Source organism: Mesorhizobium sp. NPDC059025 (assembly GCF_042739655.1).
Taxonomy (GTDB): Bacteria; Pseudomonadota; Alphaproteobacteria; order Rhizobiales; family Rhizobiaceae; genus Mesorhizobium.
This window is the reverse complement of the sequence record NZ_JBHYIM010000004.1, coordinates 389,876-444,510: the sequence shown is the minus strand read 5'-3', so window position 1 is coordinate 444,510 and position 54,635 is coordinate 389,876. Positions and strand designations below refer to the sequence as shown.

Annotated in this window: 56 protein-coding genes, 1 other RNA gene and 1 pseudogene (2 of these 58 running past the window's edge); 29 read left to right on the top strand and 29 right to left on the bottom strand. The window is 60.4% G+C overall.

Going from position 1 to position 54,635, the window contains the following annotated elements:
• Positions 1-1,011, top strand: the 3' portion of a protein-coding gene (locus ACFWYE_RS13465; protein WP_379111913.1) for a helix-turn-helix domain-containing protein. It extends 186 nt beyond the left edge of the window; 1,011 of the gene's 1,197 nt are visible here — the last part of the coding sequence; the start codon falls outside the window, past its left edge; it ends in the stop codon at positions 1,009-1,011.
• A 305-nt stretch (positions 1,012-1,316) separates the two neighbouring features.
• Here the strand turns inward: ACFWYE_RS13465 and ACFWYE_RS13460 are convergent, their stop codons facing one another.
• The 4 genes and pseudogenes from ACFWYE_RS13460 to ACFWYE_RS13445 form a co-directional block, all read right to left on the bottom strand.
• Entirely contained in the window at positions 1,317-1,538 is a 222-nt protein-coding gene (locus ACFWYE_RS13460) for a hypothetical protein (RefSeq protein WP_379111911.1), read from the bottom strand.
• A 480-nt stretch (positions 1,539-2,018) separates the two neighbouring features.
• On the bottom strand, positions 2,019-2,201 hold the full coding sequence (locus ACFWYE_RS13455; protein WP_379111909.1) for a tyrosine-type recombinase/integrase: 183 nt from the start codon (positions 2,199-2,201) through the stop codon (positions 2,019-2,021).
• Positions 2,202-2,637: 436 nt separating this feature from the next.
• The gene (locus ACFWYE_RS13450) at positions 2,638-3,573 is read right to left on the bottom strand and encodes a tyrosine-type recombinase/integrase (protein WP_379111997.1); all 936 of its coding nucleotides are present in this window, start codon (positions 3,571-3,573) and stop codon (positions 2,638-2,640) included.
• A gap of 99 nt (positions 3,574-3,672) precedes the next feature.
• Positions 3,673-3,951, bottom strand: a pseudogene (locus tag ACFWYE_RS13445) (integrase arm-type DNA-binding domain-containing protein); the annotation flags it as partial.
• 346 nt (positions 3,952-4,297) lie between these two features.
• Between ACFWYE_RS13445 and ACFWYE_RS13440 the strand changes: the two are divergent.
• The 4 genes from ACFWYE_RS13440 (at position 4,298) to ACFWYE_RS13425 (ending at position 7,815) form a co-directional block, all read left to right on the top strand.
• Positions 4,298-4,693, top strand: a complete 396-nt coding sequence (locus ACFWYE_RS13440; RefSeq protein WP_379111907.1) for an XRE family transcriptional regulator — start codon at positions 4,298-4,300, stop codon at positions 4,691-4,693.
• A 392-nt stretch (positions 4,694-5,085) separates the two neighbouring features.
• Complete coding sequence (locus ACFWYE_RS13435; RefSeq protein ID WP_379111905.1) at positions 5,086-5,499, top strand: hypothetical protein; 414 nt, start codon at positions 5,086-5,088, stop codon at positions 5,497-5,499.
• A gap of 482 nt (positions 5,500-5,981) precedes the next feature.
• Entirely contained in the window at positions 5,982-6,539 is a 558-nt protein-coding gene (locus ACFWYE_RS13430) for a hypothetical protein (RefSeq protein WP_379111903.1), read from the top strand.
• A 256-nt stretch (positions 6,540-6,795) separates the two neighbouring features.
• Positions 6,796-7,815 (top strand): GlxA family transcriptional regulator, encoded by a 1,020-nt coding sequence (locus ACFWYE_RS13425; protein WP_379111901.1) that lies wholly within the window; start codon positions 6,796-6,798, stop codon positions 7,813-7,815.
• 41 nt (positions 7,816-7,856) lie between these two features.
• On the opposite strand, the gene ACFWYE_RS13420 is transcribed toward ACFWYE_RS13425, so the two are convergent.
• The 7 genes from ACFWYE_RS13420 to ACFWYE_RS13390 all read right to left on the bottom strand — a co-directional run bounded on the left by ACFWYE_RS13420 (position 7,857) and on the right by ACFWYE_RS13390 (position 17,735).
• Positions 7,857-8,864 carry a GlxA family transcriptional regulator gene (locus tag ACFWYE_RS13420; RefSeq protein ID WP_379111899.1) on the bottom strand — a complete coding sequence of 336 codons (1,008 nt, stop codon included), beginning with the start codon at positions 8,862-8,864 and terminating at the stop codon, positions 7,857-7,859.
• A 201-nt stretch (positions 8,865-9,065) separates the two neighbouring features.
• Positions 9,066-11,096: a putative bifunctional diguanylate cyclase/phosphodiesterase gene (locus ACFWYE_RS13415; RefSeq protein ID WP_379111897.1), complete on the bottom strand. Its 2,031-nt coding sequence runs from the start codon at positions 11,094-11,096 to the stop codon at positions 9,066-9,068.
• 252 nt (positions 11,097-11,348) lie between these two features.
• Complete coding sequence (locus ACFWYE_RS13410) at positions 11,349-13,133, bottom strand: serine hydrolase (protein WP_379111895.1); 1,785 nt, start codon at positions 13,131-13,133, stop codon at positions 11,349-11,351.
• A gap of 523 nt (positions 13,134-13,656) precedes the next feature.
• Positions 13,657-14,463, bottom strand: a complete 807-nt coding sequence (locus tag ACFWYE_RS13405; RefSeq protein WP_379111893.1) for a helix-turn-helix domain-containing protein — start codon at positions 14,461-14,463, stop codon at positions 13,657-13,659.
• Positions 14,464-14,852: 389 nt separating this feature from the next.
• The gene (gene cydX / locus ACFWYE_RS13400; protein WP_129412790.1) at positions 14,853-14,984 is read right to left on the bottom strand and encodes a cytochrome bd-I oxidase subunit CydX; all 132 of its coding nucleotides are present in this window, start codon (positions 14,982-14,984) and stop codon (positions 14,853-14,855) included.
• A 12-nt stretch (positions 14,985-14,996) separates the two neighbouring features.
• Complete coding sequence (gene cydB / locus ACFWYE_RS13395; RefSeq protein WP_379111891.1) at positions 14,997-16,148, bottom strand: cytochrome d ubiquinol oxidase subunit II; 1,152 nt, start codon at positions 16,146-16,148, stop codon at positions 14,997-14,999.
• Positions 16,149-16,169: 21 nt separating this feature from the next.
• The gene (locus ACFWYE_RS13390; RefSeq protein WP_379111889.1) at positions 16,170-17,735 is read right to left on the bottom strand and encodes a cytochrome ubiquinol oxidase subunit I; all 1,566 of its coding nucleotides are present in this window, start codon (positions 17,733-17,735) and stop codon (positions 16,170-16,172) included.
• A gap of 171 nt (positions 17,736-17,906) precedes the next feature.
• Here ACFWYE_RS13390 and ACFWYE_RS13385 point away from each other — a divergent pair, with 171 nt between their 5' ends.
• Together ACFWYE_RS13385 and ACFWYE_RS13380 are read left to right on the top strand one after the other, a co-directional pair.
• Positions 17,907-19,469, top strand: a complete 1,563-nt coding sequence (locus ACFWYE_RS13385; RefSeq protein WP_379111887.1) for an ATP-binding cassette domain-containing protein — start codon at positions 17,907-17,909, stop codon at positions 19,467-19,469.
• Complete coding sequence (locus tag ACFWYE_RS13380) at positions 19,466-21,172, top strand: ATP-binding cassette domain-containing protein (RefSeq protein WP_379111885.1); 1,707 nt, start codon at positions 19,466-19,468, stop codon at positions 21,170-21,172. Before ACFWYE_RS13385 ends, ACFWYE_RS13380 begins: the two co-directional genes overlap by 4 nt.
• Here the strand turns inward: ACFWYE_RS13380 and ACFWYE_RS13375 are convergent.
• A complete protein-coding gene (locus tag ACFWYE_RS13375) occupies positions 21,119-22,018 on the bottom strand; it encodes a LysR family transcriptional regulator (RefSeq protein WP_379111883.1) in 900 nt (299 codons plus the stop codon). The two genes, ACFWYE_RS13380 and ACFWYE_RS13375, sit on opposite strands and share 54 nt — an antisense overlap.
• Positions 22,019-22,144: 126 nt before the next feature.
• Between ACFWYE_RS13375 and ACFWYE_RS13370 the strand changes: the two genes are divergently transcribed.
• Entirely contained in the window at positions 22,145-22,918 is a 774-nt protein-coding gene (locus tag ACFWYE_RS13370; RefSeq protein WP_379111881.1) for an SDR family oxidoreductase, read from the top strand.
• Between the two features lie 128 nt (positions 22,919-23,046).
• Positions 23,047-24,240 (top strand): low temperature requirement protein A, encoded by a 1,194-nt coding sequence (locus tag ACFWYE_RS13365; RefSeq protein ID WP_379111879.1) that lies wholly within the window; start codon positions 23,047-23,049, stop codon positions 24,238-24,240.
• Between the two features lie 33 nt (positions 24,241-24,273).
• On the opposite strand, the gene ACFWYE_RS13360 is transcribed toward ACFWYE_RS13365, so the two are convergent.
• Positions 24,274-25,149, bottom strand: a complete 876-nt coding sequence (locus ACFWYE_RS13360; protein ID WP_379111877.1) for a LysR family transcriptional regulator — start codon at positions 25,147-25,149, stop codon at positions 24,274-24,276.
• Between the two features lie 106 nt (positions 25,150-25,255).
• Between ACFWYE_RS13360 and ACFWYE_RS13355 the strand changes: the two genes are divergently transcribed.
• Complete coding sequence (locus ACFWYE_RS13355) at positions 25,256-25,474, top strand: hypothetical protein (protein ID WP_379111875.1); 219 nt, start codon at positions 25,256-25,258, stop codon at positions 25,472-25,474.
• 6 nt (positions 25,475-25,480) lie between these two features.
• Here ACFWYE_RS13355 and ACFWYE_RS13350 read toward each other — a convergent pair whose 3' ends face one another.
• Positions 25,481-27,358 (bottom strand): diguanylate cyclase, encoded by a 1,878-nt coding sequence (locus tag ACFWYE_RS13350; RefSeq protein WP_379111873.1) that lies wholly within the window; start codon positions 27,356-27,358, stop codon positions 25,481-25,483.
• 235 nt (positions 27,359-27,593) lie between these two features.
• Between ACFWYE_RS13350 and ACFWYE_RS13345 the strand changes: the two genes are divergently transcribed.
• From ACFWYE_RS13345 to ACFWYE_RS13335, 3 genes are all read left to right on the top strand, one after another.
• Positions 27,594-28,010, top strand: coding sequence for a hypothetical protein (locus ACFWYE_RS13345; RefSeq protein ID WP_379065901.1), 417 nt, complete (start codon positions 27,594-27,596; stop codon positions 28,008-28,010).
• Positions 28,011-28,241: 231 nt separating this feature from the next.
• The gene (locus ACFWYE_RS13340; protein ID WP_379111871.1) at positions 28,242-28,607 is read left to right on the top strand and encodes a DUF2934 domain-containing protein; all 366 of its coding nucleotides are present in this window, start codon (positions 28,242-28,244) and stop codon (positions 28,605-28,607) included.
• 312 nt (positions 28,608-28,919) lie between these two features.
• Positions 28,920-30,122 carry an SRPBCC family protein gene (locus tag ACFWYE_RS13335; RefSeq protein WP_379111869.1) on the top strand — a complete coding sequence of 401 codons (1,203 nt, stop codon included), beginning with the start codon at positions 28,920-28,922 and terminating at the stop codon, positions 30,120-30,122.
• 70 nt (positions 30,123-30,192) lie between these two features.
• On the opposite strand, the gene ACFWYE_RS13330 is transcribed toward ACFWYE_RS13335, so the two are convergent.
• Positions 30,193-31,056: a helix-turn-helix domain-containing protein gene (locus ACFWYE_RS13330; protein ID WP_379111868.1), complete on the bottom strand. Its 864-nt coding sequence runs from the start codon at positions 31,054-31,056 to the stop codon at positions 30,193-30,195.
• A 130-nt stretch (positions 31,057-31,186) separates the two neighbouring features.
• On the opposite strand from ACFWYE_RS13330, the gene ACFWYE_RS13325 reads away from it, so the two are divergent.
• The 3 genes from ACFWYE_RS13325 (at position 31,187) to ACFWYE_RS13315 (ending at position 33,416) form a co-directional block, all read left to right on the top strand.
• The gene (locus ACFWYE_RS13325) at positions 31,187-32,119 is read left to right on the top strand and encodes a phytanoyl-CoA dioxygenase family protein (RefSeq protein WP_379111866.1); all 933 of its coding nucleotides are present in this window, start codon (positions 31,187-31,189) and stop codon (positions 32,117-32,119) included.
• Between the two features lie 123 nt (positions 32,120-32,242).
• Positions 32,243-33,130, top strand: coding sequence for a DMT family transporter (locus ACFWYE_RS13320; protein ID WP_379111865.1), 888 nt, complete (start codon positions 32,243-32,245; stop codon positions 33,128-33,130).
• A gap of 61 nt (positions 33,131-33,191) precedes the next feature.
• The gene (locus ACFWYE_RS13315) at positions 33,192-33,416 is read left to right on the top strand and encodes a hypothetical protein (RefSeq protein ID WP_379111864.1); all 225 of its coding nucleotides are present in this window, start codon (positions 33,192-33,194) and stop codon (positions 33,414-33,416) included.
• A 90-nt stretch (positions 33,417-33,506) separates the two neighbouring features.
• On the opposite strand, the gene ACFWYE_RS13310 is transcribed toward ACFWYE_RS13315, so the two are convergent.
• Positions 33,507-34,925 (bottom strand): aminotransferase, encoded by a 1,419-nt coding sequence (locus ACFWYE_RS13310; protein WP_379111863.1) that lies wholly within the window; start codon positions 34,923-34,925, stop codon positions 33,507-33,509.
• Positions 34,926-34,985: 60 nt separating this feature from the next.
• Positions 34,986-35,174, bottom strand: a complete 189-nt coding sequence (locus ACFWYE_RS13305; RefSeq protein WP_379111862.1) for a hypothetical protein — start codon at positions 35,172-35,174, stop codon at positions 34,986-34,988.
• A gap of 48 nt (positions 35,175-35,222) precedes the next feature.
• On the opposite strand from ACFWYE_RS13305, the gene ACFWYE_RS13300 reads away from it, so the two are divergent.
• From ACFWYE_RS13300 to ACFWYE_RS13280, 5 genes are all read left to right on the top strand, one after another.
• Positions 35,223-36,143, top strand: coding sequence for an ABC transporter permease (locus ACFWYE_RS13300; RefSeq protein ID WP_379111860.1), 921 nt, complete (start codon positions 35,223-35,225; stop codon positions 36,141-36,143).
• Positions 36,140-36,970 (top strand): ABC transporter permease, encoded by an 831-nt coding sequence (locus tag ACFWYE_RS13295; protein WP_379065885.1) that lies wholly within the window; start codon positions 36,140-36,142, stop codon positions 36,968-36,970. The genes ACFWYE_RS13300 and ACFWYE_RS13295 overlap by 4 nt, the downstream gene beginning before the upstream one ends.
• Positions 36,971-37,007: 37 nt before the next feature.
• Complete coding sequence (locus ACFWYE_RS13290; protein WP_379111858.1) at positions 37,008-38,081, top strand: ABC transporter ATP-binding protein; 1,074 nt, start codon at positions 37,008-37,010, stop codon at positions 38,079-38,081.
• A gap of 339 nt (positions 38,082-38,420) precedes the next feature.
• Entirely contained in the window at positions 38,421-38,669 is a 249-nt protein-coding gene (locus tag ACFWYE_RS13285; RefSeq protein WP_379111856.1) for a hypothetical protein, read from the top strand.
• 104 nt (positions 38,670-38,773) lie between these two features.
• The gene (locus tag ACFWYE_RS13280; RefSeq protein WP_379111855.1) at positions 38,774-39,358 is read left to right on the top strand and encodes a tetratricopeptide repeat protein; all 585 of its coding nucleotides are present in this window, start codon (positions 38,774-38,776) and stop codon (positions 39,356-39,358) included.
• A 179-nt stretch (positions 39,359-39,537) separates the two neighbouring features.
• Here the strand turns inward: ACFWYE_RS13280 and ACFWYE_RS13275 are convergent, their stop codons facing one another.
• Positions 39,538-39,861, bottom strand: coding sequence for an ArsR/SmtB family transcription factor (locus ACFWYE_RS13275; RefSeq protein WP_379111853.1), 324 nt, complete (start codon positions 39,859-39,861; stop codon positions 39,538-39,540).
• 51 nt (positions 39,862-39,912) lie between these two features.
• Here ACFWYE_RS13275 and ACFWYE_RS13270 point away from each other — a divergent pair, with 51 nt between their 5' ends.
• The 4 genes from ACFWYE_RS13270 to ACFWYE_RS13255 are packed head-to-tail and all read left to right on the top strand — an operon-like array spanning position 39,913 to position 41,692.
• The gene (locus tag ACFWYE_RS13270) at positions 39,913-40,395 is read left to right on the top strand and encodes an SRPBCC domain-containing protein (RefSeq protein WP_379065877.1); all 483 of its coding nucleotides are present in this window, start codon (positions 39,913-39,915) and stop codon (positions 40,393-40,395) included.
• 21 nt (positions 40,396-40,416) lie between these two features.
• Positions 40,417-40,809 carry a VOC family protein gene (locus ACFWYE_RS13265; protein ID WP_379111852.1) on the top strand — a complete coding sequence of 131 codons (393 nt, stop codon included), beginning with the start codon at positions 40,417-40,419 and terminating at the stop codon, positions 40,807-40,809.
• A 44-nt stretch (positions 40,810-40,853) separates the two neighbouring features.
• Positions 40,854-41,324, top strand: coding sequence for an SRPBCC family protein (locus tag ACFWYE_RS13260; protein WP_379111850.1), 471 nt, complete (start codon positions 40,854-40,856; stop codon positions 41,322-41,324).
• 8 nt (positions 41,325-41,332) lie between these two features.
• Complete coding sequence (locus ACFWYE_RS13255; protein WP_379111848.1) at positions 41,333-41,692, top strand: VOC family protein; 360 nt, start codon at positions 41,333-41,335, stop codon at positions 41,690-41,692.
• A 39-nt stretch (positions 41,693-41,731) separates the two neighbouring features.
• On the opposite strand, the gene ACFWYE_RS13250 is transcribed toward ACFWYE_RS13255, so the two are convergent.
• The 4 genes from ACFWYE_RS13250 to ssrS all read right to left on the bottom strand — a co-directional run bounded on the left by ACFWYE_RS13250 (position 41,732) and on the right by ssrS (position 44,262).
• Complete coding sequence (locus tag ACFWYE_RS13250) at positions 41,732-42,496, bottom strand: TerC family protein (protein ID WP_144222769.1); 765 nt, start codon at positions 42,494-42,496, stop codon at positions 41,732-41,734.
• A gap of 84 nt (positions 42,497-42,580) precedes the next feature.
• On the bottom strand, positions 42,581-43,405 hold the full coding sequence (locus tag ACFWYE_RS13245) for a YmdB family metallophosphoesterase (RefSeq protein WP_129412756.1): 825 nt from the start codon (positions 43,403-43,405) through the stop codon (positions 42,581-42,583).
• Positions 43,406-43,413: 8 nt separating this feature from the next.
• Positions 43,414-43,995: a 5-formyltetrahydrofolate cyclo-ligase gene (locus ACFWYE_RS13240; protein ID WP_144222771.1), complete on the bottom strand. Its 582-nt coding sequence runs from the start codon at positions 43,993-43,995 to the stop codon at positions 43,414-43,416.
• A gap of 110 nt (positions 43,996-44,105) precedes the next feature.
• A non-coding RNA gene (ssrS, locus tag ACFWYE_RS13235) (6S RNA) lies at positions 44,106-44,262 on the bottom strand.
• A gap of 136 nt (positions 44,263-44,398) precedes the next feature.
• On the opposite strand from ssrS, the gene ACFWYE_RS13230 reads away from it, so the two are divergent.
• Positions 44,399-45,238 (top strand): AAA family ATPase, encoded by an 840-nt coding sequence (locus tag ACFWYE_RS13230; protein WP_379111846.1) that lies wholly within the window; start codon positions 44,399-44,401, stop codon positions 45,236-45,238.
• A gap of 13 nt (positions 45,239-45,251) precedes the next feature.
• On the opposite strand, the gene ACFWYE_RS13225 is transcribed toward ACFWYE_RS13230, so the two are convergent.
• Both ACFWYE_RS13225 and ACFWYE_RS13220 read right to left on the bottom strand, forming a co-directional pair.
• A complete protein-coding gene (locus ACFWYE_RS13225; protein ID WP_379111844.1) occupies positions 45,252-45,839 on the bottom strand; it encodes a dihydrofolate reductase family protein in 588 nt (195 codons plus the stop codon).
• A gap of 35 nt (positions 45,840-45,874) precedes the next feature.
• Positions 45,875-46,756: an NmrA family NAD(P)-binding protein gene (locus ACFWYE_RS13220; RefSeq protein ID WP_379111842.1), complete on the bottom strand. Its 882-nt coding sequence runs from the start codon at positions 46,754-46,756 to the stop codon at positions 45,875-45,877.
• A gap of 116 nt (positions 46,757-46,872) precedes the next feature.
• Between ACFWYE_RS13220 and ACFWYE_RS13215 the strand changes: the two genes are divergently transcribed.
• Both ACFWYE_RS13215 and ACFWYE_RS13210 read left to right on the top strand, forming a co-directional pair.
• Complete coding sequence (locus ACFWYE_RS13215) at positions 46,873-47,289, top strand: winged helix-turn-helix transcriptional regulator (RefSeq protein ID WP_379065860.1); 417 nt, start codon at positions 46,873-46,875, stop codon at positions 47,287-47,289.
• Positions 47,290-47,425: 136 nt separating this feature from the next.
• Positions 47,426-47,869, top strand: a complete 444-nt coding sequence (locus ACFWYE_RS13210; protein WP_379111840.1) for a GNAT family N-acetyltransferase — start codon at positions 47,426-47,428, stop codon at positions 47,867-47,869.
• A gap of 36 nt (positions 47,870-47,905) precedes the next feature.
• Here ACFWYE_RS13210 and ACFWYE_RS13205 read toward each other — a convergent pair whose 3' ends face one another.
• A complete protein-coding gene (locus ACFWYE_RS13205; protein WP_379065856.1) occupies positions 47,906-48,955 on the bottom strand; it encodes a GH25 family lysozyme in 1,050 nt (349 codons plus the stop codon).
• Positions 48,956-49,133: 178 nt separating this feature from the next.
• On the opposite strand from ACFWYE_RS13205, the gene ACFWYE_RS13200 reads away from it, so the two are divergent.
• Positions 49,134-50,324 carry a VWA domain-containing protein gene (locus ACFWYE_RS13200; protein WP_379111995.1) on the top strand — a complete coding sequence of 397 codons (1,191 nt, stop codon included), beginning with the start codon at positions 49,134-49,136 and terminating at the stop codon, positions 50,322-50,324.
• A gap of 71 nt (positions 50,325-50,395) precedes the next feature.
• Here the strand turns inward: ACFWYE_RS13200 and ACFWYE_RS13195 are convergent, their stop codons facing one another.
• From ACFWYE_RS13195 to ACFWYE_RS13180, 4 genes are all read right to left on the bottom strand, one after another.
• Positions 50,396-50,980, bottom strand: coding sequence for a CarD family transcriptional regulator (locus ACFWYE_RS13195; RefSeq protein ID WP_054313823.1), 585 nt, complete (start codon positions 50,978-50,980; stop codon positions 50,396-50,398).
• 366 nt (positions 50,981-51,346) lie between these two features.
• Positions 51,347-51,685, bottom strand: a complete 339-nt coding sequence (gene fdxA, locus ACFWYE_RS13190; protein WP_024922886.1) for a ferredoxin FdxA — start codon at positions 51,683-51,685, stop codon at positions 51,347-51,349.
• A 252-nt stretch (positions 51,686-51,937) separates the two neighbouring features.
• On the bottom strand, positions 51,938-52,324 hold the full coding sequence (locus ACFWYE_RS13185) for an RNA-binding S4 domain-containing protein (protein WP_379111838.1): 387 nt from the start codon (positions 52,322-52,324) through the stop codon (positions 51,938-51,940).
• Between the two features lie 46 nt (positions 52,325-52,370).
• Positions 52,371-54,635, bottom strand: the 3' portion of a protein-coding gene (locus tag ACFWYE_RS13180; RefSeq protein WP_379111993.1) for a helicase-related protein. 1,038 nt of this gene lie beyond the right edge of the window; only the last 2,265 of its 3,303 coding nucleotides appear in the window; its start codon lies beyond the right edge, outside the window; its stop codon occupies positions 52,371-52,373.

Sequence of the window (54,635 nt, the reverse complement as noted above, 5' to 3'; positions counted from 1 at the left end):
CCTTCCGTGTTCCGACAGCCGGATTCGTTCATGTATGCCGACAACTGTCGCGAATTGCAGGCAGCAGCCCAGCGCGGCGAAGTAGAATTACACGCGTGGACGCGCGGCAGCTATCCCGGAACGTCTTTGGGCGAAAGGCTGCCCGGGGTGCGTACCGTCGGCTTTTGGGATGCGCGCAACAAACAGGCCTGGGGTCTGGGCACACACTGCAACGAAGGCTTCAAGATCGCCTACCTTGCCCGCGGCAATCTCAATCTCGTCGTGGACGACTGCGCTTATGAACTGGAGCAAGGCCAGTTCATCGTGATCCGGCCGTGGCAACTCCATTCTATCGGCAATCCTGTTGTCGATGCCAGCAAGCTGTTATGGGTAATCCTTGATGCCGGGTTGCGCCGTCCAAGCGAGCCTTGCCATTGGCCCAACTGGCTCGTGTTTTCGCGTGACGAGGCCGACGCGCTTGACCGGCTGCTGACCCAGAACAATCAACCCGTTTGGGATGCTGGATCCGACTTGCGTCGCACCTTTGAAGCGTTGGCTCCCATCCTGCTTGAGCGGATGCCAAAGGATGGCGAGACCCGGCTAAAAGTGGCGCTCAACGCGATCATGATCAGTCTAATTGAGCGTATGTCGGAGCAGGCGCCAAAACTCGACCCAAACCTTTCTACGTCGCAGCACACCGTTGCCATCTTCTTGCGGCGACTGGGCTTGGCGCTGGGCGAAGCCTGGACACTGGAAACGATGGCGGAGGAATGCGGCCTTTCCCGTACGCGTTTCTCCGAACACTGCAAACAGCTGACCAACATGACGCCGTGGCACTATCTGCAACATCTGCGACTTGAGGAAGCATCGCGCCTGCTGGCGAATTCGAACAGACAAAGCGTCACCGAGATCGCATTTTCGTGCGGCTTCAACTCGAGTCAGTATTTTTCCAACGCCTATCGCAGGCGATACGGGTGCGCACCTACAATAAGCAGGCGAGGCAGCACGGTCCAAATTGGCACTCCGTCGTAAAATTCGCATCTCCCGCAGCTATAATTTCTCCTTGCTTGACTGCTGCTGGCGGATTAATGGCAGATACCTACTTATATTTTACCACAAGCCATTGTACTTTAAATTGCTCCTGCCGGATATGATCCGATCACAAGATTGGAAATGTATTTTCCAATAACGTAAGTACTAGCGAATAATCGACGCTCATGCGGAAGGCCAACAATTGGGGCGGCCGCCTGCCCATTATCATGCAGGATGCATAAACGACACAAAAAGCCCGCTCCGGAGGCCGGAGCAGGCTATTGGTAGCCGAGAAGCTCGTCAGATCACTTGCAGTCGTTGAGAAGCTTCAGCGCCTTCTCTGCGTCGGCCTTGGTGGCGTAACTTTTCTTACCCGCATCCACCAGCTTGGTGCCGTCTGGTTTCTTGTCAACGATTTCACACTTCTTGGTAGCAACCGATTTGACGACGTAGAACTCGGCAGCAGCAAAAGCCGGCATGCTGAATACAGCCGCCGCTGCGACCGAGAAAACAATCTTACGAAACATCTTCCATCTCCACAAACTTTCTAGAGTTATCTACCCTACGAAATCTATATACACTACCTTCTGCGGAGGACGGATGTAGCTTCCGTGCAGAATCCGTAGAGAACAACAATGATTCATCGGCTTAGTAGAGCGATCCGCAAATTCGGTGGGCTGAATTCTTACTTGGCCCGAAGACGGGTGGAGACAAACTAGTGACGACAAGATTGCAAGCGATCCGCCATTGGCCGCAATCCTAGCAAGCCTTGGCATAACCATCAAAGGCTGCACGCAGCAACGCTCGATCACCGACATAACCTTCATTTGCTGCAGGCTCAGGTGATCCGCATGGCGGTGCGATAGGCGAGGCCGGCGGTTCGGAAAACGTCGGCGCCTCCGAGTGAAGTCTGCGTGGCTCGGTCGGGCGATGATTTATCTTCCATCAGCGTCATTATGCGTTTAGTGGCCCAGCTATCGCATGGCCATGCTCAAGCGCCATTTGGATCACGCGGATGTCGCCCCTTGCTCAGGCAGACGGATAACGAAGCTGTGACGCAGCGTATGTGGGCTGACGCGCTTGCGAAAGCTGGCAGCCTCGGCTGCTTCCTGGATAGCGGCGTAACTGTCGCGCGATGAGATGGGATAGGTGTAGTTATGCCTAGGGCATAACCAGTCATGAAGCGTCAAGCAGTTTGCGCCGAGATCGGGTGATCAACAGTAACTCGATAACGTTTCGCCGCTTCAACATCACTAGAACAGAAACCACAAAACCGAGATCGTGCTATTGATCGTAGCAGAACGAACACCGTACTCATGTAATTGGAAACGGCCGACATCTTCAGGCGCAGTGGTATGTGGAAAGCGTCCTATAAATACCGCAAGCGCCGGACGTGGCGAGCGTAACCTTGCACGGCAAACGATCACAGCCCCTCACATCAACATGTCCAGCTACATACGCTGGCGAAGCGGCGAGATCGGGGGCCTATAGACACGGTAGCCATGGCGAGTTCCTCCGATTGATAGGAACTCCATCGTCAGGGTACGACTCCTACCCGCTCAAAGCCAATAAACATCACAGAACCTAGTACCCTTCTCGCGAAACGAGTTCGGGGGCGAAGCAGCATTAATTTTTGCTGCTCATCAACTCATCAACGATGCGCCTAGCCGGGAGGTCAGGCCAACCAGTAGCGCGTCTCTCCAATTTGTTCTGTCGCGAACGCCCAGCTTCAAGTATTTTCCGCGAGATCGTTTCCTGTTGCTGACGCAGGTGATCACTCAGCAGCTTGTTACGTGTGATGTAGCCGGCATTGACGCCCGGTATCGAATGGTTCATCAGAAGATGCACGTCAAGTTCCGAAATACTGGAGGCTTGGGCGATAGTGCGAAAAGTCTGCCGCAGGTCATTACCCCATTTCGACAGATCGTCGCGCTTCTCCTTGTGTTCGGCCATATGACCGCTTTCGCTGTCGGCAGGGAAGAGCCAGTCCCGCGACTGTTTTTCATACATGACTCGATTTATGCGCAACACCCGAACCAAGCTACGAATCATTGCATTCGACAGCGGTATATCGAATGCCTTGACCTCTCCGCCCTTCGGCTTGGGTACGTGCAAGATGCGCGCACGAAAATCGAGATGCTCGACTCGCGCCTTCCTGATCGCCTCAGGGCGATGTCCTGAGAGCAACATGAATAAATGGAATTCCCGCCGGATAGGATTCTTCAAAGCTGCTAGTTGCGTGAACCAGCCTTCCAGATCCGACAGTCCAAGCGCGGTATTGCGACGATGTTCGGTATTCCAATCTATAGCAGATACCGGGTTGTCAGCAGGCAGAATGCGAGCAGCCTTGCGGGCGTGATTGTAGACGGCGCGCAACGTACGCATGCAACCGTTGGCGATGTAGGCGCCATTCTCCTTGGTCAGCTTCTCGTGCCGTGCCGCTACCAGCGAGGGATCATCGCCGAATTTGGAAAGCGGTTCGCTCAACCAGTCAGCCAAGAGCCGCTCGATATGATCGCAATAGTTGTTGATCGTTCCTTCGCTTCGGCCCTTCTTCTTCATGTGCCCGTCACGGTAACGCTCCCAGGCGATACGCAACGTGGGATTTGCGATCGATGGCAGGTCAGCTACGACGATCCCGCGGTCCAGCTTTTGTCTAGACTCACGAGGGTCCACACCGCTGGCAATCTTTCCGAGAATGTTCTTGGCCCTCGCTCGCGCCGCTCGCGTCGTAAGTTCTCCGACTTCAGCAATCTTCATCCGGACGGACAAGCGCTGTCCCCCGCTCCTTCGCTCGCCTTGGACAACGAATGTCTTTCGCCGCTTGCCTACAAGTACCATAAAGCCGGGCAGTTCGGTGTCGCGAGCAAAGTACTGCCCAGAAGAGGCCGGCTGGAGGTTCGAAATAGTGCGATCACAGAGAGCGATTCGAAGGTCCATAATGTCAATTAGTACGGCATTAGTACGGCGATTGCATCACGTACGATTTGTCGGCCTGTCTACGCCACGATAGGCGAACAATACGAAAAATACAACCAAATTAATGCACTATGGGGAATCCGTTCGTACGATAGCGCACAGTCTGAAACAAAGGGAAATGCTCTCTGGCAGATTCCTAATCTGTAGGTCACAGGTTCGATTCCTGTCGGGATCACCAAAATCAAACGGTTAGCGGTGATATTTATATTTCATGCTGCAACTGAAATGATTTTCAGTACGGCCACTCTATGCGTCTGTGGTGTGGCGCGACCCGCCGGATAGCCGAGATTCATGGGAGCAGGACTGAATGGCTCCCCTTTTCCTCGCTCAAAACTCTGAAGAGAGCGATGATTGGCGCTTGAGCATTCGTGCTATTCTCCACCATCAACCGGAGGTGAGGATGATCACGGGGCCTTTATGCAAAGCCGCTCGCGCGTTGGTGGAAATCAGCCGATCCAAGCTAGCAACCAACGCACACATTGACGAAGAGGTCATCGCGCTCTTCGAGCGCGGTATCGATGTTCCAGGCGAAGCCGCGAGAAACGCCATTAGGACCGCATTGGAGGAACTTGGTGCGGTCTTCCTGCCAGAGGAAGGATCGCAGGGTGCCGGCGTCAGGCTGAAATTCAACCAGTCGCTCACCAAACGGCTTGGCATTCTGGAGAGCGAAGGCGGGATAACGGCCAAGGACGACGTACCTTAGGGGCACAGAACACCTTGCCACTACAGATCCCGTCGCTGGCGTTGACGCGATGACAGCCGCTGGAGCATGGTCGGCCTCCTGTTTTGCCGAGCTTACTATGCAAACCCTTCCCATCTCCGAAGAGGTCTGGCGACGAGCCCTCCACTTTGCCCGCGAGCATCTGCTCTGGTGGCACGAGCCCGAAAGACAAAACATCGATCCGCGGGTCGTCGAGAGAGCTAGATACAAGGCTCAACACAAGATTGATCGGATCTATGCGCGAGGGCTGCCGGAGTGGCAGGAGCGAGATCGAGACTCCCACGTGCCATAGTTGTTTGAAGAGCTCGGTGTTCCCGAGCACTGGTGACGCTGCGGAACTTGCGGCCACCAAAGCGGCGCTGCCGGGGTAGGCTATGACACAAACGGACGAAGAGATTGAACGTCGTAGAGGCGTTCGCAAGGTGATTTTAGAATATCTGGATTGGGTCTCGTCCTACGACGAGCAGCGACAATACCAAGCAGCTGTGCCGCATGGCGTCCATGTGCCACATGAAGCGATCAATCAGTGGGCCGATTGGGTCCAGGACGAATGGTGGGACACATATGTTCCGCCGGTCTTCTCGATCAACGAGCAGCGTGCCATGCGCGATTACGACCGTGTGTGGAAAGAAGTCATTGACGAAACACCCAATCCCTTACCCTCGCTGGACGAACTCATTGGAACGGAACCGTGGGAACGGCTCCGTAGTGCCGCAGAACGCGCCCGCAGAGCCTTCTCAACTCACGTGCGTGGCCTTGAGCGCGACATGAACTCTGAAGCCTTGTAAAAAAAATTTGGGGGAAGCTTCCCGATCTGCAAGGAACGGGCGCACCGTGATTTCGAAATCACTGTGATCGTGGCGCACAGTTTTGCTCACGTTCGGCCAACTAAGTTGATGTTTCTCCGAAGACCGCCACGAACACAGACCCCCCTCAATCATTCCTGATATTTATTGCTCGAACCACAACAATAAACATTGATATAATGCAGAGGAACAACGCAACAGAATTTGCCGTTGATATCCAGCTGCCGGTTTTTTCGCGGATCTGATCCAAACTTACGAGCAAATAAGAAAATAGAAAAACAAATGGAGCTGTCGATATCCGGTTGAATTGCCCGGAGCTCGACTTAAATATATTTTTTTCCGAAGAAAAATCAAAAATGTTCACCTTTTCACTGCGGGATGAATTGGCCGAAACGATAAATAGGGGACAAGATAATATTGAGAGAACGCCTCCCCATCCATTGTATCCGTAATTCGTGCAGATGATGGCCGAAACTGAAAAAGCCGCACTGACTGCCGGCAGCATCGAATTAACCCTTACGAATTTGTCGCCTATTTTGGTCATTTGTTCCTCACAATTACGATCAGCCTTCACGGAAGTGCCCTATTCGGAGGCTACAATCCGACTCGCTCAGGGATACCGCTCTCGCTTGGCAACTGTGGCCGTGTTCTTGCCGGGGGACACCATTTGGGTGCTACTCGTTGCGTCGTTTGGCAGCGGGAATTTGATTCCCCCGCTTAGAGTTGAATACCGAAAGGTTGTAATGACGAAAATGTTTCTCGCGGCAGTTTCCCTGATTGCCGCCTCTGTCCCTGCATTTGCAGATGAGGAATGCTGGCCTGTCAAGAAGACGGTCTGGACACTGGATGGAACAGCGATGCTCATTGAAGAGGCGCGCTGTTCCGAGGATAGCAACACCTATATCGTCAGAGATGTGCGGCGAGGAGAAACGCGCGAAATCTCGCAAGAGGACCTCTTCCCGGTCGATCCTTTCGAGCAAGACGGGAAAACATCGGACTCACCTTCACTTCCAAGCAATTGACGGCGAAGCACGGCCGGTTGGCCTGGGCCGACTGCGAACATGCTGACGGAAACCTCATCCTCCAGGGAGGAGGTCTCCAGCAGGCTTCGGGCTGGGGTGCAAGGGCCAAAACAAATGCCGGGCAACCCCGCATGCAAGGGACCGGGTCGCGTGGACCGCAGATGTCGCAGTCGGGCCTTGTTGAAAGATGGCTTCGCCTTCAGACTGTTCCAAGACCAACAGAGGATGCGCCCACACAGGGGAAACAAGCCGCGCCATGTTCGCCGATCCATCGAGAACCAAGCCAATTCCAGACACTTTCTCGCATTCCACGGATCCGCTGTGCATCGATATTCTCCTGCTTCCGGAAACCAACCTCATCCTGCTGGCCTCCGTCATTGAACCCCTTCGTGGCGCGAACCGGATTGCCGGCGAAGAGAAATACCGCTGGCGGATTCTGACACCCGATGGCGGGCCTGTCGAAACAACCAGCCATATTCCGATACCGGCAAGTCAGGCGTTTCGGCCAAATGCCGATACCAATCCCCTGTTTGTGCTGGCCAGCTACAACTGGATGCGCGCGGCCTCGCCGCAGCTGATTGCCCAGCTTTCCCGAACTGCCCGCCATCGGCCTTTTGTCGCCGGGATCGAATCCGGAACATGGCTGCTCGCCCGCGCCGGTCTGCTCGACCATTTCAAGGCAACGACGCACTGGGAGGACATCGACGATTTCACCGCCAGGCACCCGGCAGTCGATGTCAGTTTCTCCAGGTTCGTGATTGACGGCAAGCGTGTGACGACAAGCGGTTCGTTGCCCACCATCGATCTGATGCTAGAGCTCATCAAGTGCAGGCAGGGCTACTCGCTGGCGCTGGAGGTGAACCGGCTGTTCATCTACACCGACGCGCTGTCCGACCGGCGCAGCGAAACCGTGACTGGCCATGATCTTCATGTGGGAGAGCCTCGGGTGGCAGCCGCGATCCGCATCATGGAGCAGACGATCGAGCAGCCGATGGCACTCGACGAGCTGGCGTCGACATTGCGGATGAGTGCGCGGCACCTGCAGACACTGTTCCATCGCACGATGGGCGTGGCACCTCATGTGCATTACGTCGCCCTGCGCATGAATGCCGCCAGGCGCCGCGTTATTGAAACGAGAAGCTCATTCGCCGAGATCGCGGTCACGACCGGATTCACGTCGGCTTCCGCGTTCACGCGATGCTACCGCTCCCATTTCGGCGAGAGCCCGTCCGGGACCCGCAGGCGCATGAGATCTTTCGGCCGCCAGACCGTTTGAGTACGCCAACGCCGGCAGGGCAATGCAAGCTGACGGGCCGATCAGGCCGCGGCGACAAGTGCGTCGCTGTTCTGCTCCCGCGTCCGCAACGGCGAGCAGCCAAATGCACGCTTGTAGACTTTCGAAAAATGCGACGCGGACGTGAATCCGCTTGCTATGGCAACTTCCACGATCGGCATCGGGGATTGTTTGAGCAGGAGCCTGGCGCGCTCGATGCGCATCTTCGTGTAGTACTGCGCCGGGGACGACCCCAGCTCCGTCCTGAACAGCCTCTCGAGCTGCCGGCGCGACATCTTCAGGTCCCTCGCGATGGCAGTTATGGCAACCGGCTGATCCAGGGCTTTCTCCATACGCGAAACCGCCCTGAGCAGACTGGTCGTGCATTGTTTGAGGCGTACGGAGAGTGGCGCCCGTTGCGGCTCCGAAGGCAACCGCACCCGGTCTATCAGGGCCTGAGCACACACCGCCGAAGCTGTATCGTCACCATAGTCCTTGCGCACGACGTCCAGCATCATATCGAAGGTGGCGGTGCCGCCGGCGCAAGTGTAGATGCCTCCGTCGATCTCATAGACGCTTGTGTTGGCCAGTGCCTGCGGGAACACCTCGCTGAACTGCGGGTAGTTCTCCCAATGGATGGTGCAGCGTTTGTGGTCGAGAAGTCCGGCTTTTGCGAGCGTGTATGCACCGGTGCAGACGCCGCCAACGACGACACCCCTCTGCCTGCACTCCCGCAGCCATGCACCCGCTGACCTGTCGTAGTACCGTGAGACATTCTGGCCCGAACAGACGATCACCAGGTCGGCGCGGTCGGGATGACCAAGCGCCAGCCGCTCTTCGGCGATCGACGACTGGGCTGCGATGGAGAGGCCGCAGCTTGCCGTGACGCCTTCACCACCTGTCGAGGCAACCCGCCAGCGATATCCCGATCTGCCGAGCGCTCTGTTTGCCAGACGCAGCGTCTCGATCGCCGAGGTGAAGGCCAGCATGGTGAACTCAGGCATCAGGAAGAATACGACCAGGTGATCTTCGTCCGTTGTCTGCTTGGTCATCTTGTTGCCTTGCAGGAAGCGCCTCCTGAATTCTGTTGCCCGGCAAGAAGACCGGGAAACTGAGTTTGGGCCGGCGCGCGATTGCTCGAGAAACAATACCCGCCGAGCTTCGCCTTCTGCTTTGCAGTTTTGGCGGTGAACTATACATTATCGGAAATTTTGCTTATGCGGCTTCAAGAGGTGTGAAGCTGCCGCGATTGGTCAGCTGGTGAACAGTGGCAGCCGCAACACGCGATCAGGCTCAGGGGTGAAGCCCAGGGCCTCGTCCATCGGCACGGCGGCGGAGAAAAGGTAGCCCTGCGCAATCAGGCAACCGAGGGACACGAGGATCAACCGGTCTTCATCGGTCTCCACGCCTTCGGCCATCACGTCGATCTCGAGTGCCTGCCCAAGATCGATGACGGCTTTGACAAGAGCCTGATCCTCGGCGGACTTGGAGAGATTGCGCACGAAGTTCTGGTCGATCTTGATCTTGCGGATACGGCTGTCCTTCAGCGACAGGAGTGTCGAAAATCCGGTCCCGAAATCATCGAGCACAATCGATATGCCCGCGTCGGCCAGGCGTTCGAGTTTCCTGTCCACCCTGCCGCGATCGATCGGGGCTTCCTCCGTGATCTCGATTTCGAGCATTGCTGCCGGGATGTTCTTCGCAGCGAGCGTCCCAAGGATCATGTCATCGACATTGCCCGCTTCCAGTTCTCGCGGCGACAGGTTCATCGCGACGCGCATGTGACCGCGACCACTCCTGATCAGCTCTTCAATCATAGAGCAGCAGTTGAGCAGGACCGTCTCCGTCAGCAGGGACTGCAGACCGGTTTCGCGAGCCGCGTTCACCACCGCGGGAGGGGAAAGGAAGCCGTGCAGCGGATGCTGCCAGCGCAGGAGGGCCTCGAAACCGACCGTCGCATTCGTGTCCAGCCGCACGACAGGCTGGAACCAGGAGCACACGGCACCCGCCTCGATGGCCGAGCGCAGATCGCGTTCAATGCAATGCTTGCGCTCGAGCGCCTCCTCAAGCTCCTGGTCGAAAAAGCAGTATTCGTTCCTGCCGCTGCGTTTGGCGGCATAGAGCGCGAAGTCTGCGCGAAGCAGCATTTCTGTGAGATTTGGTTTGTCCGACGCGTAGATGCCGATCGAAGCGCCGATACGCACCGAATTCAAAGTGGAAACCTGGCCTGCGATTGCGGATATGATCGAGCCTGCGAACACCTCGGTCTGAATTCGCCCTTCGGCTGAAAAAAGCAGGACGAATTCGTCGCCGCCGATACGCGCGATTGTCGCTCGTTCCGGGGCATGGCTTTCGATTGTAGCCGAAACATTCACCAGCAGGTCATCGCCAACACTGTGGCCATAGGTGTCGTTGACCGACTTGAAGCCATCCAGATCGATCAGCATGACCACGAACGGACCGTCCTCCGGTCCAAGCCGGCCGACTGCCTGCTCCAATCCGCTTCGATTGAGCAGATTGGTCAGCGGGTCGAGCCTGGAAGTCCGTTGCATCTCGGCGGCGAACGCCTTGGCTTCATGTTTGAGGCGGCTCGTCTCGCAGAACCGCGACTGACCGATGAAGGCGCTCCTCACCATACCGCCGAGGAACAGGATCACCGTGAATGCCAGGATGTAGCTGTCAGTGTCGCCTTTGGCCACAAGGCAGCCCGCAGCCACCACGAGCGGCGGAACCATGAAATTGAGGGAGGCCGGCGCGTAGGCGGCACCATAGGTCACGGATCCGGCGCAGGCGCCGGCCAGCACGATCAGATAGAGCGGACAGTGCGGGTTGGTGTAGCCATGCGTGAGCACGGCAGGCAGCGTCCAGATGATCCCCGACAGCAAGGCCAGCAGTCCATACCGCACGAGCGCGGCACGGACAGTGTTCTCGTCACCTCCGTTTGCGTCCGATCGTCCAAGGGCGAGCGCAATGCGTCCGCCGCTGACCGCAACGCTCGCCGCGAACCAGAAGGAAGCAAGGAGACCTCCCTCCGAGCGGATCTGTTCGACCAGGATCACGGCTGCCAGCACGATGCCGATCGGCATCGAGATGAAAAGCCCTGCTTTCAGGTCAGCAAGCTGATCGGCGAGGATGCCGGCCCGCACCGGGGCCATCGGCAGCGACCGGGATGAGCCCGCGGTCGTTCCGGCACCGCGTCCGGCCACGACATTGCTTTCAGGAAGGCCGATCCGGAAGCGCACGGGGAGCCTGGAGCGGAGGTATGCGATCGAAAGACGCCACAAGAAAAATCTCCTGGCCTGCACTTTGAACCAGGGGCGATAATCCCTGGCCATCTGCCCCGGTTAGTCAGGGCTTACGTTGCGTACTCCAAAAGAACCGGCTCAGGTAGTCGCAAGAAAATGCGTGGTTAAAATCTGGCCACGTTGGAGAATTGGTGGAGAAAATCGAGAGAGCAGGCGCCGGCCGCGTCGACGGCCGGCGTTCTCCTGCAAGGAGATCGGAAGTCTCAAGCCGTCTGCGATCGGAATCCACGGTTATCCGCAGAACGGCTTCAGGCGATTGGCGACGTTCGCCATGCCCGTGTAGTCGCTGACTGCATCGTTGCGGACCCAGTTCTTTGACAGCCGGATGCCAACCATGCCGTTGGGCATCAAGGCAACGATGTTGCCGCCCCAGCCGAGCGCCGCAGGTATGTACAGCTTGCAATCGGTGGAAGCGTCGTAACGATCGTTCCAGAGCGCCATGAAGTACCGTTGCGCGCCAAAGGCATTGCTGTCGCCGGTCGGCAAACCCCGATCTTCCTTTCCGGCCAGCATCTTCTCGACCATGGGCGCATAGAGGATCTGCTCGGCGCCAAACCGCCCGCCGTTCTGGTAGAGATCAGCAATCTTGGCGATGTCGCCAAGGGTGGGATAGTAGCCGTAGGCCATCATCGGCTGACCCTTGCTGCCATCCTGCTCGATCGTGCGGTTTGTGGGTGCATGGTGGATGCCGATCGGCCGATAGACCTCGTCTTCCAGCATCGCCCATAGATCGCCCTTGCCATCCTTGCTTTTGAGATACGACTGCATCGCGACGCCCAGCAGGAAAAGGTCCTGATCGCGATAGCGCATCACTTCCCCGGGACCCCATGGGAAATCGGGTGTCTTGGCCAGCGCCTTCACCTTGTCGTCGACACTCTTGGCCTCATACCATTCGGAGTAATTGCCTTCGAGATATCCATCATGGGCGGCGTTGGGATCGCGCTTGTCGGTGCCAAAGCCCACCCCGCTTGCCATGTTGAGCAGATTTGCAAACGTGACATCGCGCCAACCTTGGTGCGCTGCCGGGATTTTGACGTAGTCCACGACCTTGGCCGCAAAGACTTCCGGGCCATATTTCTGCGCGAGCCGGAGCAAGGCAACACCGCTCGCCAGCGTCTTGGTGGCCGACCAGACACCGAAGCCGGTGGTATCGCAATATGGCAGCGGACCCGCCGCGCTCTTGCAGGGCTTGCGGTACAAGGTGCCATCAACGACCATCCCGCTGACCAGCACCTCCTCCTGCACCATGGCGCTTTCGAAATCTGCCAGCCTGTCCTTGCCAACCCTGGTCTCCAGCTGCGACCAGTCCGCGACAGGGAACCGATCGGCAACCTCGCGGCTGTAGTCGCTCTTCAGGCTTGCAAGCTGCGCGATGTCGCCGGGCGCATAGTGCGCGGTCGCCAGACCCCACGCCGTGAAATAGTCTTCTATGTAGTAGGGTGCCGTTTGCTGCACGATCTGGAAGCGGAGTTTCGAAACCTCCTTGCCGTTGAAGAGGAAGGTCGCGATCCCGTTGTGGGTTTCGCCTTCGATCGAATGGACCAGGGAAAACGGGAATGAAGCCCGCGACCATTTTCCGTCACCTGGCTCCGACCAGACGCGGCCGGGCTGGACGATGACGTCCCAGTAGCTGCTGCCCGCCGGGGTCGACCCGAGCCGGATGACATCCCTGTCAACCGGGACAAGATCGCCATTCTGCACAAAGAAGGACAGGTTCACGGCAGGGAACACCTTTGGATCCTTGCCCATGACCTTGGGAGCTCTGAAGCTCGCCGGCGATGTGCCCATGGTGATTTCTTCGAGCTGTAGCGCACCGGTGAAGTCGTGCTTGGCCGGCCCGGCTGCGGCACTGGGCAGAAATGCGGTGTTCGGGACAAGTCCTCCAGGCTGCGCGGTGCCAAGCAGCTGTTCCACGGCGATGGTATCTTCGGCTTGCGCGGTCGCGCAAAATGCCGTCGTCAACACGGTTGAGGCGAAGATCGCAGAGACAATATGCAACAGTGACCGCAGGTTCATGTTCCCTCCATTTGTCATTGGTTCCTTCAAGCTCCGGACAGACGCCCCCGGCAGCCAGCCATGCGCTGATCCGCAGTCCCGAGTCCTCATCCCGGACTTGCGACGATGAGGCCCTCAAACTGCGCTCCACAGGCTGGCAAGCGCCGTTCCGAAGCTTGCGGGGCAAACTATTCAGGGGAGCCGCATGAGCGTCAATTTCGCAGGATTTCGCTGCATGGCTTCTCGCTTTGGAGCGCTGCCGGCGTCAGTCAGCGAATGCGGTAGCGTCAGCTGGCGAATGCCGAGTCTGCCGCTGATTGGAAACCGGTTACCGCATTCCCGATCGGAATGCAGAGGCGGTTTGACCGTCAACGCAACTTGGCTGGCTTGTCGGATCAGAAACCTGGCTGGCAGGAGCGCGCAGATCTGCCGTCTGGCAACCATTGTACCCTGGAGCGTTTCCGTTTTTCGCGGAACCGCTCCAGGCTTTTGTTTTCGCAGCATTTCTGTAACGCCAAGTCATCCCGCTTGGCTACAAAATGCTCTAGGAAAGGCCACGGGCGATCAGCACACCGAGATCGCTTTTGATGCGGTTCTGCACGAGGTGCCTGATAACCTTCGGGATATGTTCGGAGTCTTCGGGATAGACACCACACTGCCTGACGGCATCGATCAGCGATGCGTTGTGGTCCACGGCCACATAGGCAAGGTTCGACGCAAAGGGACGCCTGTCGAGATAGCTCGACACGCCGATCATCATGCCTGTGAGGATGCTGACCTGATCGGTATAGCTCGGATACAGACAGGTCATCGTGTAGGACTCATTCAGGCCCTTGTGGTTGTCCAGGATGTACAGGAAACCACCCGCCAGGCTGACCAGTCCATTCATCTTGTAGTAGTAGACGGGCTTCCTGAGGATCGGTTCATCTTTCTGGATGTAGCGATCAAGAACCTTGCTGCGCATGACGTCGCCATCCCGGTAGATCCTGGCAAACCCCTTCACGATCGCCTTGTGGTGATTGGTCCAGCGAAAATAGGTGTGGTAGTAGCGGCAATAGCGGTCGAGCTGCCCCGCCTCGCCAGCGGAGCCGAAGCCCAGAAGAGCAACCTTTGCGCCTTGCTGCCGGTCGTGTCGCCTGGCGAATAGCGAGGCGTCGAGATCAAGATCTGCTCCCGGGACGCGAAAGAAGTCGGCAATCCTGCGAAGGATCGATCCAGACGGCCGGGTTTCACCGCTGAGGTAGCGATTGAACTGCTGGCGGTTTATGTCGATCCGCCGGCACACCTCGGCAATCGAGCCGTGACGGTCGCACAGCAGGCGCAGATTGCGGGACAGATTGTTTGCGGACATGTCGCCTTCCCGTGCAGCGCGCAATTCTTGTACTGCTGCCTGGACCTGGCAAGACGTCGCCTCGGTTGCGACGCAGTCACCGCATGGCTGCAGTCATCGCGAAAATGCCGACAGTATGGCCTGAAGCGAGATGTCCGGCATGTCGGAAAACACCCTGCCTTTTTGCCAGATTGCGACATAGTGATCGAGCACCGATGGCTCGACTGGCCGCCTCTCGACGCCGAGGACTTCGTATTTTCGCGCGATGATATTGTTGGTTATCGCAACACCGGGACCGCATGCGTTGCGATTGGCTGTCTGCTATCTGGCTTCTGCATACGGTGCTGCTGATCAATCTGGAGCTACCGAACTGACCAGCGCTCGATAGTCTCGGTCAATCGCGCAACCACCTAGGGCGTGGGCTGCTTCTGCGTCAGGTCCTGCGGCTGGTCGCGCAGGACGCGCAGTTCGTACCACAGCGCGTTGAGAATGCCGACGGTGGCAGCGAGGCCGAGGCCGAGTATCCAGGCGAAATACCACATGACCGTTGCTCCTCAATAAGCGTGATCCGCTTCGCGGACGTCCTTCTCGCTCACCTTGCCCCACAGTACCCTGTAGACCCAGGCGGTGTAGATCAGGATGAGCGGCAGGAAGATCGCGGTGGCGAACAGCATGTTGCGCAGTGTCGCCCGGCTGGACGAGGCATCGAACACCGTCAGTGAATGACCGGGATTGGTGCTCGAGGGCAGGATGATCGGGAACATCGCCAACCCGACCGTGGCGATGATGCAGACGATCGAAAGCTGTGAGGCCAGGAAAGTCAGGCCGGCCTTGCGTGCGCGGAAACCTGCCGCGACCACCAGCGGCAGCAGCACGCCGAGCAACGGCGCCAGCCACAGCAGCGGCATGTTCTGGAAATTGTGCAGCCATGCGCCGGCATTTTCGGCAACCGTCTTGCGCAGCGGATTGGATGGTCCGTCCCACACGATCGGGCTCGTCACCTCATAGCCACCGAACCAGCCCAGCGAGATGAAAACGCCGCCCAGCGCGAACAGCACCGCGGCCAGCAGCGCGGCCTTCGGGCCGATTGATGCGGCACGCTCGCCAACCACCCCGTCGGCCTTGAAGGCGAGCCATGCCGCGCCATGCATGACCAGCATCGCCACCGACACCAGGCCACAGAAGATCGCCAGTGGGTTGAGCAGGCCGAACAGGTTGCCCTCATAGATCGGGCGCAGATCATCGGTGAAATGGAAAGGCACGCCCTGCAGGACATTGCCGATCGCCACGCCGAAGATCAGGGCCGGCACCGCGCCGCCGATGAACAGCGCCCAATCCCAGTTGTTGCGCCAGCGCTGGCTGTCGCGCTTGGAGCGGTATTTGAAACCGACCGGCCGCAGGATCAGGGCGAACAGGACCAGGAACATCGCCAGGTAGAAGCCGGAGAAGCTCACCGCGTACAGCGCGGGCCAGGCTGCGAAGATCGCACCGCCGCCGAGGATGAACCACACCTGGTTGCCTTCCCAGACCGGACCGACTGTGTTGATGGCGACACGACGTTCGATGTCGGTCTTGGCGACAAAAGGCAGCAGTGTGCCGACCCCCATGTCGAAACCGTCCGTCACGGCAAAGCCGATCAGCAGGACGCCGAGCAGAACCCACCAGATCAGGCGAAGCGTGGTGTAGTCGAAAAGAAACTCGATCATATCCGTGTTCCTTCCAGGTGCCTATTTCGCGGCAACGAGCGTGGTGCTGCCTGACGGTGCGGCATGGTCATGTTCCGTTGCCGGACCCTTGGCGATGGCCGCCAGCATCAGCCGGACCTCGATGACGGCGAGCGTGCCGTAGACCAGCGTGAAGCCCAGTATGGTGATGATGAGATCGCTGATGCCGAGCTGGGATGTGGCAAGGAAAGTCGGCAGCACACCTTCGATGACCCAGGGTTGGCGACCGAATTCGGCCACGAACCAGCCGACCTCGACGGCAATCCAGGGCAACGGCATGGCGAAGAGGGCCATGCGGAACAGCCAGCGCGGCGCCGGGGTCTCGCGCATCGTGTACCACAGCGAGGTCAGGAACACGGCGAGCAGCAGGAAACCGCACGCCACCATGATGCGGAACGTGAAGAAGATCGCAGGAACGGTAGGCACCGTATCCCATGCCGCCTGCTTGATCTGCTCTTCGGTCGCCTGGCGCGGATCGGCGACGTAACGCTTCAGGAGCAGCGCGTAGCCGAGATCGGCACTGGTTGCGTCGAAACGCGCCCGCGCGGCGGCATTGCCGTGGTCGGCCTTCAGCTGCTCCAGCGCATCATAGGCGGGGATGCCGTCGCGGATGCGCTTTTCGGCGCGCTCCACCAGCTCGAATATGCCGGGGATCTGTTTGTCGATCGAACGCGTGCCGATAAGACCCATCACCCAGGGGATCCGGATCGCAAAATGCGTGGTCTTGTCCTGCATGTCGGGAATGCCGATGGCCGTGAACGAGGCCGGTGCCGGCTCGGTTTCCCACATCGCCTCCATGGCGGCCAGCTTCATTTTCTGGTTGTCGGTGATCTCGTAACCGCTCTCGTCGCCGAGCACGATCACGGAAAGAGCCGACGCCGTGCCGAAGGCGGCGGCAATGACGAAGGACCCCTTGGCCAGCTCGATATGCCGGCCGCGCAGCATGTAGAAGGCCGAGATGCCGAGCACGAAGGTCGCGCCGCAGACATAACCGGCCGAAACCGTATGGACGAATTTGGCCTGCGCGACCGGATTGAACAGAACGGCGATGAAGTCGGTGACTTCCATGCGCATCGTGTCGGGGTTGAAGGCGGCTCCGACCGGGTTCTGCATCCACGCATTGGCGATCAGGATCCATAGCGCCGAAAAGTTGGTGGCAAGCGCGACCAGCCAGGTGACGGCAAGATGCGCGCGGGCAGACAGCTTTTCCCAGCCGAAGAAGAACAGCCCGACGAACGTGGCTTCCAGGAAAAAGGCCATCAGGCCTTCGATGGCCAGCGGCGCGCCGAAGACATCGCCGACATAATGCGAATAGAAGGCCCAGTTCATTCCGAACTGGAACTCCATCGTGATACCCGTCGCGACACCGAGGGCGAAATTGATGCCGAACAGCACGCCCCAGAACTTGGTCATGTCGCGCCAGATGGTGCGCTCGGTCATGACGTAGACCGTCTCCATCATTGCGATCATGATGGACAGACCGAGTGTCAGCGGCACGAACAGGAAGTGATACATCGCGGTCAGCGCGAACTGCAGGCGCGACAATTCGACGAGTAGCGGATCGGTCATCTGGCGTCCCCTATAGGCGTCACGACGCTCACTATAAGACGAGCATAGAATGATGATTACAATAGCCTGCCTTGTGCCTCTTCGACGCAAGTCCGGGTGAACACCACGCAGATCGCAGCAAGGCAGATGAGCCCAGCCCCGAAACAGATATTTCCCGATATGGCATCCGGCATGCTCGCGAGGGCTCGGTCGCTTGCGGCTGGCGGACTGCGCGGCACGCTTCTGCTGCAGGTCTCGCGCACAGCGCTACGCCTGGTTTTCGCCGGTGCGCTCGCCATCTTTGCCGGCGTCATGATTGAGGTCGCAACCATTTCGACCCCTGCGGCCATCATTGGCCTTGCCGCGCTGTTTCTCGGCGCACTGGCCGGGTTTTTCGCCGATCGGCAGCAGGCCGTGTCGGAGTTTTCCGTGGCCGAGGGCCTGCGCGAAACTGTCCGGGAAAAGCTCGCCGCGATGCCGGCCCGCATGATACAGGCCTTGCCCGCAGGCGCGTTGATTGCCGGTCTCCAGCGCTATCCGGAAGCGCTGGCGGCACTTGTCGTCGGCCACCGCGCCGCAGCTCTCATGCTGGGCATCGTTCCGGTTCTGGTGGTGTGTGCAATCGTCGCAGTTTCCTGGCAGGCGGCATTGGCGCTGCTTTTTGCCACGCCTGTCATGATCGCGTTCTTCGTCCTGCTCGGCGGCGCGATCCATGCCAAGGCGCAAAATCAGGAACACGCTTTCGGACAGTTGGCTACTCAGTTCGACGACCGCATCCGCACCTTGCCGACCATTCTCTCCGCGCATGGCGTGGATCGCGAACGCGGGAAGCTGGAGGCCAGGATGACGGCTTATGCGGACAGCACCATGAGCATGCTGAGAGTGGCTTTCCTCAACGCAGGTGTCATCGATTTCTTCTCATCGCTTTCAATCGCCATCCTCGCCGTCTTCCTCGGCCTGGGACATCTCAAGCTCGCCGAGATTCCCGGCTTCTCTGGCATGCAGCTGTGGCAGAGCCTGTTCATCCTCATGCTGGCGCCGGAATTCTTCGCTCCCTTCCGCCGCTATGCGGAGCAGTATCACGCCAAGGCTGAGGGCAATGCAGCAGCAGTGGCATTGGATGGTTTCCTGGCTGAGCCGGCCGCTCCCGAACGGACGACCGCCCGCGATCGCTCCGGGAGTGACCTGCACCTGCCACGAAGGGGTCTCGTCGCCATCGTCGGCGAAAGCGGGTCGGGGAAATCGACATTGTTGCGCCGGCTTGCGGGCGTTGAAGCACCAACCGCGGCAGAGTCCGCGGAGCCGCATCCAGTTTTCACGGATGGCGTCGCCTGGATCTCGGCGGACATTGCGGTGCCTACCGGTACGCTCGCGGATGCGCTTTCCTGGCACCGGGCGGAACGCGACCCGGCAGGGCTGTCGTCTGCGGCGGAACGTGTCGGTCTGCTGGACGACACCCTGTTGCCGGGAGGATTGAATGCGCGGATAAGGGCCGGCGGCGAGAACCTGTCCGGCGGCCAGCGCCTCAGGATCGGCGTTGCGCGCGCCCTGATATCCGATCGCCCGATCTTTGCCGACGAACCGACCGCCAAGCTCGATGCCGCCAACGCCGCGCGTGTCAGGGCAGCTCTGGCCGACCGCGCTCGCGAAAGGCTGGTGGTGGTGGCAACCCATGACCCGGAGTTGAAGGTGCTGGCGACGCTGATTGTCGATCTCGACCGGCAGCGGCCCGTTCACCCGGAGGTCGCACTATGAGCCTCTCCATGTCGCGAGAGACCAGGAAAGAAAGCGGCGCCTCGCACGGCTCGGTTTTCTGGTGGCGCCTGGCTGTGCTGCTTGCGCTGGTGGCGTTGTTCGCCGGCATCCTGCTGACCGGTGTTTCGGTATGGTTTCTGGGTTCCGTTGCCCTGGCCGGGGCCGGTGGAGCCGCCTACACCTTCAATTTCCACATCCCTGCCGCTTTGATCCGGATGTTCGCCATGGCCCGCACCGCCGCCAAGTATGGCGAGCGTCTCGTCGGCCACAAGGCAGCCCTGCTCGACCAGGTATCGCGCCGCGCGGCGTTGTTCTCGGCGATGGCTGCCGCGCCAAAGGTGCGCGGCGCAAGTTGGCAGCTTGGCGACCAGGACAGGCTTGCGGATTTCATCGACGATGTCGAGAACATGGATTTCGCCAGGCTCAGGGTCGGGTTACCGCTGCTGGCAACGGCCGCAGGTCTTGTATTTGCCGCGGCGGTCACGTTCTTTGTCGCCCCGATGGCTTTGGCTGCCATCTTGCCAATTCTGCTTGGCGTCGCCGCCCGCGCGCGCTGGCTTCTACCGAGCCTGGCAAGGGATTGGCATTCCGCCCGCCTTCGCAGGCGTGCGGCAGGCCGCCGGCTCGGCGCCGGCCTTGGCGCGGTTGTCCCGTTGCAGGCGGAGCACGTCTGGTCGAAGACATTGAGAGCATCGTTCGCCGCCCTTTCAAGCGCTGATGCACATTTGCTCCGCTCACGACGCAGGATGGCTGTCGCCGATACGCTTGTTGGCTTACTCGGCCCCGCCTGCGGCGTGGTCGTGCTGGCAACTGCATGGCTGGACGGGCTGCGCGGTGAAGCCCTGCTTCCAGCTGCATTTGTCGCCTTCGCATGGCTTGCGGTGGGCGAGGCCATGCAGGGCGCCTCACGCATCCTGCTTGCCCGGGTCAAGGAGGAAGCCGCCTCAAGAACGTTGAAAGCGTGGTCCGCAGGCACGTCGCACGACGATGTGCGCGCCGGCGACGAAAAGCCTTTCCGTTTGGGTCGATTGGAAATCGAGGCTCTGACACGCTGTGCACCAGACGGCAGGCCGCTCGGCGATACAGTGGATTTCATCCTGGAAGCCGGACATCCGACGGTGCTTTCCGGGCCAAGCGGCGCCGGCAAGACATCCCTGTTGAAACAGGTTGCCGGATGGCTGGACGCCGATGGCGATGGCAAGCTGCTTGGCGACGGCAGCATGCTTTCGCCGCCCTCGCGCAGGCAGCTCACTTTTCTTGGGCTGCACGACGCCGCGGTGCTTTCGGATTCGGTACGCGAGAACCTGTTCGCACCAGGCGCAACCGACGCTGAATGCTGGGCGGCACTCGACACCGTCGAGCTTGGCGAACGTGTGCGGCTCACCGGCGGGCTGGAAGGCTGGATCACCCAGGACAGGCTTTCACTCGGCGAAGCGCATCGGCTCAACCTCGCCCGTGCACTGCTGAGCCCGCTTCCCCTGATCCTGCTCGACGAACCCGGTGAGCATCTGGACACGCTGCAGGCTCGCCGCATTGTCGAGCGTTTGAGCACTCATCTTCAGGATCGTATCCTGCTGGTCTCCAGCCACAAGGCATCAGATAGCTGGAAAGGGGCGCGGGAATTCAGGCTTGCGTCGAGCGATGCGACGCTATCTGACGGCGTCCCTCAACAACCCCTCCAGCCAGTCGGCAAAGATATGTAGCCGACGGGACAGATGCTGCCTGGTTGGATAGAGGATCGTCATCGCCATCGGCTCCGCTCGAAAGCCCGGCAACACCTCGACGAGTTCGCCGGCCTCAAGATGCGAGCGGACGTCATAGGCTGGGATCTGGATCAGGCCCAGCCCGGCAAGACAACAGGCGATGCAAGCCTCCGCGCTGTTGGCGGTGACGCGGCCACGCATCGGGAGAGACCGCAAGATGCCATTCTCCAGCCATTCCCAATCGTCGATACGGCCACTCGAAGGAGACGCATAGTTGACCGCCAGATGATCCTTCAGATCATCTGGCACCGCCGGCGTGCCATGGCGTTCGAGATAGGCGGGACTGGCGACGTTGATGAGAGGCAACTGTCCGATCGAACGCGCTATAAGGCCCGAATCCGCCAAAGGACCGACCCGCAGGACGCAATCGACACTGTCCTCGATGAGGTTGACGGCACGATCGGTGGCACCCAGCTCGATATCGAGCTGGGGATAATTTTCCAGTAAACCCGGCAGAGCCGGGGCGATGATCAGGCGCCCGATGCGGCTTGGCACATCGACTTTCAATCTCCCGGAAGGCGCCGATCCGGCTTGCCTGAACAAGGTTTCCGTTTCCTCGACATCGGCGACCAGGCGCAGGCAGCGGTCATAAAAGGCGGCGCCGTCCTGGGTGGGTGAAACATGTCGTGTCGTCCGGTGCAGCAACCGGACGCCGACACGGTCTTCCAGCTCGATAACCGCCGCCGAGACGGATGAGCGCGGCATTGCCAGTGTCGCCGCCGCGCGAGTGAAACTGGAGCATTCAACAACACGCGCAAAGACGCGGAACAGGTCTATCCGATCCAAATCCAGGCACCCTCATTGGTATTCATTTCTGACAAGTGATGTCAGTAACGCCAGCTTTATACGCCGGTTTCGGACGATACATGTTGTCGTGATCGCCGCAAAGACAGGAAGCAAGGAGGCCACGTCATGACCGATCACAGCATCAAGGGCAAAACCGTTCTCATCGCCGGAGGCGCAAAGAACCTGGGAGGGCTGATCGCCCGCGATCTCGCGGCACACGGCGCCAGGGCCGTTGTCATCCACTACAACAGCGCAGCCACCAAGGCCGCTGCCGATGCCACGCTTGCCGCGGTGGAAGCTGCCGGCGCCAGGGCGGTGGCACTCCAGGCGGACCTCACCACGGCCGGTGCCATCGAAAAGCTCTTTGCGGATGCGGTTGCCGCGGTCGGTCGGCCCGACATCGCCATCAACACCGTCGGCAAGGTGCTGAAGAAGCCGATGGTCGAGATTTCGGAGGCCGAATATGACGAGATGAGCGCGGTGAACGCCAAGACGGCCTTCTTCTTCCTCAAGGAGGCAGGCAGGACCATCAACGACAACGGCAAGATCTGCACCCTGGTGACCTCGCTGCTCGGCGCCTTCACGCCCTTCTACTCCAGCTATGCCGGCACCAAGGCACCCGTGGAACACTTCACGCGTGCAGCCTCCAGGGAGCTCGGCGAGCGTGGCATCTCGGTGACGGCGATCGGACCGGGCCCGATGGACACACCCTTCTTCTATCCGGCCGAAGGTGCCGATGCGGTTGCCTACCACAAGACAGCCGCGGCACTGTCGAACTTCTCCAGGACCGGCCTCACCGACATCCAGGACATCGTGCCGTGGATCCGCATGCTGGTCTCCGAGGGCTGGTGGATGACGGGGCAGACCATCCTGGTCAATGGTGGCTACACCACCAAGTAGGCAGGCACCCCTGCGACCACGATCGGCGGGGATCTTCGCGAAGCCTGTGAAGAACCCCGCCTGCAACGATTGCGGTCAGCTCGCGTCGGTGTTCAATTTGACGTTGTCTTTTTCGAGGGGAACGCGGGATGACTGTTGAAGCGAGCAAGATGACCGGGCATCACCCTCTGCTGCGGCGGCGTGACGGCCATCACGCCCGCGTCACGTTCGAGGAACTGTTCTTCGATCTGGTCTATGTGTTTGCGGTCACCCAGCTCAGCCACGAGCTGTTGACCAATCTGACCCCGACCGGCGTCGTCGAAACCTTGATCCTGTGGTTCGCGGTCTGGCTCGGCTGGCAGTACACTTGCTGGTTCACCAACTGGTTCGATCCTGAAACACCCCGCATTCGTGGCACGCTGTTCGGCGTGATGCTGGCGGCTCTTATCATGGCCTCGGCCATCCCCGGGGCTTTCGGCGATCGCGGACTGGTCTTTGCACTGGCCTATGTCGCGATACAGGTCGGCCGCACGGCCTACGTGGTCTGGGAGCTGGGACCGAACCACCCGCTTTCCGCCAATTACCGGCGCATGCTGGGCTGGCTTTTGATCGCGGCGGTGTTCTGGATCGGCGGTGCTCTCGCCGAACACTGGACCCGCGCGGCACTATGGGCCATTGCGATCGCCTGCGAATATCTGTCGCCGATGTTCGGTTTTGCGCTCCCCGGATTCGGTCGTTCCAGGACGAGCGACTGGACAATCGAGGGCGGACATCTGGCGGAACGCTGCCAGCTGTTCGTCATCGTCGCGCTTGGCGAAACGTTGCTCGCTACCGGCGCAACGCTGGGCCGCGCGGAAGTATGGGAGCCTGCCGTGCTGTCGGCCCTGCTCGCCACCTTCCTCGGCACGCTGGCGATGTGGTGGCTGTATTTCGGCACATCGAGCAAGGATGCCACCGAAACCATCACCCGTTCCGCCGACCCCGGCCGGCTCGGCGCCTATTTCCACTATATCCATGCCGTGCTGATCGGCGGCATCATCGCCACGGCCGTCGGCAACGATCTTGTGCTTGCGCATCCGCATGACGGCTTGAAAATGGCCTATGCCCTGACATTGTGCGGCGGACCGGCGATCTACCTGCTTGGCAGCGCCATCTACAAGAAGGTGGTGTATGGCACGGTCCCGGTTTCCCATGTTGCCGCCATCGTCGCACTTGCGGTGCTGTTCCCCCTAGCCTTCAGCGTCGACCTTTTGACCATGGGCTGGCTGACCACCATCGTCATGCTGGCGGCAAGCCTGTGGGAGACCTGGAGGGGACGCAGCATCGAAAGACCGACACACTGAAACGGCGATCGGCCTCGAAAAAATGTCGCGGGATCATCGCCCGCCGACCATCGTGTGTCTTCTGAAGGCTTCGCGGATCGCCTCCGCCATGGCCGTGACGGCCTTGCCTGTCGCATTCCTGCGCCGATACATGACCACGGTGGACGCATCGATATCACCGAAGCCATCGGCCGCCGTGAGCTCGCGGCAGCCTGGCGGAATGTTGCTGCGGGAAAGCGGGGCAATGGCAAGGCCGGATGACACCGCCAGCTTTAGCCCGCCACTGGTGTCGCTGCGATAGACAACGCGGTAGGCGCGGCCACTGCCTTCCAATGATCGGATAGCGAACTCCCTGCACCAGCTGGAGCTTTCGTACAATGCGATTGGCATCGGCAGCTCCTCGTGCATCCCATGGACTTCGGATGTCGTCCACACGGTCGGGTCGACCATCAGCACTTCCCCAAGCGGGGCACTTTCCCATTCGAAGACCACGGCAAGGTCCAGGTCGCCTCGTTCGAGCGCCGCCTTCTGAACGGCGGACCAGGCATGCTGAACGATGATCTCCACATTGGAATGCGCCTTGCCGAAGTCCCGCAGCGTGCGCGACAGGATCGACGCTCCGTACTCCTCGGGTATGCCGATGCGGACACGGCCCTCGAGCTCCGGCGCGCTGAGTGAAGCAGCCGTTTCATCGAGCAGGTCGACGATCCGTCGCGCTTTCACGAGCAGTTCGTTGCCTCTGCGGGTCAGCGAGACACCGCGCGGGCCGCGCTCGAAAAGCCGGACGCCGACATGTTCCTCGAGACGCTTCATCTGCATGCTGATTGAGGATTGGGTTCGCCCGAGCGTGGCTGCCGCGCGTGTGAAGTTTTCCAAATCCGCGATGGCAACGAAGCTGCGCAGCAGATCACTGTCTAGCTGGATGTTCATGCTGAGGCATTCCAATCGATGATGACAGGCATCATCGATATTCGTTTGTCAAATGTCAAACCCGAGCGCTAGCGTCGATCTCGAAACTTCCGGAGTGCCCATCCAGATGGCCATCACCACTGCCTGGTTCAGCAGCAGCGAGCGGACCGGCCAGCCACAGGTGGCTGCACGTCGGCCGTCGATCGGTCCGTTGCTCACCTTGCTGCTGGCCCGGCGAGACGACCGGCTGTTGCGCGACGCGGGACTGACCCGCGAGGAAGTGCTGGGCGAAGCAGCATTTTTCTGGGCGGAATGGTCGCGGCAGCGTACGCCCTGGGATCTGTAGCCGACCTCAGGCCCGAAGCCGCTGGCTATCCTTGCCTCCGGGTCGGCGTGCGATGATGGTCGGAGCCACGGACACACGATTGCGACCATCCGACTTCGCCCGGTAGAGCGCCTTGTCCGCTCGCTCCACCAGATGGCGCCAGTCGCGCGGGCCTCGCCGGCCGCAAGCAACGCCAAAGCTGGCCGTGATGGTGATGTGCTGGCCATCTGAGAGTATGAAGCGGTGGTTCTGCAATTTGGTCCGGATCGTTTCAGCCAGACGTCCGGCCTGATCGAGGTCGGCACGGGAAAGCAGCAAGGCGAATTCTTCGCCGCCGAAACGGGCGACGACACAATCGATTGGCGCCTCACGCTGCAGAAGCCTGGCCGTTTCGATCAACACGCGGTCGCCGGCGAGATGGCCATGGGTGTCGTTGATGCTCTTGAAATGATCTATGTCGATCATGATCAGAGCCAGCGCATCGCCTGTCGGCAATCCTTCCCCTCCGTTTTGGGCAATGTAGTCGAGCATGCGCCGGTTCAACGCGCCTGTCAGGCCGTCTGTTTCGGCTTGCAGCCGCAGCTCGCTGGTAAGGGAGGCGCGTTCGCGCATGCGATCCTGAAGCACGTCGATTGCATCGAACAGACGCGCCATTTCGCCCGCGCCGCCAGGATCGGACCTTACCGCCAGCGGACGGTCCTCTGCCAGTCCGATCACTTCCTCCCGCGCCTGCAGCAAGGGGCGAAAAACATCGCGTCGCACCGACAGGAGTACGCCGATCAGCACGCTGAGCACGATCGTGGTCGCCAGTGCGACGATGGCCAGTAGCCTGAGCGCGGCGTCGCGCTCGGCAGCGACCCTCGACACGGTTTCATCGAGAAAAGCCGTGCGATAATCCTCCACCGACTTCATGGTCGGCACAAAGGCTCTGGTCAATTCGACCGCAGTGATCGGATAGTCGCTGGAATCCTTGCCTTGTTTGATGATGGCATCGACCATGCTCATGCCGACCCCAAAGAAAAGCGTGTCGATGGCGGCCTGGTTATGCGCAAGCTCCGGCATCGCATTGAGAACGGTCTGGCCGCGCAGCATGTTCCATATCTGATGGATGCGCCCCTGATCCCGGCGCGCTTCGATGATGTTCTCCAGCGGGATGCGCTGGCGCGACGCCAACGGCGCAATCACTTCCGAGGCTATGCGACCGCCATACTCGCGCAGATCCGCCAGCATCTGGCCGACAAGTACGGGCTCCGACAGGCCACTGCCGTGGCCGATCAATTCGTTCGCGCGCCACGCCACCACGGCGCGAAAGTGATCCGATACGCCGAACATCGCCTCGATAGCCTCTTGCATGGCATCAAGCTTGGCCTTGCCGCCCTGGACGGTAGCGGCGTGATCGACCTTGATCCTGGCGATGGAGAGGCTTTTGGTCACAGCCTCGAGCAGCTCGGACGGAATAGGATGGTCGTGAAGCAGGATCGGCACATCCCGCGCTGCAGCCAGACTGGCGAGCGCGGTGTCGCTGCGGGCGCGGAAATCGGCGAGCCGTTTCCACGCGGCATCGCTTGGATCCGACATCACATCATTGGCCGGGCCTCGCTCGGCTGAAATGAAATTCGCGGTATCGAGTATCTGGCGGAAGTACTGGATATCGTAGTGATCCTGCCTTGCTTCCGCAAAATCATTCCAGGCACGCGACAGGATCATGGCGGCCAGCACCGCCGCACACAGGATGGCCAGGCCGATGCTGAACGAGAGTTTGGGATAGAGACGCTGATCCCGCTTCATCAGACGTGAGCGCATCGCGCGGAAAGACCATGCCTCTGCAGGCCGGCTTTCGCCGAAAGCCGGCATCATGGCAGTGGAGGCTGCAGTGCGTGTCTCGTGGGAAGCAGTGTTGATCATCAAGGAATGTCTGGGAGTGAACTCGTCTAGGCACGGTTTAGCGGCTTTCGCCTGCCGTTTGGTGAAGCCGATTGGTAAACCGGAATAAAATGCCTCGAACGCTTTTTTGATGGCGGCGCTCCTTAACACGCAAATTTTATTCATGTTCCATCGCCGTGGCGATTTGAAACAGCCCGCACATTGCGGACACCAATTGGTCACGAAATAACCCGGTGAGCGGCGGCTTCAGGACTCATTGTCGTATTCTTCTGGCTGGCCAGCGGGGGCCAACCGGAAAGGGAAACCCATGCACAAGGCTTTATTGCTTGCGGCCAGCATTACTTTCGTCGGCGCCGTGGCTGCGAATGCTCAATCATCGCCTACGCCACAAACACCGGCCAATCCGCCGGCGGCGGCTCCAAGCGAAGCACCGAAGATCCAGCGCATCAATGTGGTCGATGTCAGCGAATTGCCCCAGGCGACGCAGAAGGAAGTCGAACAGGTGGTCGCACAAGGCACCGACGACAGCCTGAAACAGTTGCGCAGCAATATCGATGCCGTCCCCGAAGCCAAGGCCGCCTTGAAGGCCAAGGGTTCGACATCGGCGCAGGTCGTGGCAACGAGCATGGGCCAGGACGGCACCCTGACGCTGATCACGAAGAAAAACAGCTAGATCATCTCACATCAAAGCGCGCAAAACCCTGGCCTCGGCCAGGGTTTTCGTTGAGGTTGAGGGGCAGCCGAGAACCTCGTGACCCGAGCGTCTTCCGCTTCACGGAAACACGCCCAATTCCATGCACTTGCCACCGTCGTCACCTTGCGGAAATATGCGGACGTTCAACCTGCGGCTGCGCATGGTTCGCTGCGTCGCGCGGGTATGCGTCGAACATCAGGAGAGATGTCCATGGCAGACGACAGGCAAGAACGCATCCGGCAGCGCGCCCACGAAATCTGGGAACGTGAGGGCAGGCCGCACGGCGCCCACGAACGCCACTGGCATCAGGCCGCCGGCGAGATCGAGATCGAAGAGAGCAAGGGCAAAAAGCCAGCCCGTGCTGCTGCCGTAAAACCCGCCAAGGCAGCAGCCCCCGCCAAGCCGAAGGCTGCGGCGAAACCGGCAAAGGCGCCAGCCAGGACAGCTGCACCCGCCAAGGCGGCAGCCACGGCAAAGGCTCCGGCCAAGACTGCAAAGCCCGCGGCGAAGGTTGCCGAGGCCAAACCCGCCGCCAAGAAGGCGGCGAAGCCGAAGTCGCCTGCCAAGGCTGGATAACCAGCGCCGTCATTGTCGCTTGCTACAACGCGTTCCGAAGGCCGAACTGGCCTTCGGGCATGTCTTTGCATGCCATGTCGAATGCGATCGAGCTGGCAATTCGACCTGGTGAGGCACGTATGATTTCCATGCCCTTTTCGCGCGCTAGGCAGCCAGTGCCGGACGGCGACTAAGTGTCGGGAAAGACGGGAAAAATCCCGATCCAGGGACGGGATGCCTTCGCATATGCGAAAGCGTGAAATCCGCAAACCATTGCATTTCAATAACAAATATGCTCTTATTGAATGATTATTCAATAAGAAAGCACTCATTATGAACCCACATTTTCGCGATGTGGCGATCCCCAACGATTGGGACCGCAGTGGCTTGCCAGGCTGGGCCTACCATTCCGACGCGCTGCTGGAACTGGAGAAGGAGCATCTGTTCCGCACCCATTGGCAGATCGCCGGCCACATCTCCGACGTACCCAATCCAGGCGATTATCTGACCATGGACGTGGTCGGGGAGCGTGCATTGATCGTGCGCGGCAAGGACGGCCTCGTGCGCGGCTTCCACAATCTCTGCCGGCATCGCGGCAGCCGCGTGGTCGCCGACAATCAGGGCCATTGCGCCAATGCGCTGGTCTGCCCTTTCCATGGCTGGGTCTACAATCTCGACGGCACGTTGCGTGGTGCCGCCCGTCCCCGCTCTTTCCCGGAACTGGACAAGACCGAATTCGGCCTGAAGCCGCTCGACCTGGAGATCTGGATGGGCTTCATCTTCATCCGTTTCCGCGATGGCGGACCACAACCGGCCGTGGCCGACTTGCTGAAGCCGATCGAGGCGGAGTTCGCGCCCTACCGTGCCGCCGAGATGGTGCCGTCCTGGGGCATCTGGACCCAGAAGAGCCCGGTCAACTGGAAATCGGTGCGCGATGTCGACAATGAAGGCTACCACGTCGCCATGGCGCATCCTGCCCTGCAGGACCTCTATGGCTCTACCTACTACGACGAGCCTTTCATCAATGGCATCTCGCGCTCCTTCGCAACCTACAATCCGCACGCCGGTCGCCGCTGGAGCGTCAAGAACTATGTACGGATTGCACCGCAGCCGGACCATCTTCCCGAGACGCAGAAGAAGGCCTGGATTTATTATGGTCTGTTTCCCAACGCCGTCATCGCGGTAACGCCGGAATCGGTGCAATTCTATCAGGAGTTCCCGCTGTCGACCGGCGAGACGCTGCTGCGCGGTGCCATCTACCGCTACGCCGACGAGAGCCGCAAGCAGGCTGCCGCTCGCTATCTTGCTTTCCGCATCGACCGCGACACCATGGCAGAGGACGTGCAGCTTTCGGTCTGGTCGAACGAATCCATGCTGTCGGAGGCCTTTGCCGGCTTCTATATGTCCGACCTCGAATATGGCGTACGGACGCATCACGACCATCTGCGCCGGCAATTGCCGGTGCTGTCGTTGGAAGTCCAGCCAGCCGAGAAGGATATGGATGCGCTCAACGCCGCGCTGCTCAGCCGGGTGTGACAAGTCTGACCACCCCGGTCCTCGCGCAGCGACGAGACCGTGAGGTCGCGAGTGAACCCCTCAGCTCGATCTATTGCAACCTGAATCGCGCGCGGTAGTCGCGAGGCGACATGCCACGCAGACGGCGGAAATGCCTGTTGAAGTTGGCAAGCGAACCATAGCCGACGGCACCCGCGATATGCTGGACCGGCTGGCTCGTTCCCGACAGGCGTGCACAGGCATCGCCGATGCGCAGCCGGATGATGTAGTCGGAAATCGTCGCGCGCATATGCCGGCAAAACAGCCTGTGTGTTCCGGAAACGCTGAGCGCGGCGATGCCGGCAAGCTCCTCCAGCCGAATCTCCTGGGTATAGGATTGATGGATGTGGGTCAGCACCCGGTCGATCCGCTCAGCACCGACCTCGCGCTCCATCGGCACCAGGGCCTCGCTGGAAAGCGGTTCGATTTCGGCATCACCCGCGAGCCTGTCGAGGATGGCGAGCATGGCGAGCAGCCGCTGCGGCGCGGGTAGCTCGAACAGCCGCTTGAAGTCATCGGCGAGCGCAACGGCCGCTTCGGTCGAGAAACGCAGACCGGTGCCAGCTTTGGCAACAAGCGCGCCGACGGCGCCCAGTTCGACCGATGAACGGGTGGTCGCTTCGATCCAATCCTGTTTGAACCACACCACCAGCGCGATATGCGGCAAGGACGGATCGAGTTTTTCCGAGGACGACCATGTGTGCGGCAGGTTGGAGCCAACCAGGACCAGGTCGATCCCATCGAAAGTACCGACGTGATCGCCGATGAAACGGTGCCCGCGCGAGTTCAGCGTCAAGGTCAGCTCGAGTTCCGGATGATGATGCCACTGGAACGGAATGCCGTCGTCGAGCCGCCGGTTCAGCATGCTCCAGGAAGCGTCGAGACTGGCTGGCACCCGCTCGAGATAGGGCTTCATACGGCGCTGCCTTGTTTCAAAACGCCATAATAGTACCATAAATTGCTGGTGCAGGACAACACGACTTCCCCTGCTTCTTTATTCTTCCGCTCATGCCCCACCATTGGGTGCGCCAGCCAGGGAGAGAGCCATGCAAGCAGCAGCCGTGAAAGACCATCACCCAACCACGAAGATGTCGACCCAGTTGAAGGACATCGAGAAGACGCTGCCGTTGCGCGTGCTGTCCGAAGACGACTGGCAGCACTGGATCACCAATGGCTACGTCATCGTGCGCCAGGCTGTGCCTGCCGAGAACGTCAAACGGCTGGTGGATCTCCTGTGGCGCTTCGATGAGAAGGACCCGACGGATCCTTCCACCTGGTATGCGCCGCAACGACGCGAGCACAAGATGAAGGAGCTCAACAACACCGGCATGCTGGAGATCTACAATCACCAGTATCTCTGGGACAATCGCATGGAGCGGCGCATCTACGACGCCTTCGTCGACATCTGGGATCGCGAAGACCTGTGGGTGACCATCGACCGCGCCAACCTCAACCCGCCGAAAAAGGTGAAGGGCAACCCGAACGGCTTCATCCATTGGGATGTCGACACCTCGATCCGCCCGATGCCGATCGGTGTGCAAGGGGTGCTCAGCCTGCAGAAGCAGGACGGCGATGTCGGCGGCTTCCAATGCGTTCCGAAGCTGTTCTCCGATTTCGAGGCCTGGGAGAAGACCCAGCCCGCCGATCGCGACCCGATGCATCCCGACATGACCGGTCAGGCAACCGTCAACATCGAGATGGAAGCCGGCGACCTGATGATCTTCAACTCGCTGCTTGCCCATGGCGTGCGGCCCAACCATTCCGACAACCGCGTGCGCATGGCGCAGTATATCTCCATGCATCCGGCAGAATGGGACGACGAGGCGGAGCGCCAGGAACGCCTCCGGCTGTGGCGGGAACTCGACCATCCGCAGCGTGACGCCTTCCCGGGTGACCCGCGTGAATGGGAAAAACACAACGCCAGGACTGCAAGCCTGACGCCGCTGGGCGAGAAGCTGCTCGGCCAGACGCGCTGGTAGGATCTATCGGCCGGCGACGTCACACTCCCTTCTTCACCAACGCCGAAGAAGGGAGTGAATTCTGCCTGTCTGGATCAATATCTTCGACTGTAACGGCATGAGGCTTAGCGCTAGAAGCCGCGCATGAGCGCATCCGCCGGCCTATCCCCGCAGACCCGAGGCATCCTGCTGATGGCCGCGGTGGCCTTTGCCATCCAGATCGTCGACGGGCTGGCGAAATATCTGAGTGCCGACTATTCGCCGCTCTTCATCGGCTGGGCGCGCTATGCCGTGGCTACGATCCTCGTGCTGCCCTATGCCTTTGCGCGCCACGGTTGGCACGTGTTCCCCTCAGAGCGCCTTGGCGCGCACATGCTGCGCACCATCCTGCTGGTCACGGCGATGTCACTCTATTTCGTCGCCATCACCTTCATCCCGCTGGCCACCGCCATCAGCGCCTATTTCATCGCGCCCATCATCGGCATGGTGCTGTCGGTGCTCATCCTGAAGGAGCGTATGACGTCGGTGAAGGGCATCAGCCTGGTGCTTGGTTTCGCCGGCGCTATGGTCATCCTGCAGCCGGGCAGCACGATTGACCCCGGCATTCTGCTGGCGCTCGCCTCGGGCTTGTGTTTCGCCTTCTACATGATCGTCACCCGAAAGGCCGCGCTGGAAAGCGACCCGCTCAAGACACTGGCCTTCCAATGCGCCTTCGGTGCGCTGATCCTGTTGCCGCAGGCCCTGTTCACCTGGTCCACACCTGCCTGGAGCGACCTCATCTTTTTCGCCGGAGTGGGTATCTTTTCCCTGATCGGTCATTTCATGCTGATCGTCGCCTTCCGGCTTGCCGAAACATCGGTGCTGGCACCACTTGTCTATCTCGAGCTGGTGGGGGCAGCCATCATCGGCTATCTCGCCTTCAACGAGGTTCCCGGCCCGGCCACCATCGCCGGCGCTGCTCTTATCGTCCTTGCCGGCCTGATCCTGCTTTGGCAAAGCAAGACGATCCGCGTCGATGAACCAGTCGCCTAGCTCGGGTCCACAAACACCTTCGACCATGCGATAGTCAGCCTCCACACAAGGAAGCGGCGATATGGACGAATGGCTCTATCTGCTGATCCCGGTGGCGATTGTCGCCGCGATCTTCCTCGGCATCAAATACCGCACGTCCAGCCGCCGGTTCATGGTGCCGCTCGTCGGTGGTTCCCTGGGATCCGGCGATGGCGGAGGGCATTATGGCGGAGGGCATTATGGCGGCGACCACCATTCCGGAGGAGGTCACGGGGGTGGCGACAGTGGTGGCGGCGGCGACGGCTGAAGCAATTCCAGCAAAGCACGCAGCGGTATTACGCTCCGAATTGCCCAGAAACACAGAGACATTTCCGCGTGTGGCGGAGACGCTCTAACCTCAGCCCTGCCACAGGCCCTCACGGCGCAGATCCTCCATCGTGCGCGAGATGCCTTCACGCAGGATCGTCACCATCATGTCGACCTGCTCGCGGGTGATGATCAGCGGCGGCGACATCACGCACATGTTGATCAGCGGCCGCACCAGAAGCCCAAGCTCGTGACAATGCGCATCGATGCGCGCGCCGACTGCCCTGTCCAGTTGCAGCGGGTTCTTGCTTTCGCGATCCGCCACGCAGTCAACGCAGGCCATCAATCCCAGCCCGCGCACCTCACCGACCAGCGGCAGATCTTCCAGCGACTTCAGCCGTGCCTGGAAATAGGGCGCAACGGCCCGAGCATGTGCCAGAACCTCGCCTTCCAGTATGTCGAGGTTCTTCAGTGCCAGCGCACAACCGATCGGATGGCTGGTATAGGTCAGCCCATGCGCGAACATCGCGTCGGGATGGTTGGAGCGACGCAGTTCTTCCAGCAACCGTACGGAAATGACAACGCCGCCAAGCGGGAAATAGCCGGAGGTGACCCCCTTGGCGAAGGTGATCATGTCTGGGTCAAGCCCGAACGCATCGCCGGAAGCAAAGACGTGGCCGAGCCGGCCGAATGCCGTCACCACCTCGTCCGAGATGTAAAGGATATCGTTCTCGCGACAGATCTCGCGGATGCGCTTGAGATAGCCGTCGGGCGGCACGATGACGCCGCCCGAGGCCTGGACAGGTTCGCCGACAAAGGCACCGATCCTGTCGGCGCCGATCGCCTCGATCCTGCCGCGGAACTCCTCGACCAGCATGTCGGCAAAGGCATCGACTTCCATCCCCTTCGGCCGGCGGAACGGATCGGGTGATGACAACTTCACCACCAGCTCGTCGGCGCCGTCCATCCAGTCGCGGTCGCGCGGGCGGCCGTTCAGCGAAGCCGCCAGATAGGTCGAGCCGTGATAGGCGCCACCGCGCGACAGGATCAGTTTCTTTTCCGGCCGACCGCGCACATTGTTGTAGAACTGCATGAAACGCAGCGCGGTCTCGACCGCTGACGACCCGCCGGTGGTGAAGAAGACGTGACTGAGATCGCCTGGTGCCGCGGCGGCGATACGCCGTGCCAGCTCCGCCGAAGGTGCGTTCATCGTGTACCAGGGTGTGTTGTAGGAAAGCTGCATCGCCTGGTCGTAGAGCACGCGCGCCAGTTCCTCGCGACGATGACCGACATTGGTGCACCACATGCCGGCCGGACCGTCGATCAACTTTTTGCCCACGGCGTCGGTGATGTAGATGCCGTCACCATCGCCGATCAGCGCCCGCGCCTCCGCACCGACGGTGGCAGCCACCGGCCAAGGCTGGACGAGGTGACGCCGCGCGGTCTCGACAGCGTTTTCCGGAACTCCTGCATTCGGCTCACCGCTTCTTGTCTCGCGCACCGCAGCCATCACCGCCTCGCTTCCAATACAATTTTCCGAAACCACTCAAACCGTTGGGAACGTCGGGTTTCACCAACTTATTTTGAATGGCTGTTCAATCAACATCGCAGAAATATCACTTGATTTCAACCGGCGGATGCGCTCATGATGAGGAAAGCCGGCAAGAGGATCGCCGCCCAAAGCTGCGTATCGAAGCGCAAGCACAAGGTGGTCGAATCTCGACAAAAAAATGCGGGAACGACCGGCGGGAGGCAGCATGGCGCGACGATCCAGGCCGGCGACCACATACGCAACCGGAGCGCTGCAATGACGGCAGCCGCGGAAGGGTCGCCGCCACTTGCTGCGGACATCATCAGGCGAAGGCCACCCTTTCTGCAGTCCGAAACCTTCCAGGGCCTTGCCCTGATCAGTCCGACGCTTCTCTACGCTCTTATCCTGCTGCTGCTGCCGATCCTGGTGGTGTTCGCCCATTCGTTCTGGACGCAGAATTACCTCACCATCGACCACACCTTCACGCTGCAGAACTATCGCACCGCGCTGACCGAACCGATCTATCTCGACCTATTGTGGCGCTCGCTTTTCGTGTCGCTTCTGGTGTCGCTGTTCACCGTGGTGCTGGCCTATCCGATCGCCTACTTCATTTCCTTCCACGGCGGCCGTCACAAGAGCCTGTGGCTCTTTCTCATCACCATCCCGTTCTGGACGAGCTATCTGCTGCGCGTGATGTCGTGGAAGGTCATCCTTGGCTACAACGGCGTGCTGAATTCCGGCCTGATGGGGCTCGGCCTGATCAGCGAGCCGTCCACCGCCCTGCTCTACAACACCAGCGCGGTCATCATCACGCTCACCCATGCATGGGCGGCCTTCGCCATCCTGCCGATCTACGTTTCGCTCGAAAAAGTCGATCGTACACTGATCGAGGCGGCCAAGGATCTTGGCGATGGGCCGTTTCGATCCTTCCTGCGCGTGACGCTGCCGCTGTCGGCACCAGGCGTGATCTCGGCGCTGCTCATCGTGATGATCCCGACGGTCGGTGACTACGTCACGCCGAAGCTGGTCGGCGGCAAGGACGGCGTCATGATCGCCAACGCCATCCAGGCACAGTTCGGCAAGGCGGCGAACTGGCCCTTGGGGGCAGCGCTTTCCGTAACGACCATGGTCGTGGTCAGCCTGATGGCGGGCGCCACCGTGTTCCTGCTTCGCGCGACAATGAGGCTCTCGCGATGACCGCCCTCAAGCGTTTCCTGCCCGGCGGCAATTCCTGGCTGGCGGCCTACGCCTTCCTCTACATCGGCTTCCTCTATCTGCCGGTGCTGTTCCTGCCGATCTTCTCCATCAACACCTCGGCTTCGCCGAAATTCCCTCTCGCCGGCTATACGCTGCAATGGTACCGCGACCTGCCGAAGACGCCGGCGCTGATCGATGCTGCCTGGAACAGCCTGATCGTCGGTGTTTCAGCCGCCGTGCTCTCCACGACCCTCGGCATCCTCGCCGCGCGCGCCATCACGCGCTACCGTTTCCCCGGGCGACGCCCGATCCACGGACTGATCATGGCGCCGCTGGTGCTGCCGGAAGTCATCGTTGCCATCTCGATGCTCCTGGTCATGCTGCAGCTGGGCCTCAGCCTCTCGCTCTTCACCGTCGTTCTCGGCCATGTGCTGATCTGCATACCCTATTCAATGTCGGTTCTGACCTCGGGCTTCGAAGGTTTCGACCGCAGCCTCGAGGAGGCATCGGCCGATCTTGGCGAGAGTGCCTTCGGCACATTCCGGCGGGTGACCCTGCCGATGGTCACGCCCGCCATCATCTCGAGCCTGCTCGTTTCCTTCACCATCTCGCTCGACGATTTCATCATCGCCTTTTTCCTCACCGGAACCGATGCGACGCTGCCGATCTATATCTGGGGTCAGCTGCGTTTCGCCGCCAAGCTGCCGGGTGTGCTGGCGCTCGGCACGCTGCTGCTCATCGGCTCCTTCGTGCTGCTCTCCATCGCCGAAATCCTGCGCCGCCGCGCCGCGCGTCGCACCCAGTCAGAGGGTCTTCTGCATGCTTGACCGGCCAATGCCCGACCGCCCGACACCGGATCGTCCGATGATCGAAATCAAGGGCGTCACCCGCAGCTACGGCGCCTTCAAGGCGCTGGACGACTGCAGTCTGACCATTCGCGAGGGAGAATTCTTCTCCCTGCTCGGCCCCTCCGGCTGCGGCAAGACCACATTGCTCAGGATGATCGCCGGCTTCGACAACCCGACCAGCGGCACCATTGCCGTCGACGGGCAGGAAATGGTCGGCGTGCCGGCCAACCGGCGCCCCACCAACATGGTGTTCCAGAGCTATGCCATCTTCCCGCACCTCAACGTCGAACAGAATGTCGCCTATGGATTGAAGCGGCTGAAACTCGCCCCGGCCAAGGAAAAGCGCCGTGTCGACGACGTGCTCGCCATGGTTTCGCTGAACGGCCTCGGCAAGCGCGGTGCGCATGAGCTCTCCGGCGGCCAACGCCAGCGCGTGGCGCTGGCCCGCGCGCTGGTGATGCGACCCAAGGTGTTGCTGCTCGACGAGCCTCTGTCCGCGCTGGACAAGAAGCTGCGCGAGCAGATGCAGGTGGAACTGCGCCGCCTGCAGCAGGCAGTCGGCATCACCTTCATCCTCGTCACCCACGACCAGTATGAAGCCCTTGCCATGTCCGACCGCATCGCCGTGATGTTCGGCGGCCGCATCGCGCAGATCGCTTCGCCGAAAGAGATTTACCAGCGGCCGGTGAACCGACAGGTTGCCGATTTCCTTGGCGGCATGAATTTCGTGAAGGCCGAGATCGTCGAGGAGAACGGCTCGTCCATCACCGTCGACACTCTGGGTTTCGGCCGCGTCACCACCGAAAAGCCGAAGGCATTGATGCGTAACGGTGCCGGCACCACACTTGGCATCAGACCGGAGCGGCTGCGCGTGCTGTGGGACAGCGCAACGGCCAAGTACGAGGTGTCCGGCACTGTGTTGGAGCGACACTATTTCGGTGAGATCACGCATCTCATCGTCGATATCCCAGGCCTGGAAAAGCCGCTGTCGGTCACCGAGACAAACGATTTCGGCGCCGACGACATTCCTGTCGGCGCCCCCATCCGCCTCGGTTATGACCGCGACGCGCTGGTGGCGATGGCGGAATAGGGTCGAAACAACAGCCGTTCGAAATCACACACCAGGCAAACAGAAAGCGAACGACAAGCCGAGCGCACGAGGCGGTCAGGAAGGCACAAGAGCCTGAAGCCCTCCGGCATCTGTTGCGACGGGCCTGAGTGTTTCGGCTATCACCGAGAAATTTGGGACCAATCAGCAGACCGTCATGCATGTTAACGATCAGAACGGTTCCCTTTTTCACGGAAACGCTCCAACTCTTTGTTTTTGTGCAATTCCGGACGGCGAACCGTTACACAATTTGCCTGGAATTGCTCTAAGAATCATCATCCGTTCGACACTGGTGTAGAATCTCGAAACTTGGAGGCGAGCATGAATTCGGGTCTTCTACATTACCTCAAACGCCTGTTTTCATCAGAAATCACGGCTGAGACAGCCCTCCCCCCGCAGGCCGCAGGACTACGCTTGCCGGCAGGTGTCGAGCATCTGCAAATTAACAAGACTGACGTACTCAGCAGCTACCTGCCGCTGGGTTTCGTAACCTTTGAGGCCCATCAACTCGGCAACGGCGATTATTTTGGTTTTTACTGGCCGGTGGCCGGGAGAACAGCGAGCCGCTAATTGCTGAAACACAGCATGACGGTGGGAGACTGGAGCCAGGCTTCAGTGGTTTAAAGGCGTTTCTGGGAAAGACCGAAGGTATCGATAGTCACGACTGGATAGAATTGCCTACCTTTGAAGAAGATCCGGATTCGGCCAGGAATTGTTATGGCAAGGCGCGTGAGCTGATTGCCGAAAAGGCGTTTGACCCGGCCGTCGCGCAACTTGAAAAGGCCGTGGCTGCCCTGCCGGAATACACGGAGGCGCTGGCCGCACTGGCCGGGCAATATTTGCGAATGCAGCGCACCGACGAGGCGTGCCGATTGGCCGTTCAGATGATCATTTCTCCACCAAGCTTCGGTTTTGGTGGGCCGGTCGACAATATCGCCCGCTGGTTCTCTCGACTCGATACCGGACCGGCGGATCTCACTGAAGATCCCATCTGGAAGGGACGTGCAAAACTTGCCTCGATTCCGACGGGAGGAACGAAAGACAGTCAGGCTTATCCCGTGTTGCGCGAAGCTATGGATGTCTATGCTGAACAAGGCGAGTTCGTGAAGGCTCTGACACTGATGCAGACCTATTCGGACTTCATGAACAGCGAGACCAGGTCGTTTCAGGAACGGCAAGGCTATGATTTCGCTACACACAGGTTGAGGCAACGAGACCTGAGTCAAAAGTCACCGAACGGGCCGCGCTATCTGATCTGACACACAACTTCCTACGGAAGCAGACCACTTATGCGGGTTCGCAATGAAGGTTGCTCCGCGTGACCTTAAAGCAAGGTCCCGGAAAAGTTCGTAGCGGTTTTCTGTCCGCAATTGCGCGCACAGAAAGAGTTAGAGTGTACGATTTGGCGCTAATCTTGTTCGATCCCGAATAGGAAGCGTCATCCTTCCAGATCCGCTTTCAGGCGATCGAGGATCGAAACGGCATGGGTCGCGTATTCGCTGATCCAACGGTCGTGGATGCGTTTGATCGGCAGCGCGTCGAGATGGTTCCAGCGCTCACGGCCTTCGCGGCGGGCGACCACCAGTCCGGCATCCTCCAGCACCTTGAGATGCATCATCACCGTGCAACGATCCATGTCTGCGAACATATCGCACAAAGTGCCTGTCGTCTTCGGCCCATCCTTGAGTTCATCAAGCAGAAGGCGCCGGCGCGGATGTGCCAAGGCCTTGAAAACATGGTCGTCTTTTGCTTCGCTTGACATGTTATGTTTTTATAACATGATAGGGGGAATTTCAAGCAGGAGGCTGTGGACATGTCCATCGCAATCAGGGTTTCGGGACGTATCGGCAAGCCTGTCGCCGAAGTGTTCGACGCGGTCGTCAATCCAACCAAGCTCAGCGGTTATTTCACCACCATCCGCGGTGCCTCCGCGCCACTGGTCGCCGGCACAACTGTGACCTGGTGGGGCGAAATTCCGGTCGAAGTCGACGAAGTCGTGCCCGAGCGCCGCATCGTCCTGCGCTGGGACGGCAGCGGACCGGACGACAAGCCATCCTACAAGACCCGCATCGAGATGAACTTCGAGCAGCTCGAGGACGGCGGTACATTCGTGACCATTGCCGAGGAAGGCTGGCGTGAGGATGAGCCCGGCCGCAAGCGTTCCTACCTGAACTGCGAAGGCTGGTCGCAGATGCTCGCCTGCATGAAGGCCTATGTCGAATACGGCATCAATCTGCGCGACGGCTACTACCGTTCGGAGATGAAGGGCGAACCGGCCCGCGAGGACAACATCTGACCCCATCGAGAGGAGAGTATCATGGTGACGGCAGCACCATTTCTGATGTTCGAGGGCAAGGCCGAGGAGGCACTGAACCTCGACTGCGCGATCGTACCGGCGAGCCGCATTCTCGCTATTGATCGCTATGGCGCAGCCGAAGCAGGTCCCAAGGGTTCGGTCCGGCTGGCTCGCGCCGAAATCGCCGGCCTCGAGATTCTGGCCAGCGATAGTCATGTCCACCACGCATTCACTTTCACGCCGTCGATCTCGCTGTTCGTCACCTGTACCTCCGAAGACGAGCAGTCCCGGATCGTGCAGAACCTTGGCGAGGGTGGCGGGATGCTGATGCCGCTCGACAACTATGGCTTCAGCCGGCGCTTCGCCTGGCTGAATGACCGCTTCGGTGTTTCCTGGCAGATCAATCTGCCCTGACAGCCATAGCCTCGCCAACCTGAAGACACGAAGGGAAGAAAGCGATGGAACTGCACAAGGCCCCCGCCGCGGAAGTCGGCATGCTGATCCGCAAGCCGGTGACTGAGGTCTATGAAGCCTTCATCGACCCGGTCATCACGTCGAAATTCTGGTTCACGCACGGCAGCGCCCGTCTCGATTCCGGCCGGCAAGTCGAATGGGAATGGCGCATGTATGACTTCAAGTCCCCTGTCGCCGTCAGGGAACTGCTGAAAGACGAGAAGATCCTCATCGGCTGGGGCGAGCCCGCGACCACCGTCGAATGGACCTTCAAACCGATGCTCGATGGCACAGCCACCTTCGTCGCCATCCGCAATTTCGACTTCCAGGGTGACGCGGGCCAGCAGGTCAAGGCGGCGGTGGATTCGACGGATGGCTTCGCGCTCGTCCTCGCAGGCGCCAAGGCCTGGCTGGAACAAGGCATCACGCTTGGATTGATCGGTGACCGGCATCCTTCCGGCGTACCGTCCGCATAGGTGCGATCATGCCGATGATGTTTCGGGGAATTTTCCTGACGTCGACCAGCCCGGGCGAAACCGCGGAATTCTATCGCCGTGTCGCCGGCCTGCCGCTGGAACAGGTCGGCACGCCGGGCAGCTATGTTTACTGGCGGGTCGACCGCGACGAAATTCAGCTGGCGATCCACGAGGCAGCGGCTTTCGCTGCCTACGCCCATCCGCCTCTGGCCGGTTCGAACCTGACCCATCTCTATTTCAAGATCGATGACAGGGAAGGCTTTCTTGCCCGATTGGAGGCGCTCGCCATCGAACCCTTCGCCCTCGACGACGTCGTCGTCACCGTCGAAGACCCCGATGGCCGCAAGGTGATGTTCGGCACCGCTTGAAGACTTGCCCGCCTCCATTGGAGACGGGCAAAGGCAGCCTCAGTGTCCTGCGCTCTTCTTCGCCTTCCTGCGTCGCGCCAGCATGTTGAGCGCCTCGACCAGTGCCGAGAAGCCCATGGCGGCGTAGATGTAGCCCTTCGGCACATGATAGCCCATGCCGTCGGCAATCAGCGTCATGCCGATCATCAAAAGGAAGCCGAGCGCCAGCATCACGATGGTCGGGTTCTTGGCGATGAAGTTCGCAAGCGGAGCAGCCGCCAGCAGCATGACCACCACGGTGACGATGACCGCGATGTACATGATGGCGATCTCGTCGGTCATGCCGACGGCGGTGATGATGGAATCGACCGAGAACACCAGATCGAGCAGCAGGATCTGCACGATCGCGCCACCCAGGCTGATCTGCAGCGTCTCGCCGATCATCGAATCCTGATGATCCTGCGGGTCGACCGTGTGATGGATCTCCTTCGTCGCCTTCCAGACGAGGAACAGGCCACCGGCGATCAGGATCAGGTCGCGCCAGGAGAAGTCATGGCCGAAGGCGCTGAACACCGGCGCCGTCAGCCCGACGATGATCGAGATCGTGGCCAATAGCAGAAGCCGCATGATGAGCGCGGCGCCAATGCCAAGCCGGCGCGCCCGGGCACGCTGGGCTTCCGGAAGCTTGTTGGTCAGGATGGAGATGAAGATCAGGTTGTCGATGCCGAGAACGATCTCGAGCGCGATTAGGGTCAGCAACGCGACCCAGGCGGTCGGGTCGTTGACGAAAGTGAAGTACGGCGCAAGAAACTCGATGATCTGCATGGAGGTCGTCTTCCCCTTGAACGATCTGAAGCAGGCAAATTAGGTTTCGGCGGCAGTTAGGTACGACGGCTCCCGTCTTCAATGTCACAACCAGAAGGACGGAACCGTTTCTTCCAGTCTTGGTCCGCGGCGAAACGGCGCAACACGTTCCGCCAGACCAGTTCGGTCAGAGATATCAACGCCAACGCCACAGATTGTGGCAGGTCCATTGGCTGCTTCGAAGCGGCCCTTCGGCACCTTCGAGAGGAACCGGTTGAGCGGCTCTTCCTTGTCCATGCCGAGCGAGGAATCGTAGTCGCCGCACATGCCGGCATCGGTCAGATAGGCGGTTCCGCCATTGAGGATCTGATGGTCGGCGGTCGGCTGATGGGTGTGCGTGCCGACCACGAGCGAGGCACGGCCGTCGACAAAATGCGCGAAGCACATCTTTTCGCTCGTCGCCTCGGCATGGAAATCGATCACGACGGCATCGGCCTGCTCGCCGAGCGGACAAGCGGCAAGCTCGCGTTCGCCCGCCTGGAACGGGTCATCGAGCTCGGGATGCATGAACACCCGCCCCATGATGTTCGCAACCAGCACGCGCGCGCCGTTGCGCGCGATATAAACACCCGAGCCGCGCCCAGGCGTACCCTTGGGGAAGTTGGCTGGCCTCAGGAATCGTTCCTCGCGCGGTGCGAAGTTCAGCGCGTCACGCTGGTCCCAGACATGGTTTCCGGTCGTCACCACATCGGCACCGGCGGCGATCGTCTCGCGGAAGATCTCCTCGGTGATGCCGAAGCCGCCGGCGGCGTTCTCGCCGTTGACGATGACGAAATCCAGTTTGAAGTCGGAGATCAGGCCGGGCAGTTGTTCCCACACTGCCGTGCGGCCCGTCTTGCCCACCATGTCGCCCAGAAAAAGCAGTCTCATGCAGTCATCTATAACTGCTGGGAAAACCGCCGCAACCCGCTCTCTGTCAGGATTTCGGGGATGACCACGTCATGCGGCTCGTCCGGAACCTCCGCCACCTCCTGGCAATCGAAGGCGATGCCGATCAGGCGTGGTTGGTTGCCGGCATCCTGCAGCCTGGCGATCGCCCGGTCATAATAGCCGGCGCCATAACCGATGCGGTGACCGCGGGCGTCGAATGCGGCGAGCGGGATCAGCATGATATCCGGATCCAGCACCTCGGCCTCGTCGCCGGGGCCATGCGTGCCGAATCCCATTTCGACCAGCGGCGCGCCACGCACCAGTTCGCGAAAGGCGATCGTGGTCTTGTCGAGAATCGCCGGCAGGCACAGCCGTGCTCCATGTTCGCGCAGCGCGAACATCATCGGCCGCACGTCGACTTCCGAACGCATCGGCCAGAAGCCGGAAACGATCGCTCCGTGTTCGAAGGAAATGCTGTCGCGCGCGGTCTCCGCCATCTCCAGCGACGCCTCGATGCGCCAGAACGGGTCGAGCGCGTCGCGGCGCGCCAGAGCCTCCTTGCGCAGTTGTTTCTTGCGTTCCTTGTGCATGATGGGAAGGCACTCCTGTCGGCTCGCAGCGCCTATGCCATGGCACGGCAACGCGCACTGTCGCAACGGCGACCTTAAGCCAACACAGCCCGAGACAAAAAAGGGGGAAGTGACGATCCACGCAACCGGTGGAGAAGTTGATCCCGGGAACCTACAAAGTAGGTGGGCGCCATATGTCCGAACCCACGGGTCCGGTCAGGGACAGCTCCCTTCGAGATCAATAAGGCCCCGGGGAAATGTCTCTCCTGCCGCGAGACGCAGACCGTCGCCGGCAAATATAGAGCGCCGCCGACCAGCTTGCCAGTGGGCATCTTTGTCTTACCCGTCTTTTAGCCAAACCACCCGTGGCTTGCCCCTTCCGCCGCCCGCCTCTAGATTCGCAGTGACGGAACTGGAGTTTTCGATGCGGTTTGAAGGAACATCGGCCTATGTCGCCGACAAGGATCTGATGGTGGCGGTGAATGCGGCGATCGCGCTGGAGCGGCCGCTTCTGGTCAAGGGCGAGCCGGGCACCGGCAAGACCGAACTTGCCCGTCAGGTGGCAGCCGGCCTTGGCCTCGATCTCATCGAATGGAACGTGAAATCCACCACCAAGGCGCAGCAGGGCCTCTATGAATACGATGCCGTCTCGCGCCTGCGCGACAGCCAGCTTGGCGACGCGCGTTTCAACGACATCCACAATTACATCAAGCGCGGCAAGCTTTGGGATGCCTTCGCCGCCGGCAGAAAGATCGTGCTTCTGATCGACGAGATCGACAAGGCCGATATCGAGTTCCCCAACGACCTGCTGCAGGAACTCGATCGCATGGAGTTTTTCGTCTACGAAACGGGCGAGACCATCCGCGCCAGCGTGCGCCCGATCGTCATCATCACCTCCAACAACGAGAAGGAACTGCCGGACGCCTTCCTGCGTCGTTGTTTCTTCCACTACATCCGCTTCCCCGACGTCGACACTCTGCATCGCATCGTCGATGTGCACTATCCGGGCATCAAGCAGAGCCTTGTGCGTGCGGCACTGACCCAGTTCTACGAAATCCGTGACGTGGCGGGCCTGAAAAAGAAGCCGTCGACCTCCGAAGCGCTCGACTGGATCCGTCTGCTGGTTGCCGACGACATCTCGCCGGAGGATCTGCGCGCCGACCCGAAAAACGCCTTGCCCAAACTGCATGGCGCACTGCTCAAGAACGAACAGGATGTGCATCTGTTCGAACGTCTGGCGTTCATGGCCAGACGCCAGGGGTAAGAGAAAGCCTTGTTTAGCGCGCGGGCGCGTAGCGGCTGACCACGATGCCGCAATCATAAGCCTTGGCGCCGAGCAGCTTCAGGTTCTGGAAGCCGGCCTCGGAAAAGATCCGCGTTCCGCGGCCAAGTGCAGCCGGATTGATATAGAGCTGGATTTCGTCGACCAGACCGGCCGCTATCAGCGCCGAAGCGAAACCGGCACCACCGAATACGCCGATATTGCTGCCTTCTTCCGCCTTTAACAGGCCAAGTTCCCTGGCGAGGTCGCCCGAGCGCACTTCCGTACGCTCCCAGCGTGACATGTCGAGCCGATCGCTGGGCACCACCTTGCGCACCTCGACGATGCGCTGCGCAAAGGCGTAGAAAGGATCTTGCGGATAACGCCTGGCCGCGTTGCCCCAATGGGTGAGATATCCCTCCTCGGCCATCTTGCTGCTCAGGAGAATGGTGTCGATCGATTGGAAATGGCTGTTGAAGTCGCGCTTCAACGCTTCGTCCCAACGATTGTCGTCGGCCCAATTCCAGACCTGCCAGTCCTTGTCCTCTTCGGCACCGACAAAACCGTCCACCGACATCTGCATTTGAAGGATGAGCTTTTTCATTGCGGAAACTCCTCGAACTGGGGTTGAAGATTTGATCAGGCCACGGCACCGGAAACGGCCAGCGTCTCTGCCGCCCAGCGCTCCAACGTCGTCGGCGTCGTGTTGCGGGCATTTGGTGTCTCGAGCGTCCAGCGCTCGCCTTTGTTGAAGCTGGTCGCAGTCTCGATCAGCGCTTCGATGAAACTGGCCGATATGCCGACCTGCAACATTCCTGCGCGTGCATCGTCATAGGATACGGTCTGGTAGGCCACATCGCGGCCGATCGCCCTGCCGAGGATCGCTGTCGCCTCCGCCAGTGTGTAATAACCGCCGCCGTGCAGTTCGATGACCCGATCGCCTGGCCAGTCGTCTGCGGCCAGGAGCTCCGCGGCACGCACACCAATGTCGCCGGCGGCGATCAGCGGCATCGGCAGGTCGCCGCGGAACGGTGTCGCGAAGACGCCGGTTTCGGCCTGCTGAAGGAAACCCATGCCCTTGACGAAGTTCTCGTTGAAGAAACCCGCACGCAGATGCACCAGCTCTGGCAGGCCCAGCGTCTCAAGCCGATCCTCCATCTCGGCCGCACCCAGAGATGTGCCCATCTTGAGATGCGCGTTGAGACCGCTCAACAACACGACACGGCTGACTCCGGAACCGGAAATTGCGTCTGCCAGCCGCGACCCGACTTCACGCTCGAACCCATGCAGATCCGCAACCTGTACATCGAACGGAATCATCACATAGGCGGCATCCGCGCCGGCGAAGGCGCGGTTCAGACCTTCCTGGTCCGACAGTGAAATGCCGAGGCTGCGCGCCACGCCTCTGACGTTGTGTCCTTGCTGACGCAGCCTTGTCGATGCCGCGGCACCAACCTCGCTGGTCGCGCCAACCACCACGATGGTGCGTTTGCCGGCATTCCGGTGATCGAAACGGGTCATGGTCTCTTCCTCCTGGATTGAACGCCGGATCGACGCTCGAACGGTTTACAATTGGAATTGTTGACATCGACCCAAAAAGATGTCAATAGTAAATCACTTTAAAAATGGAAGCGAAAATGTCCGGCAAGGAAAAATCGGATTGCCCCATCAACCTGTCCCTGGAGGTGATCGGTGACCGATGGACGCTGCTGATCATCCGCGACATGATGTTCGCCGGCAAAAGACACTTCAGGGAGTTCCTGCAGTCGGAAGAAGGAATCTCGTCACGCACGCTGGCGGATCGCCTGCAGGCCTTGCAGGACGAAGGCATTGTGACCCGCCATGACGATCCAACCCACAAGCTGAAGGCTGTCTATCGTCTGACCGCGGCCGGCATCGATCTATTGCCGGTTCTGGTAAATCTGGGAGTCTGGGGCAATCGTTACCGTCCGGCGGACCCCGAGTTGGGTGCGATCGCGGAAGGGCTCTCCGCCGGTGGCGCCGTCGAACAGATGAAACGGCGGCTGGCAGCCGAGCATCTCGACCAGGCGTGAAGCCAATCCGCCGTCACCGGCGAACTCCAGCGCCACCGGGGACCGTTGCGGCTCTGACAATGGAAAGGCTCGGCTGTGCCATCGCATTGGCACAACCCCGTAGGTACAACGGCCCACATTGAAGGGGAGCCGAACCATGACCGTTACCGTCCGCCCGCTTGAACAGTCCGATCACGCCGAATGGCACCGGCTATGGACAGCCTATCTCAAATTCTACAACACCGTTCTGCCGGAAGAGACCTATCAGCTCACCTGGAAACGATTGTTCACACCTGGCGAATATGAACCGCGTGGCTTCATCGCCCTCGTCGACGGTGAGCCCGTTGGCCTCACCCACTACATGTACCACCGCTCCTGCTGGGCCGAGGCGAACAACTGCTACCTGCAGGATCTGTTCGCGGATCCCGAAATCCGTGGCAAAGGCGTCGGCACCGCCTTGATCGACGCTGTCAGGCAGACCGCCAAGGCAGCCGGCGTCGTCAATGTCTACTGGATGACGCACGAGACCAATGCCACCGCGCGCAAACTCTACGACCGCGTGGCGCGCCGTACCGGCTTTATCGAATACGACCTGATGTGAGTTGCGCGGGCGGGACTGTTCGATCCCGCCCTTTCGTCAGCTGGATTTGTCGGCGACCCAATCGTGCCAGTCGTCCTCCGAGCCGTGGAAGGCATTGAGGTCGATCTTGCCGGCGACGCCATGCGACAGGCCGGAACCCGAATATTGCCAGAACACCCACTTGCGGCCGGGATAGACCTTGGAAGGGTGCTGGGCGACGGCGCGCAGCCAGAACGGATAATTCTGGAACTCACCCCTCAGGTTGTCGCGGTAGAAGTCGGGCGCCGTGTAGATGATCGGACGCTGGCCGTAGTGCCTTTCCAGCTTGTCCATGAACACCTGCATCTTCTCCAGCACTTTCTCGCGCGAAAGACGCCGCTTGCAGCTGGATTCACCATTGTATTCGACATCGATGACCGGCGGCAAAGCACCCGGCACTTTCGGCACGTTGCGAATGAACCAGTCGGCCTGTTCACTGGCAACGCGGCACCAGTAGAAGAAATGATAGGCGCCTCGGCGCAGCCCGGCCTCGTTTGCCTCGCGCCAGTTCTTCTTGAACATCGGATCGAGATGGTCGCCGCCGTCGGTCGCCTTGATGTAGGCGAAGTTGGCGCCCTGGCTGCGCAGCTTCGCCCAGTCGATGTCGCCCTGCCAGCGCGAGACGTCGACGCCGTGCACGGCAAGCTGCCTCGGTGAGGTGGTGCGGCCAAAATTGATCGGCTTGGCATCGCGGAAGCGGCGCGCATAGACGTCGCCGCGAACGATCGCCGCCTTGCGGATCACCGGCTTTTCCGCTGGCGTCAGGATTGCCGGCTTCATCGCGGGCAACGGCATGGCCGGCATGCCGGGTTCCGAACCGGCGAAGGATTCCACCTCTGGAATGGGCGCCTCCGGAATGGGCGCCGCCATCGCCACTTGCGGTGCGGGCGCTTCACGCAATTCGGACCTGATGCTGGCGCTCGGCACCGGGCTGTTCGGCCGGGTGATCGAGCTCGTCGTCTCGGAGGACGGCCCCGGCGACAGGACTTCGTCCATGCCGGAGCTGGAAGCGCAGCTGGCGAGCGCCGCGCAGGCAAGCAGAATTGCCGACACCGTGGTGAAACGCATGAGAACCCGTACGCAAGAACAAGAACCGGAGACGGGTGCCGATACAAAACTCCCGCCAAGGGAATTGCTAACGGGAAATTACCAAAAAAGGCTGAATCTTATTTTTACCATGAGTGTGGCAGCCGTGCGGGTTTGGGCCGCCCTTGCCTCCACGCCCGTGCCGACGCACATTGGCGCGATGTTCATCCCGTTCTTCCTCGAATTGAAGGCCGCGAAAGTTCCCGTCTCGCTGCGGGAATACCTCACCTTGCTGGAAAGCCTCGAGGCGGATCTCGTCAGCTATGACGTCGAGGGATTCTACTATCTTGCCCGCGCCACCCTGGTGAAGGACGAGCGCCACATTGACCGTTTCGATCAGGTCTTCTCGCACTATTTCAAGGGCGTGGAGGCTGTCTCGGGCGAAGGCGGCGTCGATGCCGCGGCCTTGCCGGAGGAATGGCTGCGCCGGCTGGCGGAAAAGACGCTGACCGAAGAAGAAAAGAAGCTTGTCGAAGCGCTGGGCGGCTTCGACAAGCTGATGGAGACGCTGAGACAGCGGCTGGAGGAGCAGAAGGGGCGCCACCAGGGTGGCTCGAAATGGATCGGCACAGCCGGCGCCTCGCCTTTCGGCGCCTATGGCTACAATCCCGAGGGCGTGCGCATCGGCCAGGCGGAAAGCCGCAACCGACGTGCCGTGAAGGTGTGGGACAAGCGCGAATTCAGGAATTTCGACGATAGTGTCGAGCTTGGCACCCGCAACATCAAGGTGGCGCTGAAACGGCTGCGTCGCTGGGTGCGCGAGGGCGCTGAAGAAGAACTCGATCTGCCGGGCACCATCCATGCCACAGCCGAGCACGGCTATCTCGATGTCCAGACCCGGCCGGAACGGCGCAATGCGGTCAAGTTACTGATGTTTTTCGACGTCGGCGGCTCGATGGACGACCATATCAAGGTGGTGGAAGAGCTGTTCTCAGCGGCGCGCGCAGAGTTCCGGCAGCTTGAATATTTCTACTTCCACAACTGCCTCTACGAGGACGTCTGGAAGGATAACCGCCGTCGCTACACCGAGAAGATCCCGACTTTCGACGTGCTTCACAAATATGGTCACGACTACAAGGTCATCTTCGTCGGCGACGCCTCGATGAGTCCGTATGAAATCGTCTCGCCGGGCGGCGCGGTCGAACACTGGAACAAGGAAGCCGGCATTGCCTGGCTGCAACGCGTGCTCGACCAGTGGCCGAACGCGGTCTGGCTGAATCCGACGCGCGAGCAGCATTGGGGTTACACGCATTCCACAAGCATGATCCACGACATCTTCGGCGGTCGCATGTACCCGCTGACATTGACCGGCCTGGAAACCGCGACAAGACAACTGTCGCGAAAACACTGACTGCTCCTCGCTCCGGCAAACAAAAAACCCGGCCGAAGGCCGGGTTTTCGCAAACTCAGGGAAGGAAGCGATCAGGCAGCCTCTTCCTGCTCGGTCTCTTCGTTGTCAGCCTTGGCACCCCGCTTAGGGCCCTTGTTGAGGTTGACCTCGATCAGGCGGACAGCTTCGGTTTCCGACATACGGTTCACAGCCGCGATCTCGCGGGCCATGCGGTCGAGCGCAGCTTCATAGAGCTGGCGCTCTGAGTAGGACTGCTCGGGCTGGTTCTCGGCGCGGTAGAGGTCGCGCACGACTTCCGAAATCGAGATGAGATCGCCGGAGTTGATCTTCGCATCATATTCCTGGGCGCGGCGCGACCACATGGTGCGCTTCACGCGGGCACGGCCCTGCACGACCTTAAGCGCGCGGTCGACGTAATCGGTCTCGGAAAGCTTGCGCATGCCGATCGAGGTCGCCTTGGCGACCGGCACCTTCAGGCGCATCTTGTCCTTCTGGAAATCAATGACGAACAGCTCCAGCTTGTGGCCCGCCACCTCTTGCTCGTCGATCGAGACAATCTGGCCGACGCCATGCGCCGGGTACACGATGAACTCGCCGGTCTTGAAACCGTGACGGGCTGCGGATGCGGACTTCTTCTGCGGGGTTGTCGTTGCCATTACGCCCTGAACTCCTTGTTGTGGCGCCGGCAGGCCTCTGCCGGCAGAACTGGGGCTGCCGGATCAGGTCCGGCCTGGAATGCCACACAACAAGCGAAATCCTCCGGAAAAAGCCTGTGCCGGCCAACCGCAAAACTGCGTCCGCCTGGCCCAGAATGCTCTGGTCCGGAAATAGGAAGTCACCTTTCGATGATTAGGGGCGTGTTCGCCATAAATCGACGTTGTGTCACCGGCATGTTTTTTCCGTGTAACACAAAAACTCGCAAGAATCAAGATTTTGCTGCATTCGCGAAGGACAAGCACTACCCCGCTCGTCAAGACGGTTAGCACAATCCTGCTGTTAAAGCTGGGGATCGCCCTGGACCGTCAGTCGCCGCCGCCCGGCTCTGCAGAGAAATATTTCTCGAACTTCTCGGTCTCGCCATCGAACTGCTTGGCGTCAGCCGGCGCGTCCTTCTTGGTGGTGATGTTGGGCCATTTCTCGGCGTATTCGGTATTGATCTGCAGCCACTTGTCGAGACCCGGTTCGGTATCCGGCTTGATGGCGTCGGCCGGACATTCCGGCTCACATACGCCGCAATCGATGCACTCGTCCGGATGAATGACGAGCATGTTCTCGCCTTCGTAGAAACAGTCGACCGGACAGACCTCGACACAATCCATGTACTTGCATTTGATGCAGTTGTCGGTGACGAGGTAGGTCATGGCCTGCTCCGGGAAAGTCCCGTTCTTCTATCTCTAGAGCGTTTCCGTCTTTCACGGAAACGCGGAAACGCTCTAACTCTTTATTTGGCGCAATTCCGGACGGAAAACCGCTACACACTTTTCCTAGAATTGCGCTTCTTGCCGGTCAGGTAACGTCTTTGCCCACCTCTTGCAAGGCCGGCTCATTCCAACGAATTGGCCCAGGTGGGTTTTGCATTCCAACCGCCACGCCGCAACGGGCGTTTATGCTCCTCAATCCTCGTCCCGCAACCGATCGGTCTGCCGCCGCTCCTTCTTGGTCGGGCGGCCACTGCCGGTGTCGCGCAGCGGCATGATCGCGTCCGGTAGCGCCTCCTTGCGGTCGGTCGGCACCGGCGACATGTCCTCGTAGAGCGTGCGCGCTTCTTCCGCGGGGCCGCGCCGGACACCTGGAGCCAGAACTTTCCAGACCAGGATTCGGCCATCGAGCGTGATGGTCAAAACATCACCGACCTTGACCAGATCGGATGCCTGCGCTGCTTTGTCGCGGTTGATGCGCACCCGTCCCGCAACCGCCAGCTTGGCAGCCAGTGACCGCGATTTTACGGCACGTGCAAAGAACAGCCACTTGTCGATGCGCTGGCGACCCTCGGCAACCATCGGTTCAACGACCGAGGCCGCGCGCCGAGGGACGCAGGCCTGTCATCTACTTCTTCAACTGGTCGCGCAGCGCGGCCAGCTTGGCGAAAGGCGAGTCGGGGTCGAAACGCACCGGACGTTCCTCACGCGGCTTTTGGAAAGATGGCTTGCCAGCCTTGCCCTCCGGCCTGCGGCCGTCCTGCTTACCCTTCCACTCGGGCCGGCCTTCGCGCCGGTCCTGACGTTCGCCTTGCGGTTTGCCGCCGGGACGATCCGGCCGGCCGCCTTCGCCATTCGCGCGTCCCTTGAAGCGGTCCCGGGAAAAACGCTCGCGGTTGTTGCCCTGATCGGCACCTTCGCGATCGGAGCGCTGGCGGTTGTTTTCGCCTGCCGCCTGCGCGTTGCGGCCGCCACGGTGATGACGGTTGTCGCGGCGATGATCGAAGCGCGCCTGCCGCCACAGCAGGATCGGCTTCGGCTCTTCCGTGTCCGCCTTGGCCGCTTCGCCGGCTGCGGCGCTGCTTTCGCTGGCGACAGCTTCGGCCTGCGGCTCGACTTCGACCACGCCCTGCTCGGTCGCCCCGGCTTCATCGGAAGCATCGGCTGTTGCGACAACTTCCTCAGTCTCTTCAGCAACCTCAGCCACTTCAACGGGCTCGACCGCCTCGGCATTCTCTGCGCCGTCTTCGATGCCATCGGCCTCGGCAGTGTCTATGGAGACGGCCTCTACTTCCGACGTTTCAGTGGCCGGCTCGGAAACCGGCTCGGCATCGGCTGCGGCAGGCCCCTCGGCGGCAGCCGCCTCGACGGTCTGCGCAGCTACCTTTGCGGCGGCATCGGCCGCGGCCTTCGCTTCCGCGGCGTCGCGGGCCGCCTGGTCAAGTTGTTCGAGCTTGGCCTTGACGTCCACCGCAGGCTTCGGCTCGGCACGGTAGCCGAGACCCTTCAGGATCTCCTCCATGTCGTCGGCCGTTGCGCCGAGGATCGACATCATCGGCGGCGTCACCATGAAAGCCTGGCCGTCATAGGCGCCGTCCGGACGAACGCCAAGACCCGGCTTCCAGTTGGTCGCCGGACGGATGAGGTCGGCCAAACGCTCGAGAATGTCGACGCGCACCGCTCGACGGCCGAGGTTACGATAGCCGGCCAGACGGTAGAATGTCTTGTCGTAGGTCGGATCGATCACGATCGAGGTGCGACCGGAAGCCAGCGCGTGGACCACGTCGCCGAAGCCCGGCTTATCCTTGCCGTCGTTCTTCAGCGCCCACAACAGCGTCACAAGGCCCGCTGGCGCCGGCTTGATCAACGACGGTACGAAAACATGATAGGCGCCGAAACGCACGCCGAGGCGTCGCAGCGCCGCACGGCCTTCCTGATCGAGCGTGCGCATCTCTTCGGCGATGTCGCGCCGGTTGATGAGGCCGAAATGCTCGACGAGCTGGAAGGCGATGCCGCGAGCAATCCCGGTCAGCTGCTCGGCATTCTTCATGTCCACCAGCGGCTTCAACAGCAGCTCGACCTGGAAATTGACAAAACGATCGGCGCGCGCCGCGACCTTGTCACGCGCCGGACCGGTCAGTTGCTCGTCGGCAAGCAGCACCAGTCGCGGCTTCAACGCGTCTTCGCCGGCAACCAGCGTACCGATCGGCGCGCCGATCCAGCGCAGCACGCCATCAGAACCCAAGGCGATGTCGTTGTTACCGGACGCCGCGAAGCGTTCCGCGCGGGCTTCGAACTCGGAGGCAAGTGCCTTCTGTGCGGCTGAACGCACAGCCTTGGCATCTTCGCCGCCGGCGCCCTGGTCGGCCGTGAAGCGGAACCCTTGCAGTTCGCCGACATGATGGCCCTCGACGAGGACGGTTCCGGTTGGGCTGATTTCGGCTTCGGGCATGGTATTTTCTCTAAGGCGCCGCATGAGGACGGAAGTCCTGCGATCAACGAAGCGTTTCGTCAACCGCTCATGCAACGCGTCCGACAATCTGTCTTCGATTTCCCGTGTCTTTTCTTGCCAGTGTGTCGGATCGGCAAGCCAACCTGGACGATTGGATACAAAAGTCCACGTGCGAATCTGGGCGATGCGATGCGAAAGCGTGTCGATGTCACCCTCGGTGGTGTCGGCACGACGCACCTGTTCAGCCATGTAGCTTTCGTCGACATGGCCGCGCCTGGCAAGGTCCATATAGATGGAAGCAATGAGGTCAGCGTGCTGTGCGGGAGCGATCTTGCGGTAATCCGGCAGGACGCAGGCTTCCCACAGCAGGGCCACACGCTCGCGGTTGGTGGCAAGCGCACGGATTTCGCCGTCCTTCGAGAGGAAATCCAGAGCCTGCGC

Excerpts from the sequence above, each read along its gene's own strand:
- ACFWYE_RS13460 (WP_379111911.1), bottom strand. The coding sequence starts at position 1,538 with ATGTTTCGTAAGATTGTTTTCTCGGTCGCAGCGGCGGCTGTATTCAGC.
- ACFWYE_RS13450 (WP_379111997.1), bottom strand. The coding sequence starts at position 3,573 with ATGAAGAAGAAGGGCCGAAGCGAAGGAACGATCAACAACTATTGCGAT.
- ACFWYE_RS13440 (WP_379111907.1), top strand. The coding sequence starts at position 4,298 with ATGGCTCCCCTTTTCCTCGCTCAAAACTCTGAAGAGAGCGATGATTGG.
- ACFWYE_RS13435 (WP_379111905.1), top strand. The coding sequence starts at position 5,086 with ATGACACAAACGGACGAAGAGATTGAACGTCGTAGAGGCGTTCGCAAG.
- ACFWYE_RS13430 (WP_379111903.1), top strand. The coding sequence starts at position 5,982 with ATGGCCGAAACTGAAAAAGCCGCACTGACTGCCGGCAGCATCGAATTA.
- ACFWYE_RS13425 (WP_379111901.1), top strand. The coding sequence starts at position 6,796 with ATGTTCGCCGATCCATCGAGAACCAAGCCAATTCCAGACACTTTCTCG.
- ACFWYE_RS13420 (WP_379111899.1), bottom strand. The coding sequence starts at position 8,864 with ATGACCAAGCAGACAACGGACGAAGATCACCTGGTCGTATTCTTCCTG.
- ACFWYE_RS13410 (WP_379111895.1), bottom strand. The coding sequence starts at position 13,133 with ATGAACCTGCGGTCACTGTTGCATATTGTCTCTGCGATCTTCGCCTCA.
- ACFWYE_RS13405 (WP_379111893.1), bottom strand. The coding sequence starts at position 14,463 with ATGTCCGCAAACAATCTGTCCCGCAATCTGCGCCTGCTGTGCGACCGT.
- cydX (WP_129412790.1), bottom strand. The coding sequence starts at position 14,984 with ATGTGGTATTTCGCCTGGATACTCGGCCTCGGCCTCGCTGCCACCGTC.
- cydB (WP_379111891.1), bottom strand. The coding sequence starts at position 16,148 with ATGATCGAGTTTCTTTTCGACTACACCACGCTTCGCCTGATCTGGTGG.
- ACFWYE_RS13390 (WP_379111889.1), bottom strand. The coding sequence starts at position 17,735 with ATGACCGATCCGCTACTCGTCGAATTGTCGCGCCTGCAGTTCGCGCTG.
- ACFWYE_RS13385 (WP_379111887.1), top strand. The coding sequence starts at position 17,907 with ATGCTCGCGAGGGCTCGGTCGCTTGCGGCTGGCGGACTGCGCGGCACG.
- ACFWYE_RS13380 (WP_379111885.1), top strand. The coding sequence starts at position 19,466 with ATGAGCCTCTCCATGTCGCGAGAGACCAGGAAAGAAAGCGGCGCCTCG.
- ACFWYE_RS13370 (WP_379111881.1), top strand. The coding sequence starts at position 22,145 with ATGACCGATCACAGCATCAAGGGCAAAACCGTTCTCATCGCCGGAGGC.
- ACFWYE_RS13365 (WP_379111879.1), top strand. The coding sequence starts at position 23,047 with ATGACTGTTGAAGCGAGCAAGATGACCGGGCATCACCCTCTGCTGCGG.
- ACFWYE_RS13360 (WP_379111877.1), bottom strand. The coding sequence starts at position 25,149 with ATGAACATCCAGCTAGACAGTGATCTGCTGCGCAGCTTCGTTGCCATC.
- ACFWYE_RS13355 (WP_379111875.1), top strand. The coding sequence starts at position 25,256 with ATGGCCATCACCACTGCCTGGTTCAGCAGCAGCGAGCGGACCGGCCAG.
- ACFWYE_RS13350 (WP_379111873.1), bottom strand. The coding sequence starts at position 27,358 with ATGATCAACACTGCTTCCCACGAGACACGCACTGCAGCCTCCACTGCC.
- ACFWYE_RS13340 (WP_379111871.1), top strand. The coding sequence starts at position 28,242 with ATGGCAGACGACAGGCAAGAACGCATCCGGCAGCGCGCCCACGAAATC.
- ACFWYE_RS13335 (WP_379111869.1), top strand. The coding sequence starts at position 28,920 with ATGAACCCACATTTTCGCGATGTGGCGATCCCCAACGATTGGGACCGC.
- ACFWYE_RS13330 (WP_379111868.1), bottom strand. The coding sequence starts at position 31,056 with ATGAAGCCCTATCTCGAGCGGGTGCCAGCCAGTCTCGACGCTTCCTGG.
- ACFWYE_RS13325 (WP_379111866.1), top strand. The coding sequence starts at position 31,187 with ATGCAAGCAGCAGCCGTGAAAGACCATCACCCAACCACGAAGATGTCG.
- ACFWYE_RS13320 (WP_379111865.1), top strand. The coding sequence starts at position 32,243 with ATGAGCGCATCCGCCGGCCTATCCCCGCAGACCCGAGGCATCCTGCTG.
- ACFWYE_RS13315 (WP_379111864.1), top strand. The coding sequence starts at position 33,192 with ATGGACGAATGGCTCTATCTGCTGATCCCGGTGGCGATTGTCGCCGCG.
- ACFWYE_RS13310 (WP_379111863.1), bottom strand. The coding sequence starts at position 34,925 with ATGGCTGCGGTGCGCGAGACAAGAAGCGGTGAGCCGAATGCAGGAGTT.
- ACFWYE_RS13305 (WP_379111862.1), bottom strand. The coding sequence starts at position 35,174 with ATGCTGCCTCCCGCCGGTCGTTCCCGCATTTTTTTGTCGAGATTCGAC.
- ACFWYE_RS13300 (WP_379111860.1), top strand. The coding sequence starts at position 35,223 with ATGACGGCAGCCGCGGAAGGGTCGCCGCCACTTGCTGCGGACATCATC.
- ACFWYE_RS13295 (WP_379065885.1), top strand. The coding sequence starts at position 36,140 with ATGACCGCCCTCAAGCGTTTCCTGCCCGGCGGCAATTCCTGGCTGGCG.
- ACFWYE_RS13290 (WP_379111858.1), top strand. The coding sequence starts at position 37,008 with ATGATCGAAATCAAGGGCGTCACCCGCAGCTACGGCGCCTTCAAGGCG.
- ACFWYE_RS13285 (WP_379111856.1), top strand. The coding sequence starts at position 38,421 with ATGAATTCGGGTCTTCTACATTACCTCAAACGCCTGTTTTCATCAGAA.
- ACFWYE_RS13275 (WP_379111853.1), bottom strand. The coding sequence starts at position 39,861 with ATGTCAAGCGAAGCAAAAGACGACCATGTTTTCAAGGCCTTGGCACAT.
- ACFWYE_RS13270 (WP_379065877.1), top strand. The coding sequence starts at position 39,913 with ATGTCCATCGCAATCAGGGTTTCGGGACGTATCGGCAAGCCTGTCGCC.
- ACFWYE_RS13265 (WP_379111852.1), top strand. The coding sequence starts at position 40,417 with ATGGTGACGGCAGCACCATTTCTGATGTTCGAGGGCAAGGCCGAGGAG.
- ACFWYE_RS13260 (WP_379111850.1), top strand. The coding sequence starts at position 40,854 with ATGGAACTGCACAAGGCCCCCGCCGCGGAAGTCGGCATGCTGATCCGC.
- ACFWYE_RS13255 (WP_379111848.1), top strand. The coding sequence starts at position 41,333 with ATGCCGATGATGTTTCGGGGAATTTTCCTGACGTCGACCAGCCCGGGC.
- ACFWYE_RS13250 (WP_144222769.1), bottom strand. The coding sequence starts at position 42,496 with ATGCAGATCATCGAGTTTCTTGCGCCGTACTTCACTTTCGTCAACGAC.
- ACFWYE_RS13245 (WP_129412756.1), bottom strand. The coding sequence starts at position 43,405 with ATGAGACTGCTTTTTCTGGGCGACATGGTGGGCAAGACGGGCCGCACG.
- ACFWYE_RS13240 (WP_144222771.1), bottom strand. The coding sequence starts at position 43,995 with ATGCACAAGGAACGCAAGAAACAACTGCGCAAGGAGGCTCTGGCGCGC.
- ACFWYE_RS13230 (WP_379111846.1), top strand. The coding sequence starts at position 44,399 with ATGCGGTTTGAAGGAACATCGGCCTATGTCGCCGACAAGGATCTGATG.
- ACFWYE_RS13225 (WP_379111844.1), bottom strand. The coding sequence starts at position 45,839 with ATGAAAAAGCTCATCCTTCAAATGCAGATGTCGGTGGACGGTTTTGTC.
- ACFWYE_RS13220 (WP_379111842.1), bottom strand. The coding sequence starts at position 46,756 with ATGACCCGTTTCGATCACCGGAATGCCGGCAAACGCACCATCGTGGTG.
- ACFWYE_RS13215 (WP_379065860.1), top strand. The coding sequence starts at position 46,873 with ATGTCCGGCAAGGAAAAATCGGATTGCCCCATCAACCTGTCCCTGGAG.
- ACFWYE_RS13210 (WP_379111840.1), top strand. The coding sequence starts at position 47,426 with ATGACCGTTACCGTCCGCCCGCTTGAACAGTCCGATCACGCCGAATGG.
- ACFWYE_RS13205 (WP_379065856.1), bottom strand. The coding sequence starts at position 48,955 with ATGCGTTTCACCACGGTGTCGGCAATTCTGCTTGCCTGCGCGGCGCTC.
- ACFWYE_RS13200 (WP_379111995.1), top strand. The coding sequence starts at position 49,134 with ATGTTCATCCCGTTCTTCCTCGAATTGAAGGCCGCGAAAGTTCCCGTC.
- ACFWYE_RS13195 (WP_054313823.1), bottom strand. The coding sequence starts at position 50,980 with ATGGCAACGACAACCCCGCAGAAGAAGTCCGCATCCGCAGCCCGTCAC.
- fdxA (WP_024922886.1), bottom strand. The coding sequence starts at position 51,685 with ATGACCTACCTCGTCACCGACAACTGCATCAAATGCAAGTACATGGAT.
- ACFWYE_RS13185 (WP_379111838.1), bottom strand. The coding sequence starts at position 52,324 with ATGGTTGCCGAGGGTCGCCAGCGCATCGACAAGTGGCTGTTCTTTGCA.